Here is a 46,698-nt window from a genome sequence, read left to right on the forward strand (position 1 = left end):
TCAGTATGTTGCGGCCCGAAACGGGCGCCGAGGTCCGATTTGAGGCCCCAAGTCCCCCATCGATTTGACCACGTCCTGGCCGGTGCCGGGCCAAGCAAGCAGGAAATACAGCTTTGAGAGTCATCGCCAGTTCTATTCGCAAGGGCAACGTGATCGAGCAAGACGGCAAGCTTTATGTCGTCGTGAGCGCCGAGAACATCCATCCCGGCAAGGGAACCCCGGTCAGCCAGATCGAAATGCGCCGAATCTCGGACGGGGTAAAGATCTCCGAGCGCTACAAGACCACCGACCAGGTCGAAAAGGCCACGATCGAAGAGCGCAACTACACCTACCTCTATGAGGACGGTGACGGCTACCACTTCATGAACCCGGAGACCTACGACCAGGTCCAGGTCTCCAAGGATGTCGTCGGCGACGCGGCTGCGTATCTTCAGGAGAGCATGACGGTCAAGCTGTCCATGCACGATACCAACCCGGTGTCGATCGCGCTGCCGCAGCGCGTGACGCTGGAAGTGGTCGACACCGAGCCGGTGACCAAGGGCCAGACCGCCTCCTCCTCCTACAAGCCTGCGGTGCTCTCCAATGGCGTGCGCACCACCGTGCCGCCGCACATCACCGTCGGCACCCGCGTCGTGGTGATGACCGAAGACGGCTCCTACGCCGAACGCGCCAAGGACTAACGGGGAACAGAGCGATCGCAACAGGTGCCGCCGGGGGGCGAGACAGTGGTTGGGAACGGTTTCCGCTTTGTCTCGCAACTTCTGGCGTCGCTTTCGCTCCTCATTGCCACCCCGCTGGCTGCGGATGAATTCCGCAGCCCCTCGCTCACGGCCCTGCGCGTCGATTGGCGCGCAGCGCTGGACCAACTCCGCTCCGAGATCACCACTCGTCCCCGCGTCGCGGACGATTTCATTTTCGCACCCCGCCGTTCGGTGCCGCGCTTTGATCCGCGCGCGATGCCTGCGCTGGTGCAGCTCAACGCGGTCTCCTCGCAATTCTTCACCGGTATCGCCCGCAGCCCCGTGCCCGTGCTGCTGCCGTTCGACGCCGCCGCGTACCTCGAGGCGCAGCGCAACGGTGCGCCGGCTACAACAGCGCTGTCGCGCTACCAGGCTGACTTCAATCCCGTCGACATGTTCGACGCCGGTCCCGCCGGCTACAACGCGACCTTCTCGTTCGAACCTGGCGCCGGCGACGGCATGCCGAGCCGGGTGTTTGCAAGGCCGGTCGAGGTGCAGATCACGGGATCGGCGCTCGTCTATGACATCGCCGATCCCTCAGGGGGCAAGGGCGAGCAGATCAAACCTCTGGCCGCACTCTACCCGGACTGCGCAGGTTCATACGGGAAGGCTATGTGCGCTACGCCTTCACGCGCTTCGGTGTCGCCTATGTGGTGTCGGTCCAGTGCCTCGACAGCGTCGCAAGACCGCGGCGGCTCGCCTGCAAGGAAGCCTATCCGGTCGCAGAACGCTTCCTGAAGGCGCTACGGGTCGCCGGGGGGCAACGGATGCGGCCTCTGATGGACGTGGCCTCCAACGTCCTCGATCGTCCTGCCGCACGTTCGCCGGATTTCAGCTATCGGCCGAGCGGCGACATCATCCCGAATACGGGCTATCGCAAGCAAGGCGGCCATCCCAACGTGATGGCCTATGCGCAGATCCGCTTTCCGCTCGAAAAGACGCCGGCCTTCGTGCGCTCGCAATCCTACGGCAAGCGTGACAAGAGCGACGGCCCGACCGTCTATCCCTGGCGCGACAATTTCTGCGAGTCCCGCAGCTTCGAGGTCTGGCAGTGCGCCGGCGGATACGGCCACCAGGGCGAGGACATTCGCGCCGCCGATTGCCCCGCGCCCGCAGAAGGGCGCGAGCCCTGCGATCCCAAGCAGCGCGGTGTCGTCGCCGTGCGCGACGCGATCGTGATCCGCACCGCCAAGGACCAGGCCGCGACGCTGCAAGTCAACAGCCGGACCGAACACATCCGCTTCCGCTACATGCACATGAACCCGCAGGCGATGAACGCCGATGGCCTCGTCAACGGCCGCATCGTCAGCGAAGGCGAGAAGATCGGCGTGGTCTCGAACTATCTCGACCATCCCGCTGGCACCTCGATGCATCTGCACTTCGATGTGCAGGTGTTCACCCGCGACGGCTGGATCTGGGTCAGCCCCTACATCACGCTGGTCTCGGCCTATGAACGCCTGATCCACGCCCGCGGCCGCGAGGTCGGTCCGGAGATCGCAGGCGCTCCGCAGCCCGTTGCACACACGCTGCCAGAGGACGTGATCAAGCCGGACCTGCGCGAGGGATCGAGCGGCGAGGAGAATTGAGCAACTCGTGCAAACGGATTGCTCTCACCACACATTCGGTGTCGTCCCGGCCTAGCGCGCAATTGCGCGCGGGGGGCCGGGACGACGTTGAGGCACTACTCCAAATACGTTGTCAGCTGCGCACCCTCATCCGCCACGAACACCGCGATCAACTCTGCAGGCTCGGTCGCACTGGCATTGGCGGAGACCAAATGCGTCGAGCCCGGCGGCTCGAAGAAAGACTGGCCGACGCCGAACGTCTCGACCGGGCCGCCGCCGAGCTGCGAGCGGATCTCGCCCTTGGTGATGTAGGCCGTCACCGAGCCTGCGTGACGATGCGGCCGCGAAAATCCGCCCGGACCGTAGGACACGCGCACGATGGTGACGCGCTTACCCGGGACGTTCGGCAGCGCGTAGGAGCCGATCGGCTCGACCTTGTCGAGCGGCGAACTCTCCGCAGCGGTAGCGCAGAGCGGCGCCAGCGCGCCTGACACACTGTCGATCGTCACCGGCAGCGCCTTGCCGATCGCAAGCGCGCAGGCAAGCCCTGCCATGATCGCGAGCGCCGTCGAACGTGAGGGCGTCGGACGCTGCACGGCGGAAAAACTCATCGCTGTCATCGTGACCTCCCCTCAGCTTGATCAGGATGCCGCAGCGGTCGCGGCTGCCGGCCGCTTGGCCGGCGTCCAGCGATAGGCCGCGCCAAACCGGTTCCAGACGTTGATCGAGGCGACCGCCGAGGTCAGGTAGGTCACCTCGGTTTCGGAGAACTCGCGCGTTGCGTCCGAATAGACCTCCTCGCTGACGCCACCGGGTAGCCGCGTCAACGCCTCCGCCCAGGCCAGCGCCGCGCGCTCGCGCGCGGAAAAGATCGGCGCCTCGCGCCAGACCGCGACCAGATGGAGCTTGTCGACGGGAACGCCGATCCGTTCCGACAGCAGGACGTGATGCTGCAAGCAGAAGGCACAGCCGTTGATCTGCGAGGCGCGCAGCTTGACGAGCTCGATGAGCTGCTTGTCGAGGCCGGCGTTGGCCGCAAGCTGACCGAGCGCCAGCACCACATCATAGACGTCTGGCGCCAGGCGCTTGAAATCCTCGTATTCGCTGCGGGCGTGCGACATTGCGGTTCACCTCGTATTATTGTAAGTGTTCTTATATCCTATAAGAGCTCTGATATGTCGCGCAAGACCGCTGCCATCACAAGATCGAAAACCGCGCGCACGGCGCCCGCGGACGACGGCGCCGTGCGTGTTCCTAAGCCCGGCGAAGGCAAGCGCGGCGAGCAAGGCTATCTCGGCTATCTCCTGCGCCAGGCTCACGCCGCAGTCCGGCTGAAAATGGAGCGCACCCTCGCCGATCTCGGCGTGACCTCGCCGCAATTCGCGGTGCTGACCATGCTCAACGCCTATCCCGGCCTGTCCGGCGCCGACGTCGCCCGCCTCACTTTCCTGACTCCCCAGACCGTCGGCGTCATCATTCGCAACCTCGAACGCGACGGTGCCATCGCGATGACGCCGCATCCGGTCCACGGCCGCATTCAGCAATGGACGCTGACGCCGCGGGGCGCGACGCTGCTGAAGGCGTGCCGCGAGCGGGTGATCGCGCTCGAGAAGCGCCTCGCTCTGGGTTTGGATGGCAAGGCGGAAACCACGATCCGGCGCTGGCTCGCCGGCATCGCGGCCGAGTTGCAGGAGGACTAGCCGCCCTTCAACACATTCTTGACCTCGCCGTCGGGCCAGGCTTCGCCTGCGGCAATCACCCGCACGCGGGTTCGGTCTGCGGCATTGACCAGCACGTGCGAACTCACCCGGTCGCGGCTAGGCTCCAGGTGCAGATCGGTTTCGGGCTTCCAGCTCAGCGTGGTCGCAAGATCGCCGGGAAAGATCTGCCATTGCGATCCGTCGTCGAGCTCGACGACATGGCTTTCCGCATGTGCGTGAATCTTCATTCCACCCCGATTGCTATGGCGGCCAGATATTTCCTCATCTTCTCCTCCTCATCGTCGTGGGGGAATGCAGGACTGCGACAGTTTGTTCCGACGGAACGGCTGATCCGGCCGCGCGGAAATCAGGTGCTAGGAACCGACTCACACGTGCCATGTTTCGGGCTAGAATGTGCTCATGACGCACGCTGATTCCTCATCCCATCCAACGCGCCGCGCTCTGCTTCACTTGACGTTCGCTGCAGCGGCGCTGCTTGCACTCCCGAGACGCGCCCTCGCCGCGCCGCCAGGCTTCGACGAATGGCGCGAAGCCTTTCGCGCACGGGCGATGGCCAAGGGCATTTCGGCCGCGACTTGGCAGCGCGCGATGGCGCGGGTCGAGCCGGACATGAGCGTGTTCAAGCAAATGCGCAACCAGCCCGAATTCCACGAGCAGGTCTGGCAATACATCAACCGCCGCGTCTCCGACTGGCGCATCATCAACGGCAAGATCGCGCTGAAGAACAACGAAGCGCTGCTTGCGCGCATCGAGCGCGATTTCGGCGTCGAGCGCGGCACGCTGCTGGCCTTGTGGGGCGTCGAGTCCGCCTATGGCGATCCGCTGGTGCAGCAGAACCATATGACGCCGGTGTTTCCCTCGCTCGCCGCCCTCGCCTGGAACGAGCCGCGGCGCAAGGCCTATTGGGAGACCGAGCTGATCAACGCGCTGCGCATCGTCGACAAGGGCTGGAGCACGCCGGAGCAGATGCAGGGATCCTGGGCCGGCGCGATGGGCCATTCGCAATGGATGCCGGAAGTCTGGCTCAATGTCGGCATCGACTATGACGGCGACGGCAAGGTCTCGCCCTTCGGCAAGCCCGATGACGCGCTGGGCTCGACCGCAAAATATCTCGTCAATCGCGGCAAGTGGCATCGCGGCGAGCACTGGGGCTATGAGGTGCGCGCGCCCGGCAGCATGAGCGGGAGCCGCACCTACGCCGCCTGGGCATCGGCCGGCGTCACCCGTGCCGACGGCCAGCCATTCCCACAGCCGAACGCCACCGCGCAGCTGTGGACGCCTGTTACGGGCGGACCGAGCTTCCTGCTCGGACCGAATTTTTACTCGGTGAAGAGCTACAATCCCTCGATGAACTATGCGCTGGCGATCTGCCATCTCGGCGACCGTTGTCTGGGCGCGCCCCCTTCATTCAGCCCTTCCCAGGCTCCGAGCGCGTGCTGACGCTCGCCGAGGTGCAGGAGATGCAGACGCGCCTGACCAAGGCCGGCTTCGACACCGGCGGCACCGACGGCCGCGTCGGCAACGACACGATGAAAGCGGTGAAGGATTTTCAGCAGCGCGCGGGCATCACGCCGGCGGACGGCTACGGCGGGCTGAAGGTGCTGGCGAAGCTGCGGCAGGGATTGTAAGCGCGCTCTCTGCCTTCGTCATTCCGGGGCGCGCCACTTGGCGCGAGCCCGGAATCCATTCTTCCGCCTCGCTTGCCGCAGGATGGATTCCGGGTTCGCGCTTCGCGCGCCCCGGAATGACGCTACTGAAAGCTCAGTGTCTATACTGCGGCTCTTCCGCGTCGAGTTGGCGGCGGATCGCGGCGAGATGCAGCCGCGCGGATTCGGAATCGCCTTCGCGCATCTGCCTGTAAGTTTCGGCCGCAACCGCAGGATCGACCGGCAGCACCTTTCGTCCCGTCGACATCGCCAGCACCTGCACCTCGGCGGCGCGTTCGAGGTAATAAAGATCGTCCCAGGCTTCAGCGATGGTCGGGGCCAGCACCATCACGCCGTGATGCTTCATGAAGACGATATCGGCATCGCCGACGGCGGACGCGATGCGCGCGCCTTCGCGGTTGTCGAGCGCGAGGCCGTTATAGTCGCGGTCGACCGCGGTGCGGCCGTAGAATTTCAGCGCGGTCTGGCCGGCCCAGATCAGGGGCTCGCCCTCGGTCATTGAGAGCGCCGTCGCATAGGGCATGTGGGTGTGGAAGGCGACCTTGGCGCGCGGCAGGCGCTTGTGCATCTCGGCATGGATGTAGAAGGCGGTCGCCTCGGGCAGGCCCTCGCCGTCGAGCACGTTGCCGTGGAAGTCGCAGATCAGCAGCTTTGACGCGGTCAGCTCGCGGAAGGCGTAGCCATAAGGGTTGACCAGGAAGAGATCGTCATGCCCCGGCACCACGGCCGAGAAGTGATTGCAGATGCCTTCCTCAAAACCGTTGCGCGCGGCCATGCGGAAGCAGGCGGCAAGATCCTCGCGCACGGTGCGGATCGCATCGGTGGCGAGGTCCGGCCTATTCGAGCGAACGGGCTCGGGCGCGGAAGAAGACGAATGAAGGCTGTGCGCCATGGCGAAGGACACCTCTGTCGGTCGGAGCTGCCCCGCGTTGTACAGGGGCTGCGCCTACGCGTCAGCCCCTGCGACCGCCACCCTGCCCTGCGCGCCTCAGGCGCGCCGCGGCACGCCGCCGGCATTCATGCCGCCATCGATGACGAGCTCGCTACCGGTGACGTAGCGCGAAGCATCGGAGGCCAGATAGAGCACGCCGGAGGCGATATCTGCCGCTTGGCCGGCACGACCCAGCGGCGTGACGACCTTGGCGCGCTCCTCCGGATCGATCGGCGCGTTGTGGCCGGCACCGGTCGCGCCGGTCGGGATCTTGCCCCAGATCGGCGTGTCGATGATGCCGGGATGCACCGAGTTGACGCGGATGCCGTCGCCGGCCGCCGCGCACTCCATCGCGATCGATTTGGCGAACAGCCGCACGCCGCCCTTGGTGGCCGAATAGGCCGACAGCCCGGGCGCGCCGCGCAGACCCGCCAGTGACGACATCATCACGATCGAGCCTCCACCGGTCTTGCGCATCAAAGGCAGGCAGTGCTTGACCGAGAGGAACACGCCATCGAGGTTGATCGCGTTCTGCTTGCGCCAGTCGGCCAGCGTCATGTCGACGATCGAGGGCACGGAGATGCCGATGCCGGCATTGGAGACCATGACGTCGAGCCGGCCATAGCGCTTTCCGACTTCGGCGACGACCTCGATCCAGCGCTCCTCGCTGGTGACATCCTGCTCCAGGAAAATCGCCTTGCCGCCGGCCTTGGTGATGCGCTTGGCAAGCTCGGGGCCGCGCAGCTCGTCGATGTCGGTTGCAACGACGGTGGCGCCCTCGCGCGCGAACAGCTCGACGATGGCCTCACCGATGCCGGAGGCGCCGCCCGTCACCAGCGCGATCTTGCCCTCAACCTGCCCTGCCATGTTCACTCCCTTTCTTTTTTGCTTTTTTGTTGTTTGCGGCCGCTATCTAATCACGGATGGCCCCTGGTCCGGTAGCGCGATGTCGACGACGCGGAATTGCACACGCTCGACGCCCTGGTAGCGATCGACCGACAATGATCCCGCGACATGCATTTGCTGACCGCGGTTGGCGAGCAGCGCATTGCCGAGCTTCTGGCCGACCGAACGGAACGCGATGCCGTTGACGATGGCGCCGTCGCCGGATTTGAAGCGCAGCCTCAAATGCGCCTGCCCGACCTCGTCGGCATAGACGAGCTGGTGCGCCGGCAGGGCCAGCACCGGCTCCGGATTGCCGCTGCCGAACGGCCCGGCGCGGTTGAGGGTGGTCGCAAGTTCCGGCGTCACCGCGCGTGCGGAGACCGCGCCGTCGACATGGAGCTCGTTGACGTGCCGCGCCTCCGCGACGTCGCGCGCCAGCGCGTTCTCCAGATAGGCGCGGAATTCGGCGAGCTTCTCCTTGCGCAGCGTGACGCCCGCAGCCATCGCGTGGCCGCCGCCCTTGAGCAGAATGCCATCAGTGACAGCCTGCCGCACCGCCTTGCCGAGATCGACACCGGCGATCGAGCGGCCCGAGCCGGTGCCGATTCCGCCGGGCTCGAGCGCGATGGCAAAAGCAGGCCGGGAAAACTTCTCCTTCAACCGGGAGGCGACGAGGCCGACCACGCCGGGATGCCAGCCTTCGGAGGCCGTGACGATCACGCCGAGCTTGTCTTCCAGCCCGATCGAGGCGATCGCCTCGGCTTCCGCCTGCGCTTCCGCCGCCTGTTCGATGATGCGGCGTTCGCTGTTGAGGCGGTCGAGCTCGGCGGCGATGCGCGCGGCCTCGACGCTGTCGCCTTCGAGCAAGAGCCGCACACCGAGATCGGCACGGCCGATGCGGCCGCCGGCATTGACGCGCGGCCCCAGCATGAAGCCGAGATGCCAGGCCTCCGGCGGACCGTTGAGCCGCGCCACGTCCATCAGCGCGGTATGGCCGACATGGTCGCGCCGCCGCATCGCGATCAGTCCTTTTGCGACGAAAGCGCGGTTGAGACCGATCAGCGGGGCGACATCGGCGACGGTGCCGAGTGCGACGTGATGCAGCATGCCGAGCAGATCGGGCTCGGGCATCTCGACGCTCCAGAAACCGCGCTGACGCAGCTCGCGATTGACGGCGACCAGCGTCACCAGCACGAGGCCAACGGCGGCGAGATGGCCAAGGCCCGAGAGATCGTCAGAGCGGTTCGGATTGACCAGCGCATCGACCTCGGGCAGATCGAGGCCGCATTGGTGGTGGTCGATCACGACGACGGACATGCCGAGGCGTTTCGCCTCGGCCAGCGGCTCGATACTGGTGGTGCCGCAATCGACGGTGACAAGCAGCGTGGCGCCCTTCGCAGCGAGCGTGCGCACTGCTTCGGTGTTCGGGCCGTAGCCCTCGAAGATGCGGTCGGGAATGTGGATCAGCGGATCGAGGCCGCAATGGCGTAGATGCCAGGCGAGCAGCGCCGCCGATGTCGCGCCGTCGACGTCGTAGTCGCCGAAGATCGCGACCTTCTCGCCCTTCGTTGCGGCATCCGCGATCCGCTGGGCAGCGGCTTCCATCTCCGTCACCGTGAACGGGTCCGGCAGCAGTTTTCGGATGGTCGGATCAAGGAAATCCGGCACGGTGTCGATGTCGACGCCACGGCCGGCCAGCACCCGCGCCAGCAGCTCCGGCAATTGGTGCCGCTGCACGATCGCAAGCGCCTTGGCCGCCCCGCGCCCGTCGAGCCGGTCACGCCAGAGCTTGTCGGTGAGCGAGCGCGTCACCCCCAGGAACGCCTGGGGCGCTTCGACGGGCAAGGCAGTGGCGGGTGGCGTCATGATTCGAGAGCGATCTTGGGAACTCGGGGGGCCGGACGAGCACGCAAGGCGTCCGGGTCACTGGCGGATTGGCCGGCAAGCCGCCGGATTTTGCAACGGTCACCAGGCACAAAGCGGTGGATGAGCCGTCCTGGCGGCACGGGTGACTATCATTTAGGCAATCCGCAAAACAGCAAATTAAGCGGGCGTTAGGCGGAATCCTCGAAAACGAATCGTATTCGATCTGTAATTTGTTGTCCTGGGTTCATTGCAGATCAGACCTCATTGCCAAGGGAAGCTCCCCGATGTCCGCTGCGCTGGGTCTGAAAGCCAAGCCGACCACCACCGAACCCGCTGATGATGATTCCGACATCTCCGCGCTGATCAACCGCCTGACTGCGGAGGTCAACCAGATCGCGGTCGACAAGACCAAGGCGATCCAGCAGATCACCAACCAGATGAAGATGCTGGCCCTGAACGCGCTGATCGAGAGCTCGCGCGCCGGCGCGCAAGGTGCGGGCTTTGCGGTGGTGGCGCAGGAGGTGCGCGGCGTCGGCCAGCAGGTCGAGACCATCGCCCGCGAGCTCGAGACACAGCTGACAAAACGAACCGGCGATCTCGTCGCCTCGATCGACCGCATGAGCCAGCGCTCGCGCGGCGAGCGCATGGTCGACCTGTCGCTCAACGCCATCGAGCTGATCGACCGCAACCTCTATGAGCGCACCTGCGACGTGCGCTGGTGGGCGACCGACTCCGCCGTGGTCGATTGCGCGGCTTCGCCGAGCGCGGCGGCTGTAAACCACGCCTCGCAGCGCCTCGGTGTGATCCTCGGGGCCTACACCGTCTATCTCGACCTCTGGCTCTGCCACCTCGACGGCAACGTCATCGCCAATGGCCGCGCCGACCGCTTCCGCGTCGTCGGTCAGAACGTCGCCCACACCAAATGGTTTCGCGAGGCGCGATCCTTGCGCTCCGGCGACGACTATGTCGCCGGTGACGTCGAGAACCAACCGCTGCTCGGCAACGCGCAGGTCGCGACCTATTGCGCCAGCGTCCGCGCCGGCGGCCAGGCCCACGGCGCGCCGATCGGCGTGCTCGCCATCCATTTCGACTGGGAGCCGCAGGCCCGCGCCATCGTTCAGGGCGTGCGCGTCGGCGACGGCGACAAGGCCCGCGTGCTGCTGGTCGATTCGAATCTTCGCGTGATTGCCGCCTCCGACGGCCAGGGCATCCTCAGCGAGCGCCTCTCGATCTCGCTGAACGGCCAGCGCTCCGGCTTCTATCACGACCGCACCGGTGCGCTGGTCGCATTCCATGCCACCCCGGGCTATGAAACCTATCGTGGGCTCGGCTGGTACGGCGTGATCGTCTGCGGGGCGTGAAGCGCCCCGCAAAATCGGAAGGGTAGCCCGCCCCTATCAAAACACGCGAAAACAACCCCATGCACAGTAGCAAGGGGTTGCTTTCATTGGTGTTTTCCGACGAGGCTTCCTTGCTGTTCTTAGGGGGCCGTCACAACGCTTTGACACGTCGGGCAAAACACTGGCAATCTGCGATCATCGCAGGTTGTGTTCACAGCACGAGGGATGATCCCTTAGAGGTTTTGTAAGATCGCACCCCGGCTTCTGAAGCATTTTCCGGCAAGCCACGCTCGTTACAGGCAAGAGCCCCGCGCCAATGGTCGCGTAGAGTCGCTTCGCATCACGTTCATCGACGTGAGAGCGCGAGTTCGCATTGGCGTTGATGATCTCGCGCTCGTACAATACCGAGGAGATATGCCATGAAGATCGTTGTGATCGGCGGGACCGGATTGATCGGATCCAAGCTAGTGGCCAGGCTCAAGCAGCAGAGCCATGAGGCGGTGGCCGCCTCACCTAAATCAGGTGTGAATGCCGTGACTGGGGAAGGTCTCGCTGCCGCGCTGGCCGGCGCCGATGTTGTCGTTGACGTCGCCAATGCGCCGTCCTGGGAGCCGGCCGCCGTGCTCGATTTCTTCCAGCGTTCGAGCCAAAATCTCGTCGCGGCAGAGGCTGCTGCGGCGGTGAAGCATCACGTGGCCCTGTCGATCGTCGGCACCGAGCGGTCGCCCGACAACGCCTATTTCCGTGCCAAGCTCGCCCAGGAGACCATCATCAAGTCCTCTTCGGTCCCCTACTCGATCGTGCGCGCCACTCAGTTCTTTGAATTCCTCGGCGCCATTGCCGAAACAAGCGTGCTCGAGGGGAAAATCGTCGTTCCCACGGCCCAGTTTCAGCCGATCGCAGCCGATGACGTCGTTGCTCGCCTCGCGGAGGTCGCAACGGACCGGCCGCTCAACGGTACGATCGACATCGCTGGACCTGAGAAGGCCCCCTTCAATGAATTCATCGCACGCCGCCTGAAGGCGGCCGGCGACACACGTCCCGTGGTCGGAGATCCGAAGGCGCCGTATTACGGCGCACCCATCGACGACACATCGCTGAACCCGCTCGGCGAGGCGCGGCTCGGGAAAACGCCGCTCGCAACATGGCTCGCCGGCCTGTGAGACTTGTAATCACGACCACCACCGCAGTGAAGGACATCCCATGCGCAGATTGCTGATCGCTACAGCGGTTTATGCTGCCACGTTGCTGACGGCTCATGCAGCCGAGCCGGCAGCGCCATTGGCAAAGGTAACGGTCGTGTTCGACCAGGCTCTGCCCAACGTCCCCGGCAAGAGCATGAAGGGCGTGCTGGTCGAGTATGGCCCCGGAGGCTCCTCACCCGCCCACATTCACGCGCCGTCCGCCTTCATTTATGCCACGGTCCTGGAAGGCGCGATCCGCAGTCAGGTCAATGATGGCCCCGCCAAGGTCTTTCACAAGGGAGAGAACTTCTCCGAGCGGCCCGGCGACCGCCACGCCGTCAGCGCCAACGCCAGCGATACCGAGCCTGCGAAACTGCTTGCCGTCTTCGTGGTGGATACGACCGACAAGGAGTTGACGACGCCGATCGCGAAGTAGCGCCGGATCTGCAAGCGAGGCCCACAATCGTCGTGCCAATCGACCGACGGGCGAATGGATAGAGTTGCGCTGGCATCGCTGGTCATGGCGATCCCTCCACGGCTCGTTGTTGCGATGCGTCGCTTTCCAGCGGGGATGAAACCCTCCGCAAAGTTCCGTGTACAAGGAAGCGAGCGCATGCATTGCGCGACGGTGGAACCGGCCGAGGAGCCGGTCAACGCCACTTGTCACGCGCACAGCACGCCCCAAATGAACGGGGTGGTCGTCCGCTCGATTTCCGGAAGGCGGGACCCACCGAGGTTCTCCGCCGCGGAGACCAGCATGCCGTCACCGGCACCCACAAACGAAGCTGAGAGGTTGGCCGCCCTGCGCGCGCTCGACATCGTCGATAGCGCGCCGGAAGTTGCTTATGACGAAATCGCCGAACTCGCGGCGCAGCTCTGCGGCTGCCCGGTCTCCTACATCAGCTTCATCGACGACGAGCGGCGCTGGCTCAAGGCACGATATGGTCTGCCGGCCGAAGTCACCGACGCTCCGCGCGAGAACGCTGTCTGCACAACGACGATTTGTGGCACCGAACTGCTCGTCGTTCCCGACCTGAAACAGGATCCGCGTTTCGAAAACAGCCCGATGGTCTCACTGAAGCCATCCTGCCGATTCTATTGCGGCATGCCGCTGATCACCGATGAAGGTTATGCGCTCGGAACGCTTTGCGTGATGGACTTCGAGCCGAGGCAACTGTCCTTCGAGCAGACGGAAGCTCTTCGAATGCTGTCGCATCAGGTGCTGGCGCAACTGGAACTCCGCCGGAAGCTGATCGAGGATCGCCAGACCATCAAGCACTGGAGCAAGCACGCCTCGAGGCCGCCGCCGAGCGAGCACGCGCCGAGGAACTACTGCGCAACGTCTTGCCGGCGCCGATTGCCGACGAGCTGACACGACGCGGCAGAGTTCAGCCGAAATACACCCGGTCGGCCACCATTCTGTTCGCGGATATTCAAGGCTTTACGCTGCTCGCCGAACGGACCGAGCCAGCCAGGCTCATCCATCTCCTCGACGAATATTTCTCGGCCCTGGACGAAATCGGTGCCCGACACGGTCTGGAGAAGGTCAAGACCATGGGCGATGCCTACATGGCGGTTGCGGGCGTTATTTCGCCCGACCGGCGGCACTCGATCGATGTCTGCCTCGCGGCGTTGGAGATGCGGGCGCAGCTCGACCACCTGAGAGCGGAATGTGAAGCGATGGGCGAACACGCCCTGCAATTGCGCATCGGAATCCATACCGGACCGGTCATTTCCGGTGTCGTCGGCAACCGCAGAATGACCTTCGACATATGGGGTGATGCGGTCAACACCGCGTGGTTCATGGAAGCGTTCGGGGTCGCTGGCCGGATCAACGTCTCCGAAACCGTGGCCGGGCACGTCCACGGGCTATTCGACCTGGAATCGCGCGGCCCTGTCGAGGCCAAGCACGCGCGCGCACACGAAATGTTCTTTCTCAACGGCCTTAAGAGGGAATATTCGCGCAACGAAGACGGACATCTGCCGAACGATCATTTTCTTTCCGAGTATCACCGTATCGGTGGTTCGCGGTTGGCCCACGAATGGTGAGAGCGCGTTCAGTGCCGCAACAGATGATCGCGAAACGGTTTGCAGACGAACTGCCTGGCTCGCTCACCTGATTTGCCGTCAGCTCGATCTGGCGTCGTAACGCGCGGCCATCTCCGCGGCGAGCAGCATCGCGGCGCGGCTGGCGCCGATTGATGCGATGCCCTGCCCTGCGATGTCGTAGGCGGTGCCGTGCGCGGGCGTGCAGATCGGGAATGGGAAGCCCCCGAGCAGGGTCACGCCGCGATCGAAGCCCATCAGCTTCATCGCGATCTGCCCCTGGTCGTGATACATCGTCAGCACCGCATCGAAGGCGCCGCCCTTGGCGCGCAGGAACACGGTATCGGCGGGAAACGGTCCCTCCGCGGCGATGCCCTCGCGCTGAGCCGCTGCGACCACGGGCGCGATGACATCGATCTCCTCGCGGCCGAAATTGCCACCGTCGCCGGCATGCGGATTGAGACCCGCGACCGCGATGCGCGGTCGCGCAAAGCCGGCATTGCGCATGCAGGCATCGGTCAACCTGAGCGCGCGATGGATGCGCTCGTTGGACAGCTTTGCAGCGACGTCCTTGAGTGGGATATGGGAGGTGACGCGTGCATTCCAGAGCCGGTCCAGCACGTTGAACTCGCTCGCCGCGGTCTTGAGGCCGACCACCTCGGCGGAGAACGCGATCTCGTCATCGTACTCGGCGCGGGCAAGGCGCATCGCCTGCTTGTTGAAAGGGGTGAAGCAGACCGCATCGACGCGTCCGTCGCGGCCGAGCTCGAGCGCATATCGATAATTGGCGAGCGCAAACCTGCCGCCGGCAAGGCTCGCGGATCCCCGCTCGACCTCGGCGGGATCGAGATGACCGAGATCGACGAACAGCGTCTCGCCGTCCGCTGCGCGAAGGTCGGACCCCTGCTCCACCGTCGCCAGCTCCGGCTTGACGCCAGCGACGCGCGCACCTTCGTCAAAGATGCGGCGGTCACCGATCACGACGAGCCTGCTGCGAGCGCGGATGTCGTCCTGCACCGTGAGCTTCGCCGTCAGCTCGGGGCTGATGCCGGCGGGATCTCCCATTGCCAATACAATCAGCGGCTTTGTCATATGATCACCTTTTCCTCAGCTGTCGTCCGATCGGTAGACGGCTCGGGTTTGCGCCAGAGCCGCGCAAGCTGCAGCACGAGCGGAAGCAGCAACAGCGCGATCCCGGCAACGATCAGGCACGTCACCAGCTTGTTTGCAAAGAAGATTCCGAGTGATCCCTTGGAGATCAGCATCGACTGCCGGAACGCATCCTCGGCCTTGTCGCCGATGACGATCGCGAGCACGAGCGGCGCCAGCGGATAGAAGAGCTTCTTGAAGAGATAGCCGACGATCCCGAAGCCGAGCATCATGACGACGTCGAGATAGGAGTTCGACACCGAATAGGCGCCGACGACGCAGATGATCACGATCAGGGGCGCGATCACCACGAAGGGAATCCGCATCAAGGCTGCGAAGACCGGAACGGTGAGCAGCACCAGTGCGACCGCGACGATGTTGCCGACATACATCGAGGCGATCAGCCCCCAGACGAAATCCTTACTGTCGACGAACAGCATCGGCCCGGGATTGAGACCCCAGATCATCAGCCCGCCCATCATGACTGCCGCGGTCGCCGAGCCGGGAATGCCGAGCGAGAGCATCGGAAGTAACGCGCTGGTGCCGGCGGCATGGTCGGCGGTCTCCGGCGAGATGATGCCTTCGACCTCACCCGTGCCGAAGTATCGGCCGCGGCGCGAGAAGCGGCGGGCGATGCCGTAGCTCATGAAGGATGCCGCGGTCGGGCCGCCCGGCGTGATCCCCATCCAGCACCCGATCGCAGCGCTGCGCAGCAGCGCCACGGCATGCCGCGGCAGACGGCCGACCGCGCGAAACACCTCGCGCCAGTCGATCTTGGAAGACACCGCGCGGGCATGAAACTCCTCTTCGACGGCGACCAGCAGCTCGCCGATGCCGAACAGGCCCATCACGGCGACGACGAAGCTCACGCCCTTGACGAGCTCGTCGACGCCCATGGTGAGGCGCACGCTGCCGGACACGGTGTCGATGCCGATCGCGGCGATCGCAAAGCCGATCGCCAGCGCCACGACGGTCTTGATCGGCGCCGCGCCGCCCATGCCGACGAAGCTGGCGAAGGCCAGGAAATAGACCGCAAAATACTCGGCCGGCCCGAACGCGAGCGCAACCTGCGCCACCCAGGATGCGAGGAAGGTGATCAGGATGACGCCGATCAGCGCGCCGAACGCCGCCGAACCGAAGGCGGTCGCGAGCGCCGTCGTTGGCCGGCCGTCGCGCGCCATCGGGTAGCCGTCGAAGGTGGTCGCAACCGACGACGGCTCGCCGGGAATGTTGAAGAGAATCGAGGTCACCGAGCCACCGAACAGCGCGCCCCAATACATGCTGGAGAGCAGGATGATCGCCGAGACCGGCTGCATGCCGAAAGTCAGCGGCAATAGCAGCGACACCCCGTTCGGTGCGCCCAGCCCCGGCAGCACGCCGACGAGAATGCCGAGCAGCACGCCGATCGCCATCAGCAGCAGATGCGGCATGGTGACCGCGATGGTGAAGCCGTGGAAGAGCTCCTGGAGATTGTCCATCGGCCTCCCCCTCAGAAGCCGAGCGCGGCGGCGAGCGCGCCGTGCGGCAGGCTGACCTGGAACATGCGCTCGAACACGACGTAGAGCGCGAGCGCGGTGGCTGCCGCCATGGCGAGCGCGCGCGGCATGGACTGATGCCGGGGAATCGCCAGCACCGCGAAGACATACAGCGCCGAAGCGACGTACATCCCGGCCAGCGGGATCGCGGCCACGAAGATCGCAGCCGGCACGAACAGACCGGCGAGCCGACGCAACTCGAAGGACGTGATGGCGATGGGGACATTCGCTAGTGTGGCGGCCGGCAGCACGCCCCGCACCAGATTGTAGAGGCTCCCGACTACGACGATGATCCCGGTCAGGAACGGAAACGTGCCGGCGTCCACGCCCGCGCTCGACCAGCCGATGCCATTGTCGAGGCTGGAGACGACGACGGCCACACCAAAGCTGCCGGTGAGGACGGCGGTCGCAAGTTCAAGCGCGCGGCGGGAGATCATTGGGGGCTCCACTCAGGTCACGTACAGTGGTCGGTTATGACGCACGCATGTTCCCGGCGCTCGGTGTCGTCCCGGCGAAGGCCGGGACCCATAACCCCAGGGAGGAGTCTGACGAAGATTGGGAGTTAGAGTCACGTCGGTACGACGACTGCCGACCATAGAGAGATCACGCGGTATGGGTCCCGGCCTTCGCCGGGACGACGGCGGAGTAAGAGGTGAGCCCCGCCTCACTTGACGAGCCAACCCTGCTCGCCCGCGACCTGCTTGACGTGCTCGAGGTCATCCTTGATGAATTTTTCGAGCTCGGCGCCGGTCAGGAACGTGTCGACCTGCGAGGTCTTCTCGATGTAGTCCTTCCATTCCGGCGTGGCCTGCACCTTCTTCATGAGGTCGACATAAAACGCCGCCTGGTCCGGCGTGACCTTGCCCGGCAGCCATACCGTGCGCGGCTGCTCATATTGCTTGATGTCGAGGCCCTGCTCGATGCAGGTCGGGACGTCGCTCCAGCCTTCGGTCGCGGTGACCTTCGGGCCCTGCGGAAGTCGCTTCGGGCTGAAAACACAGAGCGGGCGCTGCGTGCCGCCGCGCCATTGCCCGAGGCTTTCGCTGGGGTTGTTGACGTGGGAGTCGAGATGTCCGCCGGCAAGCTGCACCGCGGTCTCTGCGCCGCTCTTGAAGGGGATATAGGTCAGCTTGACCTTGCCGGCCTTCTCGATCATGCGCGTCAGCACCTCGTCGGTGTCCTTTGACTGCGCGCCGCCCATCTTGAATTCGCCCGATGCGGCCGCCTTGAGATAATCGCCCGCCGTCTTGTAAGGCGCGTCCTGCTTTACCCAAAGCAAAAATTCGTCCTGCGCCATCGCCGCGATCGGGGTCAGATCGGTGTAGTTGAAGGCGACCTTGGAGACGAGCGGCTGCTGCCAGGCGTTCGAGGTGCCGAAGATCACCTTGTAGGGATCGCCGGCGGAGGCCTTGCCATAGACGTAGCCTTCGGCGCCGCTGCCGCCGCCCTTGTTGACGACGACGATCGGCTGCTCCGTCAGCTTGTGCTTGGTGATGATGTTCTGCACCGCGCGGGCAAGGTTGTCAGTGCCACCGCCCGGCCCGGCAGTGGCCACGAACTCGATCGGCTTTTGCGGTTGCCAGGCCGCACACGCCGGCATCGTGCCGGCGAGCGCGGTCACGGCCGCGGAAAGCAGAAATATTGACGTCCGACCCATGATTTCCTCCAGCTGATTTTTGTCTTTTGTTGTTGTCGTATCGAGGTCCGCTCAGGCGACGCGTTCCTCGCGTCTTCCTGCGGCCAGCACGATTGCGCCTTCTTTTTCGAGCGCTTCGATCTGCTTCTGGTCGAACCCGTGCTCGGCCAGCACCTCGCTCGTGTGCTGACCATAGACCGGCGCACCTGATCGCACTTTGCCTGGGGTCTCCGAAAATTTGACGGGCAGCCCGATCGTCTTGACGGGACCGAGCGTGGAGTGCTCGACCTCGACGACCATCTCGCGCGCCAGCGTCTGCGGATCGCTCAGCGCCTCCAGCATGTCGTGCACGGGTCCGCACGGCACGCCCTTCTCGTCCAGCACAGCAAGCCAGTGCGCCCGTGATTGCGTGCGGAAGCGTTCGCTCAGGACAGCTTCCAGCTCTTTCAGATTGGCCATGCGGTCGGCCCCGTTGACGAAGCGCGGATCGGCAGCGAGCTCGCTGGCGCCGAGGGCTTCCAGCATCAAGAGCCAATGCTTCTTGTTGGCGCCGCCGACCACGAGCCAGCCATCCGAGGCTTCGAAGGCCTGATAGGGCGCGTTGAGCGGATGCGCCGAGCCCATCGCGCGCGGCGCGGTGCCAGCGGCGAGCGCGATGGTCGATTGCCAGTAGGTCTGCACCAGAGCCGCTTCATAGAGCGAAGTCTCGACCCACTGCCCTTCGCCGGTCTTGAGGCGATGCGTATAGGCCGCGAGGATGCCCATGCTCGCGAGCAGGCCGGCGGTGATGTCGGACAGCGGCGGACCGCATTTGACGGGCGGACCGTCGGGACGTTCACCGGTGAAGCTCATGATGCCGCTCATGGCCTGCGCGACCAGATCGAAACCGCGGCGATGCTTGTAGGGACCGGTGCGGCCGAAGCCCGACAGCGAGCAGTAGATCAGCGCCGGAAATTCGGCGTGCAGTGCCTCGTAGCCGAAACCGAGACGCTCCATCGCGCCGGGCGCAAAATTCTCGACCAGCACGTCGGCGCTCGCGACCAACCGCCGCAGCACCTGCTTGCCGCCATCGGTTTTCAGATCCAGCACGACGCCGCGCTTGTTGCGGTTCATCATCAGGAAGGAGGCCGCCTCGTCGCCGATCTTCGGCGGCACCGAATGGCGGGTATCGTCGCCGTTCGGCCATTTCTCGATCTTGATGACGTCGGCGCCCATGTCGGCCAGCATCAAGGTGCAGGTCGGCCCGGCCATGACATGGGTGAGATCGATGACCTTGAGACCGGCGAGCGGTCCCGAACGACGAGAGGTGGATTGCGAACTTTGCATCGGGTGCGTCCTATTGGCCGCGCCATTGCGGCGCGCGCTTGTTGAGGAAAGCATCGAGCCCTTCGCGAAAATCCTGGCTCGTGTAGCACATCAGAATGAGGTCTTCGCCCTCGTCACGCGTCAGCCGCCTTTGCAGGCGCGCCACCGCCTGCTTGGTCGCATTCAGCGTCAGCGGCGCATGATTGGCGACGAGCCGGGCGACCTCCTCGGTGCGCCGCTCGAGCGCGGCAATATCGTCGACGACTTCGCCGAGCAGCCCGACACTTGCAGCCTCGGTGGCGTCGACGAGACGTGCAGTGAAGATCAGATCCTTGACGCGCGCGGCGCCGATGAGTGCGGTGAGACGGCTGACATTGGACATCGACAGGCAATTGCCGAGCGTGCGGGCGATGGGGAAACCGATTTTGGCGCTCTTGGTGCCGATGCGGAGATCGCAGGCTGCGGCGATGCCCGCCCCGCCTCCGGTACAGAACCCGTTGATCGCCGCGATCGTCGGCACCCGGCACTGCTCCAGCGTGGTCAGCACCCGATCAATGCGGTTCTCGTAGTCGATCGCGTCCTGTGGCGTCTTGAATTCCCGGAACTGGTTGATGTCGGTCCCCGAGGCGAACGCCTTGTCGCCGGCTCCGCGCAGCACCAGCACCTTGATCGCGTGGTCGCGGTTGGCCTCCTCGCAGATCGCGGCGAGCCGCTCGTACATCGCGAAGGTGAAGGCGTTGCGGGCCTGCGGACGGTTGAAGGTGATCCGCCCGATGCCGTCCTCGCGCGCGAAGACGAGGTTTTCTGCCTCCACTTGCAGGTCCATTTCCTCATACCCTTCTGCTTTTTTACATTTTTGAATGCAAAATTTGGAATTTTCAAGCTGAAACTTGCAAATATCCGCACTTGAGTTCATTTTTGAATGCAAATTGAGTTCAGACCCATGCTTCATGAAGAAGTCGTCGGACGCATCCGCGCCATCCTGCTCGACGGCGAAATCCCGCCGGGCGCGCGGATTCCCGAGCGCGAGCTGTGCGAGCGGCTCGAGATCTCGCGCACGCCGCTGCGCGAGGCGCTCAAGGTGCTCGCCGCCGAAGGCCTCGTGCAGCTGCTGCCGCATCGCGGCTCGCGCGCGGCGAAGCTGACCGACAAGGACATGCGCGATCTGTTCGAGGTCTGCCAGGGCCTCGAAGCCCTTGCCGGCGAGCTCGCCTGCGAGCGCATCACCGACGCCGAGATCGACGCGATCGCGGCCGCGCATGCTGACATGGTGCAGCATTATCGCGACGGCGATCTGATCCAGTACTATCGCGGCAACCGCGCCATTCACGAAGCCATTGTCACTGCCGCGGGAAACCCAGTGCTCGTGGGGCTTTACACCTCGGTGACCGCGCGCATCCGCCGCGCGCGCTACGTCACGCCGATGACGCCGCAGCGCTGGGCGCTCGCAGTGAAGGAGCATGATGCAATCCTGAACGCGCTGCAAAGGCGCGACGGCGCCGGCCTCGCCCACATCCTGCGTGCGCATCTGCGCCATAAGCGCGAGGAGGTTTTGCAGGCGGGTTTTGCGGAGACGGAAGGCGCTGACGTCGCGCTGAGAATTGCGTAACGCGCAATTGCGCGATCGCGTGCATCCGCGGACCAATTCTACTTGCTAGCTTGTCGTAACCGGCGCAGCATGGCTTCTGCCGATCTCCGGCCGCGCGCCTGATCAGGCCGGTCACAACGCGCGAACAATCGCAAAATAAAAGACAAAAGCGAGGAACGCATGACAATCGATGTCTCACGTCGGTCCCTTCTCACACTCGGAGCTGGCCTCGGTGCCAGCGCAATGTTCGGCAGCAGCGCGATGGCGCGGGCGCCCAAGCTCGGCACCCAGACGCCCTACTGGCACCGCTTCATTCTCGGCGATGCCGAGGTGACCGTCGTATCCGACGGGCCGCTGCCGCTCGGCGATCCCTCCGGAACCTTCCTTGGCGTTTCCAAGGAAGAGGTCAAGAAGATGCTCGCCGACAATTTCCTGTCGCCGGACAACGTCGTGCTCGAGCAGAACTCGCCGATCGTGAACACCGGTGACAAGCTCATCCTGTTCGATACCGGCATGGGCAGCTCAAAAATGTTCGGCGCCAGCACGGGGCGGCAGCAGAAGAGCATGACCGAGGCCGGGATCAAGCCGGGGGACATCGATGCCGTGGTCTGCTCGCATGCCCATATCGATCATATCGGTGGCATCGTGGACGAAGGTGGCAAGCCGTTGTTTCCGAACGCGCAAATCTACATCTCCCAGACCGATTTCGACTTCTGGACCGATGAGGGCAAGCTCGGCAGCCCGGCCAAGGACTTCGTCCTCCACGCCCGCAAGAACCTGCTGCCGGTCCGCGACCGCATCGTGTTCTTCAAGGACGGCCAGGAATTTTTGCCGGGCGTGCAGGCGATTGCCGCGCCCGGTCACACCGTCGGCCACACCATCTTCATGGTCTCCTCGGCCGGCAAGTCCTTCGCCTTCCTCGGCGACCTCTCGCACCATTCGGTGCTGCTGCTGGAGCGGCCGCGGATGGAGTTCTCCTACGACACCGACCCGAAGCAGGCGGCAGAGTCGCGCGTCAAGCTGCTGACCATGCTCGCGGCGAACAAGATCCCGGTGATGTCCTATCACTTCGCCTGGCCTGGCTATGGCCATGTCGCGAAAGCAGGTGAAGGGTTCCACTATTATCCCGAGCCGATGCAGATGACGTTGTAGGGCGTCAGATCAGGTCCGGGCGGTACGCGCCGCCCGGATCGTGCGTCGACGCGCGAGCCGACTGTTACAAGCGATCCAGGTGCGCCCGCAGGTCAGCGTCACTCTCGCGACCCAATGCGAGCAATCCCACGCAGCTCCTTGAGCAATCCCGAACTGCCGATCGCGGCTTCGTAGCTATGGATCCATCTCGGCATCGCCAAAGACCTCGACGAGGCGAAAGCGCTCGCACATCAGCATCATGTCGTCGCTATATCGTCCAAGCCTGCCGAAATACGCCTGATGGGCCCGGCGCCAATAGGCGAGGCTCCGGTCACCTTCTCCCTCATCATATGCAAAGGCTGCGTCGACCTCATTGAAGCGCCGATACGTCACGTCGATGGATTCAATGACGCAGCGCGGCTCTCCTCGCCCGTCGAGCACGACCCAGCGCTCACCGGGCGTGGACGTGTTCGGCTCGTCTTCGGTGCTGCACGTCGCAGTCTTGATGCCCTTGATGACGAGTTCGACCAATTCATCTGCGAGTGCGGGGCTGTCCCCGAACGCAAACGTCCGGAGGTTCTGATAGCGCTCGGGAATCGGTTTGCTCATGGGTCTTCAGGCCTTCACGTCCCCTCGCCGCCATGCAGCGGCGTGTCGCATTTGGACGCAAGCAGATTTTACCGCGTCATGAAGACACGGCCTAACAACCGAGCTTGTCGGCGACCCCGCCAAAATCCTTGGCAACGATGTCCCAATTGCCGGTCGCTTCGAAATCGACCTTCTGCAACGGACCGTATTCGGTCGGCCGCGCCACAAAGGCGGTCTTCAGCCCGTTCTTCTGCGCGGCCGCGAGATCGCCGTTGTGGGCGGCGACCATCATCACCTCTTCCGGCTTGAGACAAAGCAGGCGCGCGGCGCCGAGATAGGTCTCGGGATCAGGCTTGTAGTGCTCGAACAGCTCGGCGGACATGATGAGGTCCCACGGGAGCCCTGCAAATTTCGCCATGTTGGTGAGCAGCGCGACATTGCCGTTCGACAGCGGCGCAATCACGAATTTCGATTTGAGCCGCGTGAGGCCGGCTACGCTGTCGGGCCAGGGATGCAGGCGGTGCCAGCCCTTGGTGAGATAGTCGAGATCGGCTTCGGTGAGACCCTTGATCGAGAATTGGTCGACCAGCTTTTCCAGCGAGCGGCGATGCAGATCATCTAACATGACATAGCCGCGCTCGGGATGTTTGCGCACGTCGTCCATCGAGGCCATGTACATGCCGCGCCAGCCGTCGACCAAAGCGGTCCAGTCGGCGCCGATGCCGCGCTGCCTGCCCCACCACATGAAGTCGGTGATCAGGCTGGTGCGCCAGTCGACCACGGTGCCGAACACGTCGAAGACGAGGGCTTTGACGGCGGAAAGGTCGGACATGTGCGCTTCCCCCTTGTTTTTATCGTTGTCATTCCGGGGTGGCCCATAGGGCCAGGGCCCGGAATCCATTGCACCTCGAACTCTGCCGCCCGATGGATTCCGGGCTCTCCGGGCCGCGCGTTGCGCGGTCCCGTCGCCCCGGAATGACAGAGAGCATCAATCCAAATGGAACTTGGCCAGCTCGCGGTGCTCGGCCTTGATGTAGCGCACGGTGCCGGTGACGGAGCGCATCACAACCGTCTCGGTCTCGATCACGCCATCCTTGCGGAACTTGACGCCCGACAGCAGCGAGCCCGTGGTGACGCCGGTGGCCGCGAACAGGCAGTCGCCGCGCGCCATGTCCTCGATGCCGTAGATCATCTTGGGATCGTTGACGCCCATCTTGGCGGCGCGCTCGCGCTTCTCCTCGGAGTCGAGGATCAGGCGGCACTGCATCTGGCCACCGATGCAACGCAGCGCCACGGCGGCGAGCACGCCTTCCGGCGCACCGCCGGTGCCGAGATACATGTCGACGCCGGTGTTGTCGGGATCCGCGCAGTGGATCACGCCGGCGACGTCGCCGTCGGTGATGAGGCGCACGGCCGCGCCGGTCGAGCGCACGCTCGCGATGATGTCGGCATGGCGCGGACGGTCGAGCACGAGAACCGTGATGCCTTCCGGCTTGACGCCCTTGGCCTTGGCAAGGCGGCGGACGTTGTCGGCAGGCGAAGCATCGAGATCGACGACGCCCTTGTCGTAGCCCGGTCCGATCGCGAGTTTCTGCATGTAGACGTCGGGGGCGTGCAGCAGGGTGCCGCCATCGGCCATCGCCATTGTCGCGATCGCGCCCGGCATGTTCTTGGCGCAAAGCGTGGTGCCTTCGAGCGGGTCGACCGCGATATCGACCTGGGGACCGGCATTCATCCCGACCTTCTCGCCGATGAAGAGCATGGGCGCCTCATCGCGCTCGCCTTCGCCGATCACGATGGTGCCTTCGATCGGCAGCTTGTTGAGCTCGCGGCGCATGGCGTCCACAGCGGCCTGATCAGCCTGCTTCTCGTTGCCGTGCCCGCGCAGCCGCGCCGAGGACACCGCCGCCCGCTCCGTCACCCGCACGATCTCCAGCGTGAGAATGCGCTCGAGCAACGCTTGCGGCGGGACTGAAATATGGGTCGACATCGGCTCACTCCTTTAAAACAGCTCGGCGGACACCTCTGTCCGCATCAACTCGCAACGCCCACGGTTCGTTCGAACCGTCCTCTCCGCTTGAGCATGATCTCTTTTCCGGAAAACCGCCACATGCGTTGCGCTAACGCGGCCTTCCGGGTCCGGATCATGCTCTAGTTCTTCTCGATCCGGATCACCTGCGGCCGTCCGCTGATCACCTTGTCGTGCTGAACGGCGGCGAGCGCGCGGCGCACGGCGTCTTCATGGGTCGCATAGGTGATCAGGATGACCGGCACGGGCACCGCCTTGCCGTCGCTGGGCGCAGCGCCGCCATTGGGATGACGCTGCACGATCGACTCGATCGAAATCTTCTGTTCTGCCAGCCGGGTCGCGATCGCGGCCGCCGTACCCGGGAAATCGCGCGCCAGCAGGCGGATGTAATAGCCGCCCTCATGCCGCTCCATCGGCGCTTTCTTGGTGTCGTGCAGTTGCGCGATCGGCCGGCCGAATGGATTGGCGCGGATGCCGCGCGCGACGTCGGCGATGTCGGCGACCACGGCGGACGCGGTCGCGGCACCGCCTGCGCCGGGGCCGACCAGCGTGATCGGCGGAATCCCCTCGCCGTCGATCGTGACCGCATTGGTGACACCCATCACCTGCGCGATCGAGGAGGATTTTGGCACCATGGTCGGATGCACGCGCTGCTCGATGCCCTTGGCGGTGCGAACCGCAACGCCGAGCAGCTTGACGCGGTAACCGAGATCGGCCGCCGCACGGAGATCTTCCGGCGCGATGGATGAGATGCCTTCGACATACACTGCGCTTTGAGCAACTTTTGTGCCGAAAGCGAGGCTGGCGAGAATGGCGAGTTTTTGCGCGGTGTCGTGGCCGTCGACGTCGAAGGACGGATCGGCCTCGGCATAGCGAAGCCGCTGCGCGTCCTTCAGGCATTCGGCAAAGGACAGCCCCTCCTGCTCCATCCGGGTCAGGATGTAGTTGCAGGTGCCGTTGAGGATGCCATAGACGCGGTTGATGCCGGTTCCAGCAAGACCTTCACGTAACGTCTTGATGACAGGGATCGCGGCGCCGACTGCTGCCTCGAAATTCAGCGCGCCGCCGTGCTTTTCAGCCGCCTTGGCGAGCTTGAGGCCGTGCTTGGCGAGCAGCGCCTTGTTGGCGGTGACAACCGATTTGCCGGCATTGAGCGCGGCTTCCACCGCCGACAGTGCGGGATCGCCGACGCCGCCCATCAGCTCGACGAAGCAATCGACCTCGGGATGGGTGGCAAGGGCAATCGGATCCTTCGCCCATTCGACGCCGCGCAGGTCGACGCCGCGCTTCTTCGCCTTCGAGCGCGCGGTGACGGCAACGACGCGGATGCCCCGGCCGCTGCGCCCCGTGAGCACGCGCGCTTGCGTTTCGATCAAACGGACGACTTCGGCACCCACGGTGCCGAGCCCCGCTATGCCCACTTTCAGGGGTGCGACCATGATACTTCAGAAAACCTGCAGAAGAGAATTAGCGCCGATTGGCGAGCGGAACGACGTTGTGCAACGTTTCGATGCCGCTTTCAAGGAAGCGGCGCACGCCGCGCGCGGCCTGCCTGATCCGTTGCTCGTTTTCCACCATGGCGATGCGGACATATCCTTCACCATGCTCGCCGAAGCCGACGCCGGGCGAGACCGCGACGCCGGATTTCTCCACCATCAGGGTCGCGAACTGCATGCTGCCGACGCTGCGGAAGGCTTCCGGCAGCGGCACCCAGGCGAACATCGAGGCCTCCGGTGGCGGAATCTCCCAGCCGGCGCGGCCGAACGATTCCACCAGCGCGTCGCGGCGCTTGCGGTAGGTGTCGCGCATCTCCTTGATGCAATCGTCGGGACCATTCAGCGCCGCGGTCGCGGCGACCTGCACAGGCGTGAACGCGCCGTAGTCGAGATAGGATTTGACGCGGGCGAGCGCCGCAATCACGCGCTCGTTGCCGACCGCAAAGCCCATGCGCCAGCCGGCCATGGAATAGGTCTTCGACATCGAGGTGAACTCGACGGTGACGTCCATCGCGCCGGGGACCTGCAGCACCGAGGGCGGCGGGTTGCTCTCGTCGAAATAGACCTCGGCATAAGCGAGATCGGACAGGATCAGGATCTCGTGCTTCTTCGCGAAGGCGACGAGATCCTTGTAGAAGTCGAGGCTCGCGACATAGGCGGTCGGGTTCGAGGGGTAGCAGACGACGAGCGCCAGCGGCTTGGGGATCGAATGGATGATCGCCCGCTCCGCCGCCTCGAAGAATTGCGGCGTCGGCTCGGAAGGCACCGAGCGGATCACGCCGCCCGCCATCAAAAAGCCGAAGGCGTGAATCGGGTAACTCGGGTTCGGACACAGGATGACGTCGCCCGGCGCGGTGATGGCCTGCGCCACGTTGGCAAAGCCCTCCTTGGAGCCGAGCGTCGCCACGACCTGTGTGTCGGGGTTGAGCTTTACGCCGAAGCGGCGGTCATAATAGGCGGCCTGGGCCCGACGCAGCCCCGGGATGCCGCGGGAGGCCGAGTAGCGATCGGTGCGCGGCTTGCCGAGCGTCTCCTTGAGCTTCTCAAGCACATGCGGCGGGGCCGGCAGATCCGGATTGCCCATGCCGAGATCAATGATGTCGGCACCGGCGTTCCGCGCGGCCGCCTTGGCCCGGTTGACCTGTTCGAACACGTAAGGCGGCAGGCGGCGGATGCGGTAAAATTCTTCCATGGCTCTCTGGGCTCCGGGCAACCGGTCAGGACAGAATCGACAGGCCACGACGGCCGTTCGGAAACGCGCCCAGCCCCTTCGCGAAAACTACTCAAAATCAAATACTTAGAGCAATCGTCGGCAATGGCGACTGAAGTCGTTCGCCCTGACTCTCGGCCGAACTGAGGTCTTTTAGCACGGCAAGACGGGGGCGCCAGCGATTACCTTGCAACGTCTCACTTGCCCACTTGCCTGCTCACTTGGCGTCCTTGGCGGCCACGGCCTGACGATCGCGCGCCGCGGCAAGCTCGGCCTCGATCTTGGCGCGCTGGTCCGGCGGGATGGTCGCCTGATCGCGATCCGGTGGCAGATCATGCACCGGCAGATAGCTGCTGGGCTCCTTGGGATGCGCCTGCGCATCCGCAGGCGTCATATCCGCGAGCTGGCTTGAGCAGCCGCCCAGGGCGAGCGCCGCGATCAACAGCGCGCCGCAGATTGGCAGCGTCTTTTGCAGGTCCCACAACGCCAACACTTGGGAAATCCCCTACTCGTCCCAAAGCACGGCCCCGGGCAAACCTTACCCAAGACCGCGCCCAAGCTCAAACCATTGCTGCCCAAATGGTGTGAGCGAGAAAATAGCCCGGCACTACCAAGCCGAGCGGTGCGGCTCGATTGTGACGAAACCAAGAAAATTTGTCGCACTGCAGCACATCTTCGAGAGTGTTTAACGCCAAAGATGCGAGCTTCGCGGTGACGAATACGGAATGAATCGTTACTGTTCTGCGCATGAGTACCGTCACAACCGACACGCCCAAATCCGGCAACACGTTCGAGACGAAGTTCGATGCCGAAGCCTTCGCGATGAATGTCGCGCGGGCGATGGAGAGCGGTGGCAAGGCGCTCGCCGCCTACCTCAAACCGCGCGAAAGCGGCGAGGTGCAGGATCGCCCGCCGGCCGAGCTTGCCGAGGTCGTCAGGACCTTCACCTCGGTCGCCGAATACTGGCTGTCGGACACGTCCCGCTCCTCCGATCTCCAGACCAAGCTCGCCAAGGACTATCTCGACCTCTGGGGCTCGGCGGTCCGCCGCATGGCTGGCCAGGACGCCCAGCCCGCGATCGCGCCCTCGCCGCGCGACAAGCGCTTTGCCGATCCCGAATGGAAGTCGAACCAGTTCTTCGATTTCGTGATGCAGCTCTATCTGCTCACGACCAAATGGGCGCAGGAACTGGTGCGCGACGCCGAAGGGCTCGATCTGCACACGCGCCGCAAGGCCGAGTTCTACGTCCAGCAGGTCACCAACGCGCTGTCGCCATCCAACTTCGTGCTGACCAATCCGGAGGTGCTGCGCGAGACCGTGGCGTCCAGCGGCGAGAACCTCGCGCGCGGCCTCAAGATGCTGGCCGAGGACATCGCGGCCGGCAAGGGCATGCTGAAGATCCGCCAGTCCAATCCGGACAACCTCGTCGTCGGCGTCAACATGGCGACGACGCCGGGCAAGGTGATCTACCAGAACGAGATGATGCAGCTGATCCAATATTCGCCGACCACGGAGAAGGTGCTGCGCACCCCGCTCCTGATCGTGCCGCCCTGGATCAACAAGTTCTACATCCTCGATCTCAAGCCGGAGAAATCCTACATCAAGTGGTGCGTCGACCAGGGCATCACCGTGTTCGTGATCTCATGGGTCAATCCCGACAAGCGGCTCGGCAACAAGGGCTGGGAAGACTACATGAAGGAAGGCCCGCTCACGGCGATGGACGTGATCGAGAGGGTCACCGGTGAGATGAAGGTCCACACCGCCGGCTATTGCGTCGGCGGCACGATGCTCGCGACCACGCTGGCCTGGCTCGCCGAGAAACGCCGCCAGCGCGTTGCATCGGCGACGTTCTTCGCGGCCCAGGTCGACTTCACCCATGCCGGCGATCTCCTCGTGTTCGTCGACGAGGAGCAAATCGCTGCCCTCGAGCACGACATGAAGACGGCCGGCGTGCTCGAAGGCTCGAAGATGGCGATGGCCTTCAACATGCTACGCTCCAACGATCTGATCTGGTCCTATGTCGTCAGCAACTATTTGAAGGGCCAGCAGCCGAGCGCGTTCGACCTGTTGCACTGGAATTCCGATGCGACGCGCATGACCGCGTCGAACCATTCCTATTACTTGCGCAACTGCTATCTGGAGAACCGGCTGTCGACCGGCACGATGGTGCTCGACAACACCCTGCTCGATCTCTCCAAGGTCAAGGTGCCCGTCTACAACCTCGCCACCCGCGAGGACCACATCGCGCCGGCGGAATCGGTGCTGTATGGCTCGCAGTTCTTCGGCGGCCCGGTGAAATATGTGCTGTCGGGCTCGGGCCACATCGCCGGCGTGGTCAATCCGCCGGCCTCGAACAAGTATCAGTACTGGACCAACGACAACATCAAGGACATCAACGTCGCGCAGTGGATGAAGGGCGCCGTCGAGCACAAGGGCTCGTGGTGGCCGGACTGGCGGCAATGGCTGGGCGCACTCGATCCGGAGGAGGTCCCGGCGCGCGCGGTCGGCAGCGACGCCCTGCCCCCGATCGAAGACGCGCCGGGCAGCTATGTCAGGGTTCGCGCATAGCGCATGATCCGGAAAAGTGCGAAGCGGTTTCCGAAAGCGCCATGCGCAAGCAAGGCTTCCTTGCGCATGGCGCAATCTAGCGCGCTTTCGTATAGACTCGCTCTCACCACCGTGATGACAGAGGGGACCGGACTATGACGCGCGAATTGTTCTGGCTGACACTGACGGTGATCCTGACCGGCATCCTCTGGATCCCCTACATCATCAACCGTTGCCAGGTCCGCGGTCTTTCCGGGGCCATGGCCAACCCATCGCGCAGCGACAAGCCGCAAGCCGAATGGGCCACCCGGCTGATGTTCGCGCACGACAACGCGGTCGAGAACCTCGTGATCTTCGCGCCACTGGTGCTGATCCTGAATGCGATCGACTATTCCACCAAATGGACCGTGCTCGCCTGTGCCGTCTATTTCTGGTCCCGCGTCGCGCATCTGATCGTCTACGCGATCGGGATCCCGGTGTTCCGCACGCTGGCCTTTACCGTCGGCTTCCTCGCGCAAGCCGTGCTGGCGCTGGCGATCTTCGGGATGCTTTGAGCGCGTCCGGGACGCATGATGGCTCGTAGTAACGAAGCCGCCCGGGATTTTCTTGAATTCCACGACCTCGGCGCGGAAGCGATCCTCTCCATCATCGACCGCGCGCAGGTGCTCGCGGCGGCATGGAGCGACCGCGCCATGCCTCAGCGCCTCGCCGGCAAGCGCGCAGCGCTGATCGCCGACGACAGCGGCTGGCGGAATACGACCGCCTTCGAGCTCGGCGTGAAGGCCATGGGAGGCATCTGTGTAAGCGCGCCAGTCAGATTCAACACCGGCGAGGCGACGGCCGATCTCGCCAAATATCTCGACAACTGGTTCGATGTCCTGATCGTGCGCACCAGGGAGCTATTGGCTTTGCGAGCGCTCGCGTCCCACGCCGATGCGCCGGTCGTCAATGCGAGAACGCGATCGAACCACCCTTGCGAGACGCTCGGCGATCTCGCTTTTGTCAGGAGCAGGAGGGCGAGCCTGGACGGACTGAAAGTAGTCGGCGTGGCTCCGGCCGCGAACATCCTGAGGTCATGGGCCGAAGCCTCCATCGCGCTGCCGCTCCGGGTGACCCAGATCTATCCGGAAGACCGCCATATCAAGGACATCGCGGCTCCGAACTTCACCGCCAGCACCAGCCTGGATGCGTTGTTCGATGCGGACGTGATCGTCACGGATTGCTGGCCTGACGACGCACGTGCCGATCAACTCCTTGAGTACCAGATATCGGCATCGCTGCTCGACAAATGCCGACCCGACGTCATTTTCCTGCCCTGCCCGCCAGTCACGCGGGGCCGGGAGGTTAGCCTCGATGCGATGTCGCATCGCGCCTACCAGAGCCCAGCCGCAAAGGCCTATCTCCTGCACGCGCAGAACGCATTACTTGAATGGATCGTCGACTAGCGGGCGTCCGGCGACAACCGCAAGCTGTACGCTTTGGCCATCCGGGCATATGATCGCCACGGTGGTCCACCAGCATGGGAAATCCCGATGCGGCCCCTTTTGCCAATCGTGACGATGATCTTGCTTGCTGGATCTGGCGGCGCAGCCAACGCACAGACGCAATGCCCCGGCTGCGCGGCGAAGCCGTCGACGCCACAAAGCCGATGAACCGTGGATTGATGCCGGGCCGCTGTGACGCCTACATCCGCGCATCGCTCGCCTGGAGCTCGCTACGCGCCTACGCGCAAGATCATAAGGAGGCGTGTGACATCTCCAGCCGCTCGCTCGGTGACATCGAAAAGTCTCACCACGACGCGGTGGTGGCACGCGACAATGTCTGTGCGGGCCGCCCCGTTCGGCCGTTTCCGGCGGACGTGATTTTGCGCTGAGTATTGGCGCGTCGCGGGAGACCTGTCGGCGCGCGCGATCTTGGCGTGCTGCCGCGCATTCCATCGTCATTGCGAGGAGCTCGCGACAAAATTGCGAAGCAATTTTGCGCTGGAGCGACGAAGCAATCCAGACCGCTTCCGCGCGGACATTCCTGGATTGCTTCGCGGAGCCTGTCATCGGGCCGCGCTTCGCGCGGGACCCGTTGGCTCGCAATGACGGTGGATAGGTCCTCGCCCTACTCCTCCGGCAATCCCAGCATCAGCCGCATGTTCTGCACGGCTGCACCCGAGGCGCCCTTGCCGAGATTGTCGAGCCGCGCGACCAGCACCGCCTGGTGATATTTGTCGCTGGCGAAGACGTAGAGCTCGAGCATGTTGGTTTCGTTGAGCGCCTCCGGCTCGAGCCGGCCGCCCTTGGTCGCCTCGTTCTGGAGCGGCATCACCTTGACGTATTTCGAGCCGGTGTAGCGCTTGGCGAGCGCGGCCTGGAGATCGGCTCCGCTGGGCTTGCCGGGCAGCGTGTCGAGCTGGAGCGGCACCGAGACCAGCATACCCTGCCGGTAGTTGCCAACCGAGGGAATGAAGATCGGCCGCCGCGTCAGGTTCGAGTAGAGCTGCATCTCCGGCAGATGCTTGTGCTCGAAGCCGAGACCGTAGAGCTCGAAGGACGGCGCGCTGCCGTCTTCGAAGCTCGCGATCATCGACTTGCCGCCGCCGGAATAGCCGCTCACGGCATTGACGGTGACGGGATAATCCTGCGGCAGCAGGCCGGCATCGACGATCGGCCGCAATAGCGCGATCGCGCCGGTCGGATAGCAGCCGGGATTGGAGACCTTTTTCGCGGCCTTGATCTTGCCGGCCTGATCCGGCGTCAGCTCGGGAAAGCCATAGGCCCAGTCCGGCGCGACCCGGTAGGCCGTCGAGGCGTCCAGCACCTTCGGTGCAGAACTGCCCATGCTGTCGACGAGAGCGACTGTTTCCTTCGCGGCATCGTCCGGCAGGCAGAGGATGACGAGATCCACCTCCTCCATCAGTGCCTTCTTGGCCGCGGGGTCCTTGCGCTTGTCGTCGGCGATGGTCTTCACCGCGACGTCGCCCTGGAGCTTCAGCCGCTCGTTGATGCCGAGCCCGGTAGTGCCGGAGCCGCCGTCGACGAAGACGGTTGCGGGCTTCTTCGCCGCGCTGGAGGTCGGGGCTTTGGTGGTGTCAGCGAGGCTCATGGCGCGCTCCCTTCGAGCATGTTCGTATCGTTTGCAAAAGCTTGCGGCCGGGCCTGCCGCATCAAATGTGCGATCTGCTTCGCATCGGCATCGCCGGCGCCAAGCGCATCGGCGATCGCCGTATAGTCGGCGTCCGATTTGTGCTGGTTCAGCTTGAAGCTGCCTTCGACCTCCTCAACCGTCATCACCAGACCCACGATCGCCTTCTTCATCGTCTCCAGCCGACCCGCCGTCATCTTGCCCGATGTCCACGGCTTTTTCGGCAGCAGCCAGTTCTCGAACTTGTCGCTGAGCGTGTCTATCTGCACCGCCAGCTCGTCGTCCGACAACAGCCGCACCGGCCCGTTCAGATGCACCGACTGGTAGAGCCAGGTCGGCACCTGATCGGGCGAGACGTACCAGTCCGGCGATACATAGGCATCGGGACCATTGACCGCGAGCAACCAGGACGCATCACCGCCCGCGAGCTTTAGCAGCGGATTGTGACGGGCGACATGAAAGGCGGCCTGCGGCGTGCCGTCAGTGGCATAGGTCAGATAGAACGGCAGCGGGGACGCGACCGGCTTGTGGCCATCGAAGGCGCACATGGTGCCGAAACCGCGCTCCTCGGCGAATTTCAGGCTCGCGGCGCGGTCCTGTTTGAAAAAGGGTGGCGTGTACATCGTGGTCTCCTGCTGGGCCTCCTTGGGGAGCCGCCGGATCAGATCGCGCTGACAGGAGAGAGAATGCCGCGGACCGGATCCAGCGGCAAAGACGATGATCTCAAACGCGATCGACCGCCCAAACCGCTAAAGAGCGGCGGCGGCGACGGGCGAACAGGATGGTCGCGGCGTTGATCATGGCGCGCGGCTATAAGGCCAGATCCGGTTCCCGTCAAGGTTCACGGCATCAGATGACGCGCCAGATCCATTCCATCAGCTTGGCGATCACGTCGCCGAACAGCAGCAGTGCCGCAGACCAAAGCAGTGCGGAGACGAAATTGGCGACCTGGAAGCTCCAATAGGGCATCTCGAAGATGCCGGCTGCGAGCGGCACCGAGGCGCGCAAGGGGCCGAAAAAGCGGCCGATGAAGATGCTGGGCACGCCCCAGCTGCGCACGAAGGCCTCGCCCTTGGGCAGGAGTTCCGGATAGCGCGAGAGCGGCCACATCTGGGCGACGCTCTCCTTGTAACGGTAGCCGAACCAATAGGAGACCCAGTCGCCCAGCGCCGCGCCAAGGCCTCCGGCGATCCAGACCGGAAAGAAGCTGATGCCGCTCACCCCGATCAACGCACCGATCCCCACCAGCGCGCCCCAGGCCGGAACCAGCAGCGAGATGAAGGCAAGCGACTCCCCGAAGGCGAGCAGGAACACGATCGGCGCCGCCCAAGCCTGGTGTATGCGCACGAAGTCGGCCAGGGCGTGCGCAAACTGCTCCATTCCAGATTAGCCTTCCCGCCCTGTCTCAAGGTGCTGCTCGATGAAAAGGACTGGTAAGCCAAGGGCTTGTGTGACATCAAGTCACAAAGCCCGGCAAGGGATGGACCCGGACGTCAAATTGCCGGGACTTGGCAGGTCTGCGGCGTAAAATCGCCGGGATTGGCCCCCAACCACACGGCCCGACAGGCCCAGCGATAACCTTTCCGAGTCAGAAGTGGCTATAGTCGGCTTAACCGATTCGCCGCTCCTGCGGCCCTCAAAACGTATCAAGATATATGTCCAAGCAGTTGAAAACCAAAGCGAAAGACGATCTGTTCGGCGCCGACGGGCCAAAGTCCCGCGCGCCCGCCGCCAAGACAGCCTCGCGCGGAAGCGGCGGGGAAGCCGACTACACGGCGGCCGACATCGAGGTACTTGAAGGCCTGGAACCGGTGCGGCGCCGACCCGGCATGTATATCGGCGGCACCGATGAGAAGGCGCTGCACCACCTCTTCGCCGAAGTCATCGACAACTCCATGGACGAGGCGCTGGCGGGTCACGCGACCTTCATCGAGGTCGATCTGAGCGCGGACGGGTTCCTGACCGTGACCGACAACGGCCGCGGCATCCCGATCGATCCGCATCCGAAGTTCCCGAAGAAGTCGGCGCTCGAAGTCATCATGTGCACGCTGCATTCGGGCGGCAAATTCGATTCCAAGGTCTACGAGACCTCGGGCGGTCTGCACGGCGTCGGCATCTCCGTGGTGAACGCCCTCTCCTCGCGTCTCGAGGTCGAGGTCGCACGCAGCCAGAAGCTCTACCGCATGACGTTCGAGCGCGGGCACCCCAAGGGCAAGCTCGAGGATCTCGGCAAGGTCAACAACCGCCGCGGCACGCGCGTGCGCTTCAAGCCCGACACCGACATCTTCGGCGCCAAGGCCGTGTTCAAGCCGCAGCGCCTGTTCAAGATGACGCGCTCGAAAGCGTATCTGTTCGGCGGCGTCGAAATCCGCTGGAATTGCGCGCCCGAGCTGCTCAAGGGCATCGAGGACGTGCCGGCGGAAGCGACGTTCCACTTCCCCGGCGGTCTCAAGGATTATCTCGCTGCGGCGATCCACGCCGACACGCTGGTGCATCCCGACATCTTCTCCGGCAGGTCCGGCCGCAACGGTGCCCATGGCGCCTGCGAGTGGGCGGTGGCGTGGACCGCCGATGCCGACGGTTTTCTCTCCTCCTACACCAACACCGTGCCGACGCCCGATGGCGGCACGCATGAATCGGGTTTGCGCAGCGCGCTGCTGCGCGGCCTGAAGGATCACGCCGAGCGCGTCGGTCAGGGCAAGCGCGCCGCGTCCGTCACCTCCGAAGACGTGATGGTCGGCGCCGCCGTGATGCTCTCGGTGTTCGTGCGCGAGCCTGAATTCCAGGGGCAGACCAAGGACCGCCTCGCCACGGCAGAAGCGCAGCGCATCGTCGAACAGGCGATGAAGGATCCGTTCGACCACTGGCTGTCGGGCAATCCGAACATGGCCAACAGGCTGCTCGACTTCGTGATCGACCGCGCCGAGGAGCGGTTGCGCCGCCGCCAGGAAAAGGAGACCGCGCGCAAGACTGCGGGCAAGAAGCTGCGTCTGCCCGGCAAGCTCGCCGACTGCACCGATGCCGGCACCGAAGGCTCCGAGCTCTTCATCGTCGAGGGCGACTCGGCCGGCGGCAGCGCCAAGCAGGCACGCGACCGCAAGACCCAGGCCGTGCTGCCGCTGCGCGGCAAGATCCTCAACGTCGCCTCCGCCGGCAAGGACAAGCTGACGGCCAACGCCCAGCTCTCCGACCTCGTGCAGGCGATCGGCTGCGGCCAGCTCTTGCATTATCGTGAAGAGGATCTGCGCTATCAGCGCATCATCATCATGACCGACGCCGACGTCGACGGCGCGCACATCGCTTCGCTGCTGATCACCTTCTTCTACCGGCAGATGCCGCGGCTGATCGACGAAGGTCACCTCTTCCTCGCGGTGCCGCCGCTCTACAAGCTGACCCACGGCACCAAATCGGTCTATGCGCGCGACGACAAGCACAAGGACGAGCTGATCAGGAGCGCGTTCAATGCCAACGCCAAGGTCGAGGTGAACCGCTTCAAAGGCCTCGGCGAGATGATGCCGGCACAGCTCAAGGAAACCACCATGGATCCGAGCAAGCGGACGCTGCTCAAGGTGGTGTTGCTTGCCGACGATCGCGACACCACCGCGGATTCGGTGGAACGCCTGATGGGCACCAAGGCCGAGGCGCGCTTTGCCTTCATTTCGGACAAGGCCGAATTTGCCAGCGAGGAGCTGCTGGACGTCTGACCCGCCAGCCTCACGCTGCCGCGTCCCATCAAGAGCCCCGGTTTGACCGCCGGGGCTCTTTCGTTTGTGAGGACGACCTTGCCGGTGGTCCGCCAGGACGCGGTTGATTCCCACCCTTCGCGCTGCGACTCGGCCAACGACTCACGGGAACCAAAGCTGAGGCAGGATGGCCTCCATTCCGGACGAAGCCATTTCGTTAACGAGAGGTTGCCAGACTCCAAGTTTACACCACTAACGTACAACCTATTGATAGAATGTAGTTATTTTATGCAATGGTCCTCTCAAAGCAGATCTCTGCCGATCGGCGTTTTCCGGCGAGTGTGCCTGCCCAGCAACAGCATTTCGGCCGGAAACGTCTATAGTCCGGGTATCAGATCACACGAACTTACAGCGCGCTCGCGCCGGCTACGACAGACCAAGGTTGGGGATTTTGACATGAAGAAGACTTTGCTCGCTCTGACCGCGGTTGCGGCAATGACCGGTTCGGCCTCGGCCGCTGACCTTGCTGCCCGTCCCTACGTGAAGGCGCCGATGCCCGCGCCGGTCGCCAATTGGACCGGCTTCTACATCTTCGGTGGCGCCGGCGGCGGCGTCTGGGATGCGGACTCCCACACCAACTTCGTTGGCGTTCCCGTGACGATCGATCAGCGTGTTGGCGGCGATGGCTGGTTTGGAACGGTCGGTGCCGGCTACGACTGGCAGTTCTCCGGCACCTGGGTGGCTGGCGTGTTCGCCGATGGTCAGTTCGGCAGCCTGCGCGGCAGCATCAACGATGAGTTTGCTGCGCTGACCGGCCGCATCAAGATGCAGGACGCTTGGGCTGCGGGTGTTCGCCTCGGCTATCTGGTTGCTCCGAACGTTCTCTCCTACGTCAATGGCGGTTACACCGGATCGCACTGGTCGGGCGCTGGCTTGACGAATCTCGCCGGGACGGCTTCGGGCTTCCACACCGACTCGTTCAACCGCAATGGCTGGTTCGTCGGCGGTGGCGTCGAGAACAATCTGAACATTTTCGGCATCACGGCGCCGGGCTGGTTCATGAAGACCGAATATCGTGCTGCCTACTACGATCGTAAGGACGTTGCCGTCCGCACCGACATTGGCAACGTCGTGACTACCGACTCCATCAGCTTCAAGCCCTTGGTGCAGACCATCAGCACCTCGCTGGTCTACCGCTTCAACTGGACCGGTCCGGTCGTCGCGAAGTACTGATCTGATCTCATATTCAGACGTCAAAGCCCCGGCATGGTCCGGGGCTTTTTCGTTGTGGGCCTGTCAACGGCCGACGCACGCCTCAACGAGGTGTATGCATCGACGAGGCTGCGCCTCGACCGCCGCCGATCGGCATCCCTGATCGCCTCGGCTCGAGTGCTTGCCAGGGGCATAGCTCCTCCTCCGCACGCCGGCTTGTGCCGGCGCGGCCATTGTATCCGAACCGAAGCTACGGTTAGTGTGCGCTCAAGCTTTCGCGGCGACGGCGATCCTTAATCGCCGTGTCGCGACAGAAGCGGACCGATAGGGAGGAATGCATGCGCAGATTTCTGCTGATCGCAGGCCTGTTTGCGACTGCCGTCGGGCTGCTCTGGATCGGACAGGGCACGGGCACGCTTGCCTGGCCGCGATCGAGCTTCATGGTCAACCAGCTGCAATGGGCTGGCTATGGCGCAGCCATGGCCGGCTTCGGGCTGGTGCTGATCTGGCAGAGCAACCAATAGAAGAAACCAAGGAATAAAAACATGACATCCAGCCGGTTCGATCTTCGCGGCAAGGTCGCTGTCGTAACAGGAGGCAATGGCGGCATCGGGCTCGGCATGGCCCGCGGCCTTGCCGACGCCGGCGCCGACATCGCCGTGGTTGGGCGCAACGAAACCAAGTCCGCCGCCGCCGTGGCCGATCTCAGGCAGCGCGGCGTAAAAGCGATCGCGATCACCACCGACGTGACCGACAAGGCCGCCGTCGCAGCCATGATCGACCGCGTCGTCAAGGAGCTCGGCCGCATCGACGTCCTCATCAACAATGCCGGGATGAGCATCCGCAAGCCGCCGCACGAGCTCGAGCTCGACGAGTGGAACAAGGTGATCGACACCAATCTCACCAGCGCCTTCGTCTGTTCGAAGTTGGCCTATCCGGCCTTGAAGGCGTCCGGCAACGGCAAGGTGATCAATATCGGCTCGATGATGTCGATCTTCGGCGCAAGCTTCGCGACCGCCTATGCGGCGAGCAAGGGCGGCATCGTGCAGTACACCCGCGCCTGTGCCAACGCCTGGGCGCCCGACAACATCCAGGTCAACGCCATCCTGCCGGGCTGGATCGACACCGACCTCACCCGCGGCGCGCGGCAGCAAGTCTCGGGGCTGCACGAGCGCGTGCTCGCGCGCACGCCTGCCGGACGTTGGGGCGACATCGACGACTTCGCCGGCATCGCCGTATTCCTCGCCTCGCCCGCCTCGAACTTCGTCACGGGCACCGCGATCCCCGTCGACGGCGGCTTCTCGGTGATGGCCTGAGGCCGAGCTTGCACGCAAAAAAGAAGCCCCGGCGAGGCCGGGGCTTTCCAAGTATTCGTGATGATTTTCTTTTTAGCTGATCGACGGTTCGTTGAGGTGCTCAGTAGCGACCGATGACCGGCGCGTCGAACTTGTAGCTCGCGCGCACGACGGCCCACTGGATGTCGTGCGGCTTGGTATCGAAGGTGTAGTTACCCGAGGTGCCGCCGAGCTGATAGGTCTGGCTGCCGAAGGCCGCGTAGTTGTATTCGAGGCCGACGATCCAGTTGCGGGTGATGCCGTATTCCCAGCCGGCGCCGAGGGTCCAGCCGTTGTGCCAATGGGTCTGACCGCCGGAGCCCGTGGACGGGTTGGCGACGTTGTCGACCACCGAGAGACGATTGTTCACGCCGGCATAGCCGCCCTTGATGTAGAACAGGTTGTTCTGCACGGCGAAGCCCGCACGGCCGACGATCGTCGCGAGCACATTGGCGCGCCAGCTGAATTGATCGTCGAGGCCGGTGCCAAACACGGTGTTGGTGAACGAGCCCTTGTTGTCGAGGCCGGAGATCGTGCCTTCCATGCCGAACACGTAATTGTTGGCCTGCCAGTTGTAGCCGATCTGGGCGCCGCCCATGATGCCCGACTTGCGCTGGCGGAAGCCTTCGCCCGGCGAAAGATCGCCGAACGGCGCGCCGGTCCCGCTGTTGATGAACTGCTCGTTGGTCCATGCGCCACCGATGTGGCCGCCGACATAGAAACCGGTCCAGTTGAACAGCGGCTCGACATAGGCGGGCGCCTTCGTGTAGCGCGCACCGAGATCGGCGGCGGAAGCAGCGCCGGTCGAAACCAGAGCGGTCGTGCAGGCGAAGGCGGCAATCAACTTGTTACGCATGGTACACCCCGTGTCCTTTGATGGGCGCACGCTCACAGACGGCTCTTACTAAAATTGAAATCAACACGGTTAACGTGACAAGATCGACACGCGGTGGCCCGAGAATCCGTTTGTGCTGTTGCACGTGCGCAACGCGCCGCGCGCGCTTTAACGCAGCGTTATCCCTAGCGATGTCTTGCGCTAAGCTGTCGGCGCGGCCTTCGACTGCACGTGCTCGGGCCGAACGCCGAGCGCCAGCAGGCGCGCCGGAATGCCCTGGAGCCAGGGCAGCGCGGTGATGAGGCGCAAGATCAGCGGCACCTTCAGCGGCCGATCGCCCGGCTGCAAGGCGCCGCTGATGATGTTGTTCTGCATGATGACCTGCATTCGCTGCGTCATCTTCACCGGAAACTCGCGCCGGCGTCGCACCGCATCGAGCGCGTTCTCCGATGGACAACCGTGCTGCATCTTGTCGGCTAGCAGGTTTGCGGTTGCGACCGCGTCCTGCACGGCGAGATTGACGCCGACGCCGCCGACCGGCGACATCGCGTGCGCGGCATCGCCGATGAGAAGCAGGCCTGGCAATGTCCAGCGCGTCAGACGGTTGATCGCGACGGTGAGCAGCTTGATGTCGTCAAAGCTCTTCACCTCAGCGATCCCGCTCTTCAGGATCGGCGCCATGCGCACGACGTCATCGAGCAGCGCCTGCAATCCCCTCGCCTTCACCGCATCATGCTGTCCCTTGGCGATGACATAGGCGCATTGCCAATAATCGCCGCGGTCGAAGGTGATCATCATCTTGCCGGGCTCGATCCGCGCGAACACACTCTCCGTCTCGTCGGGTCTGCGGCCGGCGCGGAACCACAGCACGTCCATCGGCGCGCGATCTCCTCGACCTTAAGGCCGGCGCGCTCGCGCACCGTCGAATGCCGGCCGTCGCAAGCAATGGTGAGATCGGCCGCGATGTCGATGATGCCCTCGGGCGTCTTCGCCCGCACGCCGGCGACGGTCTCGCCGTGGCGGATCAGATCGACGGCCTCCGTGCTCATCATCATCTTGAGCGAGGTAAAGCGCCGGCCCGCCTCGCGCAGGAAATTCAGGAAGTCCCATTGCGGCATGAAGGCGATGAAGGGGTACTTCGTACGAAGCCGGCTGAGATCGGCGATCCGCACCGGCGTGCCGCCGAACAGACCGTCCATCTTCTGCAAGCGCTGGTGCGGCAGCTTCAGGAAGCCGTCGATCAAGCCGAGTTCGTCCATCACCTGCAGCGTCGAGGGATGCACGGTGTCGCCGCGGAAGTCGCGGAAGAAATCCGCATGCTTCTCCAGCACCACGACATCGATGCCGGCGCGGCCTAGGAGATAGCCCAGCATCATGCCCGCCGGGCCGCCGCCGACGATGCAGCAGCGGACTTTCATGCTCCGGTTTGGTTGTTGGTCGGATGTCATTGCCGCCGCGATCCGCGATGTAAGTATCGATCAAGATATGCCGGACGATACTAACGCGATTCAAGCCGAGCGCAGTCTCAATTTGCAGGCAAAAGCCTGTCGCCGCCGGTTCGCAGCAGCAAACGAGCGCCTAATAAAAAAGGCCCGCAGAGCGCGGGCCTTGGCTGAAATCGGACCGGACTATTTCTGGTCCTCGTTGCTGGTCCCTGTGCCGGGACTGCCGATCGGCAACCCATTGGTCGCATGACCGACACCCAAGTTTCGCTCGGCTTGCGCTGCTGCCGGCGTCTTAGCGTTTGCGGTTGGAGCTTGAACGTTCGGACTGGGTTGACCGATGTTGGTGTTGACGTTGGCCCCCGTGGTGGTGCCATGCGTCCCCATCCCGGACGGAGCCGACGGCCCGGAGTTGGCGCTGCTGGACGAGGTGCCCATTCCGGCACCCGGGCTGGCCGCAGATCCCGCGCTGGCGCCGGTACCTGTGCCTGCCGCTGCGCCTGCGCCCGCACCTGCGCCTGCACCTCCGCCGCCAGCACCACCTCCCCCTTGAGCGAAGGCGGCCGTCGACAGTGCAACGCAAGCGATCGTTACGAAGATGGATCTGCGGATCATGAATCGTCTCCCTGGTTTGGCAGACAATCCAGGTCAACAGGAGTTGTTCCGCTTCTGCTCATCACGCCGCGGCCGACGAAGGCCTCAATTGTTACTGCGGTTCGTGCTGCGAAAGCTCTTGATCTCTGAGACGCTGCCGTCGCGATAGGTCAGCTCCACCGAGACGGACTGCGTGCTCGGCGCGAGCTTCATGTAGAGCGGCATGCCGGCGCTGATTGCGCTGGGGTCGCGCATGTCGCAAGGCGGCATCTTCAGCACCTGGTTGGGCACGGCGGTGTCGATGCCGATGCGCACTTCGCGAATGGCGCAGCGGTAGGACACGAGGTGCGTGTAGTAGACCAAGAGCCCGTTGAATTCGCGGAACGACAGCCAGCTCGTCGAGGTCATGTCGAGGATCTTGCGCTGGTCGCGGATCAGCGCGGCCTCGGGATCGAACCGGATCGGGAACGGCCCCTGCATGTCGCCGGACTGATCGACATAGCGGACCTCGATGGTGCCGGCTTGCGCGTCCGGCGGCAATTCGATCGACGGGTTCGGCATCCGCTTGCGCGTGCGCGGATCGAGGGTGTCGATGAATCCGGTTTCACGGAAATCGCCCTTGCCGGCCATGCGCCAGGAAATGCCGAGCGTCGGGTCGGCGAAGGAGAACACCACGCTCCAGCCGCCATTGTGCCGCGAGAAGCTCGCGATCGGCGCGTTGGTGGTCTCCTCCTTCGGCAAGTGCGGCACAGACACCGGCGGCAGCGCCGCGAGCTTCTGCGGCGGCGGATCGTCCGGTTGCGCGGCGGCATCCTTGGCGAGGCCGCTGAGGAAGACGTCGTCGACCATCTGGTCGAAATAGACCGGCACCTGCTTGTGCTTCACGGTATCGGCCATCTCACTGACGGCGCGGCGGGTGCGCTGCGCCACCTGCACGAGGTTCTCGCCAGGCTTGAGTAGCTCCCTGGCGAAGGTGCGCGTGAACACCGAATTGGGATTGGCGTCGTCGTTGGAGAGGCGATCGAGCGCGGTCTGGCGCGGACCTGCCGAAAACACCGAGAACACGCCTTCCGGCAGCTGCGTCATCGGCGCGAGCCCGCCGCCGCCGGCGACCGCGCGGGTTCCTTTGCGCTCGAACGGATTGTTGCGGCAGGCGTCGAACACCAGGATCGAGGTTCGCGCCTTCTTGTTCTGAAGGCGCTCGACGATGCGGTCGGCCAGGATGGAGGCGTCGCGCACGAGCTCTTCCTGCCCTTCCGTCGCCGCCGGAACGTCGGTCGGCAGCAGATAGTTCTGGCCGGCGATCTCGAAACCGTGGCCGGCATAGAAGAAGAACGCGGTGTCGCCGGGCTCGATCGCCTTGTCGAAGGCAAGCAACGTCTCGGAGAATTGCTGCCGGTTCTGGTTCTCGGCGAGCATCACGGAGAAGCCGAGCTGCTTCAGCGTATCGCCCATGGTGCGGGCGTCGTTGACCGCCTTGAGCAGCTTCGGCACGTTCCTGTAGTCGTTGTTGCCGATGACGAGCGCGACGCGCTTCTCGGCATGCGCGGGAAGCGCGAGGCCGCTCAGGCTCGCTGCGAGGCCAAGTGCCGCCAGAATTCTGAAAAGCCGACGCGTCATCGTAATATTTCCAGTTGCAGACGGCCCCACGCAGATCCCCTCGAACGGTCGTTCATGGCAAACCCGGCCGTTGATGTGATAGTCGGCCCAGCCATATCGACGGTTCAAGGGCCTTGGTCCCCGATTCCATCATCGGCCCTATGGCAGATTCCGTCGGAATCTGCTTTTTCTTGGGTATTCCGTTGAAGGGGGCTGCCGTGTATCGCTGGTGCACCGACGAGGTCGAGCCGCACGACCGCTTCGACTATTGGCGCGAGGTGCGCGCCAAGGGATTGTTCGGCGTCACCGCCGAACTCGCGCGCGAACGCCGCGCCGACTTCTTCGGCGAATTCTCGCTGCGCCAGCTTGGCGGCGCCGGCCTCGTCGAGCTGAAGGCCGCGCCCTACGCCGTCGAGCGCAGTGCATCCGACATCGCCTCCGCGCCGGGCGACGCTATCTGTGTCTACCAGCAGCTCGGCAGCGGCGGCTGGTTCGGCGGCATGCGCGGCAGCGACTTCACGATCGCAAACGGCAGCTTCGCCACCAGCCATACCGACCTGCCCTATCGCACCGCGCCGCTCGGCGCAGGCGGCTTCCATTTGCGGATCCTGAAGATCCCGGTGAGCAGCATCCCGGCCCAGGACAAGCGCATGCGCGAGCTTGCACCGCGGACCTTTGACGATTCCACCCTGGCGCCCCTGCTCGGCGCCTGCTTCGCCGATCTCGACGAGGCCGCGGCGGATGACGGCGCTGCCGATGCGACCTCCCTCGTCCAGGCACTCGCCCATCTGGCGCTGATCGAGCGCGGCATCCTGCGGCCCGGCAGCCGCCGCGGACAGGCCGCGCTGCGGACCGCCCGCCATTCGCAGGCCCGGCGCCTGATCGCGCGCCACCTGCAAGACCCCAAGCTCGCGCCGACCATGGTGGCCGACTTGCTCGGCATTTCCGTGCGCCACCTGCACATGCTGTTCGAGACGGCCGAGAAGAGTTTCTCGCAGACCGTAACCGACGAGCGCCTGAAACAGAGCCGCCGCCTGATGCGCGAGGCCCCGGACCGGCTGATCGCCGACATCGCGACCTCCTGCGGCTTCGAGAGCCTGGCAACCTACTACCGCGTCTTCAACGCCGCCTATGGCATGGCCCCCGGCGACTTCCGGGCCCAGGATCGGGAGGGGCATTAGCCGCCGTTTGCCGGCTCCGCCAAGCCCCCGGGGTTGGGCGGAAAACCCCAGCCGCGCCCGCTATTTGGGCAAAAACCTCAGGCTTTTTAGGGTCTTCCCGCGCCCGCTCCATTGACTTTGGCGGATTCCCGCCTATGTTCCGGGGCGACGCGGCTCAGATCGAAGACCGATTCCCGAGCCTGGCGCTTTGTTCGCGTGAGTCAGCACCCCCAGCTTCTTTGAGAGCGCGCCGTTTCGGGGTGGAACGCGACAGCCTTATTACCCTCGATTCCGAACGGCGGTTTCGACCAGAGGCTCAATGTCCTTTTCAAATCTCGGACTGTCCGAAAAAGTCCTCGCCGCAGTGGCGGCCACCGGTTACACCAACCCCACCCCCATTCAGGAACAGGCGATCCCCCACGTCCTCGCACGCAAGGACGTGCTCGGCATCGCCCAGACCGGCACCGGCAAGACCGCGGCCTTCGTGCTGCCGATGCTCACCATCCTCGAAAAGGGCCGAGCCCGGGCGCGCATGCCGCGCACGCTGATCCTCGAGCCGACCCGCGAGCTCGCGGCGCAAGTGAAGGAAAACTTCGACCGTTACGGCGCCGGCCAGAAACTTAACGTCGCTCTCCTGATCGGCGGCGTCTCCTTCGGCGACCAGGATGCCAAGCTGATGCGCGGCGTCGACGTGCTGATCGCAACGCCGGGCCGCCTGCTCGACCATACCGAGCGCGGCGGCCTCCTGCTCACCGGCGTCGAGCTGCTCGTCATCGACGAGGCCGACCGCATGCTGGACATGGGCTTCATCCCCGACATCGAGCGCATCTGCAAGCTCGTCCCGTTCACGCGGCAGACGCTGTTCTTCACCGCGACCATGCCGCCGGAGATCCGGCGCATCACCGAGGCCTTCCTGCACAATCCGCAGAAGGTCGAAGTCTCCCGGCCCGCCACCACCGCCGTGACCGTCACCCAGGCCCAGGTGCCCGCCGGACGCGAGGCGCACGAGAAACGCGAGCTGCTCCGCCGCCTGCTGCGCGAGGCCAAGGACCTCAAGAACGCGATCATCTTCTGCAATCGCAAGCGTGAAGTCGCCATCGTTCACAAATCGCTTCAGAAGCACGGCTTCAGCGTCGGCGCCCTGCACGGCGACATGGACCAGCCGGCCCGCATGGCCGCGCTGGATCAGTTCCGCAAGGGCGAGCTGCCGCTGCTGGTGGCCTCCGACGTCGCCGCCCGCGGCCTCGACATTCCCGAGGTCAGCCACGTCTTCAATTTCGACGTCCCCCATCACGCCGACGACTACGTTCACCGCATCGGCCGCACCGGCCGCGCCGGCCGCACCGGCACCGCGATCTCGATCGTCACGCCGCTCGACCAGAAATCGATGGCGGCGATCGAGAAGCTGATCGGCCAGACCATTCCGCGCGCCGAGGGCGACTACGAAGTCCACGCTGAGGTCGCCGACGGGACCGAGCGTCCGCGCGAGCAGCGCGGCCGCGAACGTTCACGCGGCGGACGCGGCAAGCCGCAGCGCGGCGAGCGGCG

Annotated in this window: 43 protein-coding genes and 3 pseudogenes; 22 read left to right on the forward strand and 24 right to left on the reverse strand. The window is 64.4% G+C overall.

Annotated elements, in window-relative coordinates; genetic code table 11:
* Window positions 1-113 precede the first annotated feature (113 nt).
* Complete coding sequence (efp, locus tag CWO91_RS23305) at window positions 114-680, forward strand: elongation factor P (RefSeq protein WP_028177546.1); 567 nt, start codon at window positions 114-116, stop codon at window positions 678-680.
* 24 nt (window positions 681-704) lie between these two features.
* Window positions 705-2,326 (forward strand): annotated as a pseudogene (locus CWO91_RS23310) (M23 family peptidase).
* 95 nt (window positions 2,327-2,421) lie between these two features.
* On the opposite strand, the gene CWO91_RS23315 reads toward CWO91_RS23310, so the two are convergent.
* Window positions 2,422-2,925 carry a cupin domain-containing protein gene (locus tag CWO91_RS23315; protein WP_130216630.1) on the reverse strand — a complete coding sequence of 168 codons (504 nt, stop codon included), beginning with the start codon at window positions 2,923-2,925 and terminating at the stop codon, window positions 2,422-2,424.
* Window positions 2,926-2,946: 21 nt separating this feature from the next.
* Window positions 2,947-3,426: a carboxymuconolactone decarboxylase family protein gene (locus CWO91_RS23320; protein WP_130216632.1), complete on the reverse strand. Its 480-nt coding sequence runs from the start codon at window positions 3,424-3,426 to the stop codon at window positions 2,947-2,949.
* A 54-nt stretch (window positions 3,427-3,480) separates the two neighbouring features.
* Between CWO91_RS23320 and CWO91_RS23325 the strand changes: the two genes are divergently transcribed.
* A complete protein-coding gene (locus CWO91_RS23325) occupies window positions 3,481-4,005 on the forward strand; it encodes a MarR family winged helix-turn-helix transcriptional regulator (RefSeq protein WP_130216634.1) in 525 nt (174 codons plus the stop codon).
* Here CWO91_RS23325 and CWO91_RS23330 read toward each other — a convergent pair.
* Window positions 4,002-4,253, reverse strand: coding sequence for a hypothetical protein (locus CWO91_RS23330; RefSeq protein ID WP_130216636.1), 252 nt, complete (start codon window positions 4,251-4,253; stop codon window positions 4,002-4,004). The two genes, CWO91_RS23325 and CWO91_RS23330, sit on opposite strands and share 4 nt — an antisense overlap.
* A gap of 172 nt (window positions 4,254-4,425) precedes the next feature.
* Here CWO91_RS23330 and CWO91_RS23335 point away from each other — a divergent pair.
* A pseudogene (locus tag CWO91_RS23335) lies at window positions 4,426-5,654 on the forward strand (lytic murein transglycosylase).
* Window positions 5,655-5,787: 133 nt separating this feature from the next.
* Here CWO91_RS23335 and CWO91_RS23340 read toward each other — a convergent pair.
* The 3 genes from CWO91_RS23340 to recJ all read right to left on the reverse strand — a co-directional run bounded on the left by CWO91_RS23340 (window position 5,788) and on the right by recJ (window position 9,375).
* Window positions 5,788-6,585 (reverse strand): aldolase, encoded by a 798-nt coding sequence (locus CWO91_RS23340; protein ID WP_130216638.1) that lies wholly within the window; start codon window positions 6,583-6,585, stop codon window positions 5,788-5,790.
* A 96-nt stretch (window positions 6,586-6,681) separates the two neighbouring features.
* On the reverse strand, window positions 6,682-7,491 hold the full coding sequence (locus CWO91_RS23345; RefSeq protein ID WP_165405651.1) for an SDR family NAD(P)-dependent oxidoreductase: 810 nt from the start codon (window positions 7,489-7,491) through the stop codon (window positions 6,682-6,684).
* A gap of 42 nt (window positions 7,492-7,533) precedes the next feature.
* Window positions 7,534-9,375 (reverse strand): single-stranded-DNA-specific exonuclease RecJ, encoded by a 1,842-nt coding sequence (recJ, locus tag CWO91_RS23350; protein ID WP_130216642.1) that lies wholly within the window; start codon window positions 9,373-9,375, stop codon window positions 7,534-7,536.
* A 284-nt stretch (window positions 9,376-9,659) separates the two neighbouring features.
* Between recJ and CWO91_RS23355 the strand changes: the two genes are divergently transcribed.
* The 5 genes from CWO91_RS23355 to CWO91_RS23375 all read left to right on the forward strand — a co-directional run bounded on the left by CWO91_RS23355 (window position 9,660) and on the right by CWO91_RS23375 (window position 13,948).
* On the forward strand, window positions 9,660-10,736 hold the full coding sequence (locus CWO91_RS23355; protein ID WP_130216644.1) for a methyl-accepting chemotaxis protein: 1,077 nt from the start codon (window positions 9,660-9,662) through the stop codon (window positions 10,734-10,736).
* A gap of 398 nt (window positions 10,737-11,134) precedes the next feature.
* Window positions 11,135-11,878: an SDR family oxidoreductase gene (locus tag CWO91_RS23360; RefSeq protein WP_130216646.1), complete on the forward strand. Its 744-nt coding sequence runs from the start codon at window positions 11,135-11,137 to the stop codon at window positions 11,876-11,878.
* A 40-nt stretch (window positions 11,879-11,918) separates the two neighbouring features.
* Entirely contained in the window at window positions 11,919-12,335 is a 417-nt protein-coding gene (locus CWO91_RS23365) for a cupin domain-containing protein (RefSeq protein ID WP_130216648.1), read from the forward strand.
* A 54-nt stretch (window positions 12,336-12,389) separates the two neighbouring features.
* Entirely contained in the window at window positions 12,390-13,271 is an 882-nt protein-coding gene (locus CWO91_RS23370; RefSeq protein ID WP_130216650.1) for a GAF domain-containing protein, read from the forward strand.
* Window positions 13,244-13,948: an adenylate/guanylate cyclase domain-containing protein gene (locus CWO91_RS23375; RefSeq protein WP_165405652.1), complete on the forward strand. Its 705-nt coding sequence runs from the start codon at window positions 13,244-13,246 to the stop codon at window positions 13,946-13,948. The genes CWO91_RS23370 and CWO91_RS23375 overlap by 28 nt, the downstream gene beginning before the upstream one ends.
* Before the next feature lie 78 nt (window positions 13,949-14,026).
* Here the strand turns inward: CWO91_RS23375 and CWO91_RS23380 are convergent, their stop codons facing one another.
* The 6 genes from CWO91_RS23380 to CWO91_RS23405 all read right to left on the reverse strand — a co-directional run bounded on the left by CWO91_RS23380 (window position 14,027) and on the right by CWO91_RS23405 (window position 20,396).
* Complete coding sequence (locus CWO91_RS23380) at window positions 14,027-15,037, reverse strand: 4-hydroxythreonine-4-phosphate dehydrogenase PdxA (RefSeq protein ID WP_130216654.1); 1,011 nt, start codon at window positions 15,035-15,037, stop codon at window positions 14,027-14,029.
* On the reverse strand, window positions 15,034-16,572 hold the full coding sequence (locus CWO91_RS23385; protein WP_130216656.1) for a tripartite tricarboxylate transporter permease: 1,539 nt from the start codon (window positions 16,570-16,572) through the stop codon (window positions 15,034-15,036). Before CWO91_RS23385 ends, CWO91_RS23380 begins: the two co-directional genes overlap by 4 nt.
* 11 nt (window positions 16,573-16,583) lie before the next feature.
* Window positions 16,584-17,066: a tripartite tricarboxylate transporter TctB family protein gene (locus CWO91_RS23390; RefSeq protein ID WP_130216658.1), complete on the reverse strand. Its 483-nt coding sequence runs from the start codon at window positions 17,064-17,066 to the stop codon at window positions 16,584-16,586.
* 227 nt (window positions 17,067-17,293) lie between these two features.
* Window positions 17,294-18,286: a Bug family tripartite tricarboxylate transporter substrate binding protein gene (locus CWO91_RS23395; protein WP_130216660.1), complete on the reverse strand. Its 993-nt coding sequence runs from the start codon at window positions 18,284-18,286 to the stop codon at window positions 17,294-17,296.
* A gap of 51 nt (window positions 18,287-18,337) precedes the next feature.
* A complete protein-coding gene (locus tag CWO91_RS23400; protein WP_130216662.1) occupies window positions 18,338-19,591 on the reverse strand; it encodes a CaiB/BaiF CoA transferase family protein in 1,254 nt (417 codons plus the stop codon).
* Between the two features lie 10 nt (window positions 19,592-19,601).
* Window positions 19,602-20,396, reverse strand: a complete 795-nt coding sequence (locus tag CWO91_RS23405; RefSeq protein ID WP_130216664.1) for an enoyl-CoA hydratase/isomerase family protein — start codon at window positions 20,394-20,396, stop codon at window positions 19,602-19,604.
* Between the two features lie 117 nt (window positions 20,397-20,513).
* Here CWO91_RS23405 and CWO91_RS23410 point away from each other — a divergent pair, with 117 nt between their 5' ends.
* Both CWO91_RS23410 and CWO91_RS23415 read left to right on the forward strand, forming a co-directional pair.
* The gene (locus CWO91_RS23410; protein ID WP_130216666.1) at window positions 20,514-21,179 is read left to right on the forward strand and encodes a GntR family transcriptional regulator; all 666 of its coding nucleotides are present in this window, start codon (window positions 20,514-20,516) and stop codon (window positions 21,177-21,179) included.
* A gap of 159 nt (window positions 21,180-21,338) precedes the next feature.
* Window positions 21,339-22,310 (forward strand): MBL fold metallo-hydrolase, encoded by a 972-nt coding sequence (locus CWO91_RS23415; protein ID WP_130216668.1) that lies wholly within the window; start codon window positions 21,339-21,341, stop codon window positions 22,308-22,310.
* A 174-nt stretch (window positions 22,311-22,484) separates the two neighbouring features.
* Here the strand turns inward: CWO91_RS23415 and CWO91_RS23420 are convergent, their stop codons facing one another.
* The 6 genes from CWO91_RS23420 to CWO91_RS23445 form a co-directional block, all read right to left on the reverse strand.
* Window positions 22,485-22,898, reverse strand: a complete 414-nt coding sequence (locus CWO91_RS23420) for an ASCH domain-containing protein (RefSeq protein WP_130216670.1) — start codon at window positions 22,896-22,898, stop codon at window positions 22,485-22,487.
* A gap of 91 nt (window positions 22,899-22,989) precedes the next feature.
* Window positions 22,990-23,709, reverse strand: a complete 720-nt coding sequence (locus CWO91_RS23425) for a haloacid dehalogenase type II (protein WP_130216672.1) — start codon at window positions 23,707-23,709, stop codon at window positions 22,990-22,992.
* Between the two features lie 156 nt (window positions 23,710-23,865).
* Window positions 23,866-24,867 carry a class II fructose-bisphosphatase gene (gene glpX, locus CWO91_RS23430; RefSeq protein ID WP_035703675.1) on the reverse strand — a complete coding sequence of 334 codons (1,002 nt, stop codon included), beginning with the start codon at window positions 24,865-24,867 and terminating at the stop codon, window positions 23,866-23,868.
* Between the two features lie 161 nt (window positions 24,868-25,028).
* Window positions 25,029-26,345 carry a homoserine dehydrogenase gene (locus CWO91_RS23435; RefSeq protein WP_130216674.1) on the reverse strand — a complete coding sequence of 439 codons (1,317 nt, stop codon included), beginning with the start codon at window positions 26,343-26,345 and terminating at the stop codon, window positions 25,029-25,031.
* 28 nt (window positions 26,346-26,373) lie between these two features.
* A complete protein-coding gene (locus CWO91_RS23440; protein ID WP_128934070.1) occupies window positions 26,374-27,594 on the reverse strand; it encodes an LL-diaminopimelate aminotransferase in 1,221 nt (406 codons plus the stop codon).
* 235 nt (window positions 27,595-27,829) lie between these two features.
* On the reverse strand, window positions 27,830-28,105 hold the full coding sequence (locus CWO91_RS23445) for a hypothetical protein (protein ID WP_130216676.1): 276 nt from the start codon (window positions 28,103-28,105) through the stop codon (window positions 27,830-27,832).
* Between the two features lie 254 nt (window positions 28,106-28,359).
* On the opposite strand from CWO91_RS23445, the gene CWO91_RS23450 reads away from it, so the two are divergent.
* From CWO91_RS23450 to CWO91_RS23465, 4 genes are all read left to right on the forward strand, one after another.
* Window positions 28,360-30,180 carry a PHA/PHB synthase family protein gene (locus tag CWO91_RS23450; protein ID WP_130216678.1) on the forward strand — a complete coding sequence of 607 codons (1,821 nt, stop codon included), beginning with the start codon at window positions 28,360-28,362 and terminating at the stop codon, window positions 30,178-30,180.
* Window positions 30,181-30,314: 134 nt separating this feature from the next.
* Window positions 30,315-30,713, forward strand: a complete 399-nt coding sequence (locus tag CWO91_RS23455; RefSeq protein WP_130216680.1) for an MAPEG family protein — start codon at window positions 30,315-30,317, stop codon at window positions 30,711-30,713.
* An 18-nt stretch (window positions 30,714-30,731) separates the two neighbouring features.
* Complete coding sequence (locus CWO91_RS23460; RefSeq protein WP_130216682.1) at window positions 30,732-31,604, forward strand: ornithine carbamoyltransferase; 873 nt, start codon at window positions 30,732-30,734, stop codon at window positions 31,602-31,604.
* Window positions 31,605-31,678: 74 nt separating this feature from the next.
* Window positions 31,679-32,032, forward strand: coding sequence for a hypothetical protein (locus tag CWO91_RS23465; RefSeq protein ID WP_130216684.1), 354 nt, complete (start codon window positions 31,679-31,681; stop codon window positions 32,030-32,032).
* A gap of 236 nt (window positions 32,033-32,268) precedes the next feature.
* On the opposite strand, the gene argC is transcribed toward CWO91_RS23465, so the two are convergent.
* The 3 genes from argC to CWO91_RS23485 form a co-directional block, all read right to left on the reverse strand.
* Window positions 32,269-33,252 (reverse strand): N-acetyl-gamma-glutamyl-phosphate reductase, encoded by a 984-nt coding sequence (argC, locus tag CWO91_RS23475; protein WP_130216686.1) that lies wholly within the window; start codon window positions 33,250-33,252, stop codon window positions 32,269-32,271.
* Window positions 33,249-33,914, reverse strand: coding sequence for an FMN-binding negative transcriptional regulator (locus CWO91_RS23480; RefSeq protein WP_130216688.1), 666 nt, complete (start codon window positions 33,912-33,914; stop codon window positions 33,249-33,251). Before CWO91_RS23480 ends, argC begins: the two co-directional genes overlap by 4 nt.
* Before the next feature lie 226 nt (window positions 33,915-34,140).
* Complete coding sequence (locus CWO91_RS23485; protein ID WP_130216690.1) at window positions 34,141-34,671, reverse strand: DedA family protein; 531 nt, start codon at window positions 34,669-34,671, stop codon at window positions 34,141-34,143.
* A 275-nt stretch (window positions 34,672-34,946) separates the two neighbouring features.
* Between CWO91_RS23485 and parE the strand changes: the two genes are divergently transcribed.
* The 4 genes from parE (at window position 34,947) to CWO91_RS23505 (ending at window position 39,502) form a co-directional block, all read left to right on the forward strand.
* On the forward strand, window positions 34,947-36,995 hold the full coding sequence (gene parE / locus CWO91_RS23490) for a DNA topoisomerase IV subunit B (protein WP_130216692.1): 2,049 nt from the start codon (window positions 34,947-34,949) through the stop codon (window positions 36,993-36,995).
* A gap of 435 nt (window positions 36,996-37,430) precedes the next feature.
* Window positions 37,431-38,207, forward strand: a complete 777-nt coding sequence (locus CWO91_RS23495) for an outer membrane protein (protein ID WP_130216694.1) — start codon at window positions 37,431-37,433, stop codon at window positions 38,205-38,207.
* Window positions 38,208-38,524: 317 nt separating this feature from the next.
* The gene (locus CWO91_RS23500; RefSeq protein ID WP_091888160.1) at window positions 38,525-38,710 is read left to right on the forward strand and encodes a hypothetical protein; all 186 of its coding nucleotides are present in this window, start codon (window positions 38,525-38,527) and stop codon (window positions 38,708-38,710) included.
* 21 nt (window positions 38,711-38,731) lie between these two features.
* Window positions 38,732-39,502: an SDR family NAD(P)-dependent oxidoreductase gene (locus CWO91_RS23505; RefSeq protein ID WP_130216696.1), complete on the forward strand. Its 771-nt coding sequence runs from the start codon at window positions 38,732-38,734 to the stop codon at window positions 39,500-39,502.
* 100 nt (window positions 39,503-39,602) lie between these two features.
* Here CWO91_RS23505 and CWO91_RS23510 read toward each other — a convergent pair whose 3' ends face one another.
* Together CWO91_RS23510 and CWO91_RS23515 are read right to left on the reverse strand one after the other, a co-directional pair.
* Complete coding sequence (locus CWO91_RS23510; protein WP_130216698.1) at window positions 39,603-40,376, reverse strand: outer membrane protein; 774 nt, start codon at window positions 40,374-40,376, stop codon at window positions 39,603-39,605.
* A 180-nt stretch (window positions 40,377-40,556) separates the two neighbouring features.
* A pseudogene (locus CWO91_RS23515) lies at window positions 40,557-41,803 on the reverse strand (FAD-dependent oxidoreductase).
* Here CWO91_RS23515 and CWO91_RS43165 point away from each other — a divergent pair.
* Entirely contained in the window at window positions 41,772-42,050 is a 279-nt protein-coding gene (locus CWO91_RS43165) for a hypothetical protein (RefSeq protein WP_165405653.1), read from the forward strand. The pseudogene CWO91_RS23515 and the gene CWO91_RS43165 overlap by 32 nt on opposite strands.
* Before the next feature lie 446 nt (window positions 42,051-42,496).
* Here the strand turns inward: CWO91_RS43165 and CWO91_RS23525 are convergent, their stop codons facing one another.
* Window positions 42,497-44,011: a caspase family protein gene (locus tag CWO91_RS23525; RefSeq protein ID WP_130216702.1), complete on the reverse strand. Its 1,515-nt coding sequence runs from the start codon at window positions 44,009-44,011 to the stop codon at window positions 42,497-42,499.
* Window positions 44,012-44,208: 197 nt separating this feature from the next.
* On the opposite strand from CWO91_RS23525, the gene CWO91_RS23530 reads away from it, so the two are divergent.
* A complete protein-coding gene (locus CWO91_RS23530; RefSeq protein WP_130216706.1) occupies window positions 44,209-45,171 on the forward strand; it encodes an AraC family transcriptional regulator in 963 nt (320 codons plus the stop codon).
* Window positions 45,172-45,469: 298 nt separating this feature from the next.
* Window positions 45,470-46,698: DEAD/DEAH box helicase (locus CWO91_RS23535; protein WP_130216704.1), on the forward strand; the 1,229-nt coding region annotated here is incomplete at its 3' end.

It is taken from the genome of Bradyrhizobium genosp. SA-3 (assembly GCF_004212635.1).
GTDB lineage: Bacteria > Pseudomonadota > Alphaproteobacteria > Rhizobiales > Xanthobacteraceae > Bradyrhizobium.

Coding starts and splice junctions, on each gene's coding strand:
- CWO91_RS23455 (WP_130216680.1), top strand. CDS start 30,315: ATGACGCGCGAATTGTTCTGGCTGACACTGACGGTGATCCTGACCGGC.
- CWO91_RS23360 (WP_130216646.1), top strand. CDS start 11,135: ATGAAGATCGTTGTGATCGGCGGGACCGGATTGATCGGATCCAAGCTA.
- CWO91_RS23390 (WP_130216658.1), bottom strand. CDS start 17,066: ATGATCTCCCGCCGCGCGCTTGAACTTGCGACCGCCGTCCTCACCGGC.
- CWO91_RS23435 (WP_130216674.1), bottom strand. CDS start 26,345: ATGGTCGCACCCCTGAAAGTGGGCATAGCGGGGCTCGGCACCGTGGGT.
- CWO91_RS23370 (WP_130216650.1), top strand. CDS start 12,390: ATGGATAGAGTTGCGCTGGCATCGCTGGTCATGGCGATCCCTCCACGG.
- CWO91_RS23410 (WP_130216666.1), top strand. CDS start 20,514: ATGCTTCATGAAGAAGTCGTCGGACGCATCCGCGCCATCCTGCTCGAC.
- CWO91_RS43165 (WP_165405653.1), top strand. CDS start 41,772: ATGCTCCGGTTTGGTTGTTGGTCGGATGTCATTGCCGCCGCGATCCGC.
- CWO91_RS23330 (WP_130216636.1), bottom strand. CDS start 4,253: ATGAAGATTCACGCACATGCGGAAAGCCATGTCGTCGAGCTCGACGAC.
- CWO91_RS23365 (WP_130216648.1), top strand. CDS start 11,919: ATGCGCAGATTGCTGATCGCTACAGCGGTTTATGCTGCCACGTTGCTG.
- CWO91_RS23450 (WP_130216678.1), top strand. CDS start 28,360: ATGAGTACCGTCACAACCGACACGCCCAAATCCGGCAACACGTTCGAG.
- CWO91_RS23405 (WP_130216664.1), bottom strand. CDS start 20,396: ATGGACCTGCAAGTGGAGGCAGAAAACCTCGTCTTCGCGCGCGAGGAC.
- CWO91_RS23500 (WP_091888160.1), top strand. CDS start 38,525: ATGCGCAGATTTCTGCTGATCGCAGGCCTGTTTGCGACTGCCGTCGGG.
- CWO91_RS23355 (WP_130216644.1), top strand. CDS start 9,660: ATGTCCGCTGCGCTGGGTCTGAAAGCCAAGCCGACCACCACCGAACCC.
- CWO91_RS23320 (WP_130216632.1), bottom strand. CDS start 3,426: ATGTCGCACGCCCGCAGCGAATACGAGGATTTCAAGCGCCTGGCGCCA.
- CWO91_RS23465 (WP_130216684.1), top strand. CDS start 31,679: ATGGGAAATCCCGATGCGGCCCCTTTTGCCAATCGTGACGATGATCTT.
- CWO91_RS23485 (WP_130216690.1), bottom strand. CDS start 34,671: ATGGAGCAGTTTGCGCACGCCCTGGCCGACTTCGTGCGCATACACCAG.
- CWO91_RS23420 (WP_130216670.1), bottom strand. CDS start 22,898: ATGAGCAAACCGATTCCCGAGCGCTATCAGAACCTCCGGACGTTTGCG.
- CWO91_RS23380 (WP_130216654.1), bottom strand. CDS start 15,037: ATGACAAAGCCGCTGATTGTATTGGCAATGGGAGATCCCGCCGGCATC.
- CWO91_RS23325 (WP_130216634.1), top strand. CDS start 3,481: ATGTCGCGCAAGACCGCTGCCATCACAAGATCGAAAACCGCGCGCACG.
- CWO91_RS23315 (WP_130216630.1), bottom strand. CDS start 2,925: ATGACAGCGATGAGTTTTTCCGCCGTGCAGCGTCCGACGCCCTCACGT.
- recJ (WP_130216642.1), bottom strand. CDS start 9,375: ATGACGCCACCCGCCACTGCCTTGCCCGTCGAAGCGCCCCAGGCGTTC.
- CWO91_RS23385 (WP_130216656.1), bottom strand. CDS start 16,572: ATGGACAATCTCCAGGAGCTCTTCCACGGCTTCACCATCGCGGTCACC.
- CWO91_RS23415 (WP_130216668.1), top strand. CDS start 21,339: ATGACAATCGATGTCTCACGTCGGTCCCTTCTCACACTCGGAGCTGGC.
- CWO91_RS23460 (WP_130216682.1), top strand. CDS start 30,732: ATGGCTCGTAGTAACGAAGCCGCCCGGGATTTTCTTGAATTCCACGAC.
- CWO91_RS23480 (WP_130216688.1), bottom strand. CDS start 33,914: ATGTACACGCCACCCTTTTTCAAACAGGACCGCGCCGCGAGCCTGAAA.
- CWO91_RS23440 (WP_128934070.1), bottom strand. CDS start 27,594: ATGGAAGAATTTTACCGCATCCGCCGCCTGCCGCCTTACGTGTTCGAA.
- CWO91_RS23495 (WP_130216694.1), top strand. CDS start 37,431: ATGAAGAAGACTTTGCTCGCTCTGACCGCGGTTGCGGCAATGACCGGT.
- glpX (WP_035703675.1), bottom strand. CDS start 24,867: ATGTCGACCCATATTTCAGTCCCGCCGCAAGCGTTGCTCGAGCGCATT.
- CWO91_RS23395 (WP_130216660.1), bottom strand. CDS start 18,286: ATGGGTCGGACGTCAATATTTCTGCTTTCCGCGGCCGTGACCGCGCTC.
- CWO91_RS23345 (WP_165405651.1), bottom strand. CDS start 7,491: ATGGCAGGGCAGGTTGAGGGCAAGATCGCGCTGGTGACGGGCGGCGCC.
- CWO91_RS23525 (WP_130216702.1), bottom strand. CDS start 44,011: ATGACGCGTCGGCTTTTCAGAATTCTGGCGGCACTTGGCCTCGCAGCG.
- CWO91_RS23505 (WP_130216696.1), top strand. CDS start 38,732: ATGACATCCAGCCGGTTCGATCTTCGCGGCAAGGTCGCTGTCGTAACA.
- CWO91_RS23400 (WP_130216662.1), bottom strand. CDS start 19,591: ATGCAAAGTTCGCAATCCACCTCTCGTCGTTCGGGACCGCTCGCCGGT.
- CWO91_RS23510 (WP_130216698.1), bottom strand. CDS start 40,376: ATGCGTAACAAGTTGATTGCCGCCTTCGCCTGCACGACCGCTCTGGTT.
- argC (WP_130216686.1), bottom strand. CDS start 33,252: ATGAGCCTCGCTGACACCACCAAAGCCCCGACCTCCAGCGCGGCGAAG.
- CWO91_RS23425 (WP_130216672.1), bottom strand. CDS start 23,709: ATGTCCGACCTTTCCGCCGTCAAAGCCCTCGTCTTCGACGTGTTCGGC.
- parE (WP_130216692.1), top strand. CDS start 34,947: ATGTCCAAGCAGTTGAAAACCAAAGCGAAAGACGATCTGTTCGGCGCC.
- CWO91_RS23340 (WP_130216638.1), bottom strand. CDS start 6,585: ATGGCGCACAGCCTTCATTCGTCTTCTTCCGCGCCCGAGCCCGTTCGC.